48 protein-coding genes and 1 pseudogene (2 of these 49 running past the window's edge) are annotated in these 57383 nt (G+C 73.2%); 20 read left to right on the top strand and 29 right to left on the bottom strand.

Annotated features, from left to right (window positions below; all coding sequences use genetic code 11):
* The 3 genes and pseudogenes from ACIP5W_RS22005 to ACIP5W_RS21995 form a co-directional block, all read left to right on the top strand.
* On the top strand, positions 1-140 hold the 3' portion of the coding sequence (locus ACIP5W_RS22005) for a SixA phosphatase family protein (protein ID WP_401475996.1). The gene continues 406 nt to the left of window position 1, outside the view; the window shows 140 of its 546 coding nt (coding positions 407-546); its start codon lies beyond the left edge, outside the window; the stop codon is at positions 138-140.
* Positions 141-171: 31 nt separating this feature from the next.
* Complete coding sequence (locus tag ACIP5W_RS22000) at positions 172-798, top strand: YigZ family protein (protein WP_401475993.1); 627 nt, start codon at positions 172-174, stop codon at positions 796-798.
* A gap of 32 nt (positions 799-830) precedes the next feature.
* Positions 831-1194: pseudogene (locus tag ACIP5W_RS21995) on the top strand (IS1380 family transposase); the annotation flags it as partial.
* 155 nt (positions 1195-1349) lie between these two features.
* Here ACIP5W_RS21995 and ACIP5W_RS21990 read toward each other — a convergent pair.
* The 3 genes from ACIP5W_RS21990 to ACIP5W_RS21980 are packed head-to-tail and all read right to left on the bottom strand — an operon-like array spanning position 1350 to position 2963.
* Positions 1350-1577 (bottom strand): hypothetical protein, encoded by a 228-nt coding sequence (locus ACIP5W_RS21990; RefSeq protein WP_401476070.1) that lies wholly within the window; start codon positions 1575-1577, stop codon positions 1350-1352.
* Positions 1578-1628: 51 nt separating this feature from the next.
* A complete protein-coding gene (locus ACIP5W_RS21985; RefSeq protein WP_401475990.1) occupies positions 1629-2075 on the bottom strand; it encodes a nuclear transport factor 2 family protein in 447 nt (148 codons plus the stop codon).
* A gap of 45 nt (positions 2076-2120) precedes the next feature.
* The gene (locus tag ACIP5W_RS21980) at positions 2121-2963 is read right to left on the bottom strand and encodes an SDR family NAD(P)-dependent oxidoreductase (RefSeq protein WP_401475987.1); all 843 of its coding nucleotides are present in this window, start codon (positions 2961-2963) and stop codon (positions 2121-2123) included.
* 1162 nt (positions 2964-4125) lie between these two features.
* Here ACIP5W_RS21980 and ACIP5W_RS21975 point away from each other — a divergent pair.
* The 5 genes from ACIP5W_RS21975 to ACIP5W_RS21955 all read left to right on the top strand — a co-directional run bounded on the left by ACIP5W_RS21975 (position 4126) and on the right by ACIP5W_RS21955 (position 17090).
* Positions 4126-4677 (top strand): EF-hand domain-containing protein, encoded by a 552-nt coding sequence (locus ACIP5W_RS21975; RefSeq protein WP_401475984.1) that lies wholly within the window; start codon positions 4126-4128, stop codon positions 4675-4677.
* 535 nt (positions 4678-5212) lie between these two features.
* The gene (locus tag ACIP5W_RS21970; protein ID WP_401475981.1) at positions 5213-6067 is read left to right on the top strand and encodes an SDR family oxidoreductase; all 855 of its coding nucleotides are present in this window, start codon (positions 5213-5215) and stop codon (positions 6065-6067) included.
* A 223-nt stretch (positions 6068-6290) separates the two neighbouring features.
* The gene (locus ACIP5W_RS21965) at positions 6291-13496 is read left to right on the top strand and encodes an amino acid adenylation domain-containing protein (RefSeq protein ID WP_401475978.1); all 7206 of its coding nucleotides are present in this window, start codon (positions 6291-6293) and stop codon (positions 13494-13496) included.
* Positions 13497-13500: 4 nt separating this feature from the next.
* Positions 13501-16044: an FAD-dependent monooxygenase gene (locus ACIP5W_RS21960; protein ID WP_401475975.1), complete on the top strand. Its 2544-nt coding sequence runs from the start codon at positions 13501-13503 to the stop codon at positions 16042-16044.
* Between the two features lie 212 nt (positions 16045-16256).
* A complete protein-coding gene (locus ACIP5W_RS21955) occupies positions 16257-17090 on the top strand; it encodes a methyltransferase (RefSeq protein WP_401475972.1) in 834 nt (277 codons plus the stop codon).
* Between the two features lie 190 nt (positions 17091-17280).
* On the opposite strand, the gene ACIP5W_RS21950 is transcribed toward ACIP5W_RS21955, so the two are convergent.
* The gene (locus ACIP5W_RS21950; protein ID WP_401475969.1) at positions 17281-18321 is read right to left on the bottom strand and encodes a 3-oxoacyl-ACP synthase III family protein; all 1041 of its coding nucleotides are present in this window, start codon (positions 18319-18321) and stop codon (positions 17281-17283) included.
* A 66-nt stretch (positions 18322-18387) separates the two neighbouring features.
* Between ACIP5W_RS21950 and ACIP5W_RS21945 the strand changes: the two genes are divergently transcribed.
* Genes ACIP5W_RS21945 through ACIP5W_RS21935 form a run of 3 tightly spaced genes read left to right on the top strand, consistent with a single transcriptional unit; the run spans position 18388 to position 23163 of the window.
* Positions 18388-18984 carry a hypothetical protein gene (locus ACIP5W_RS21945; protein WP_401475966.1) on the top strand — a complete coding sequence of 199 codons (597 nt, stop codon included), beginning with the start codon at positions 18388-18390 and terminating at the stop codon, positions 18982-18984.
* A 28-nt stretch (positions 18985-19012) separates the two neighbouring features.
* Positions 19013-20176: an exonuclease SbcCD subunit D gene (locus ACIP5W_RS21940; protein WP_401475963.1), complete on the top strand. Its 1164-nt coding sequence runs from the start codon at positions 19013-19015 to the stop codon at positions 20174-20176.
* Positions 20173-23163 (top strand): AAA family ATPase, encoded by a 2991-nt coding sequence (locus tag ACIP5W_RS21935; protein WP_401475960.1) that lies wholly within the window; start codon positions 20173-20175, stop codon positions 23161-23163. Before ACIP5W_RS21940 ends, ACIP5W_RS21935 begins: the two co-directional genes overlap by 4 nt.
* Here the strand turns inward: ACIP5W_RS21935 and ACIP5W_RS21930 are convergent.
* Positions 23157-23603 (bottom strand): Lrp/AsnC family transcriptional regulator, encoded by a 447-nt coding sequence (locus tag ACIP5W_RS21930; protein WP_401475958.1) that lies wholly within the window; start codon positions 23601-23603, stop codon positions 23157-23159. The genes ACIP5W_RS21935 and ACIP5W_RS21930 overlap by 7 nt on opposite strands.
* A 121-nt stretch (positions 23604-23724) precedes the next feature.
* On the opposite strand from ACIP5W_RS21930, the gene ACIP5W_RS21925 reads away from it, so the two are divergent.
* Positions 23725-24231 carry a rhodanese-like domain-containing protein gene (locus ACIP5W_RS21925; protein ID WP_401475955.1) on the top strand — a complete coding sequence of 169 codons (507 nt, stop codon included), beginning with the start codon at positions 23725-23727 and terminating at the stop codon, positions 24229-24231.
* A 73-nt stretch (positions 24232-24304) separates the two neighbouring features.
* Here the strand turns inward: ACIP5W_RS21925 and ACIP5W_RS21920 are convergent, their stop codons facing one another.
* Both ACIP5W_RS21920 and ACIP5W_RS21915 read right to left on the bottom strand, forming a co-directional pair.
* Complete coding sequence (locus ACIP5W_RS21920) at positions 24305-25996, bottom strand: DUF885 domain-containing protein (RefSeq protein WP_401475952.1); 1692 nt, start codon at positions 25994-25996, stop codon at positions 24305-24307.
* Between the two features lie 33 nt (positions 25997-26029).
* Complete coding sequence (locus ACIP5W_RS21915; protein ID WP_363089845.1) at positions 26030-26521, bottom strand: Lrp/AsnC family transcriptional regulator; 492 nt, start codon at positions 26519-26521, stop codon at positions 26030-26032.
* A 60-nt stretch (positions 26522-26581) separates the two neighbouring features.
* Between ACIP5W_RS21915 and ACIP5W_RS21910 the strand changes: the two genes are divergently transcribed.
* Positions 26582-27799 (top strand): trans-sulfuration enzyme family protein, encoded by a 1218-nt coding sequence (locus ACIP5W_RS21910; RefSeq protein ID WP_401475948.1) that lies wholly within the window; start codon positions 26582-26584, stop codon positions 27797-27799.
* A 142-nt stretch (positions 27800-27941) separates the two neighbouring features.
* On the opposite strand, the gene ACIP5W_RS21905 is transcribed toward ACIP5W_RS21910, so the two are convergent.
* The 3 genes from ACIP5W_RS21905 to ACIP5W_RS21895 form a co-directional block, all read right to left on the bottom strand.
* The gene (locus ACIP5W_RS21905) at positions 27942-29318 is read right to left on the bottom strand and encodes a GNAT family N-acetyltransferase (RefSeq protein WP_401476061.1); all 1377 of its coding nucleotides are present in this window, start codon (positions 29316-29318) and stop codon (positions 27942-27944) included.
* Positions 29319-29543: 225 nt separating this feature from the next.
* Positions 29544-31118 carry an alkaline phosphatase D family protein gene (locus ACIP5W_RS21900; protein ID WP_401475945.1) on the bottom strand — a complete coding sequence of 525 codons (1575 nt, stop codon included), beginning with the start codon at positions 31116-31118 and terminating at the stop codon, positions 29544-29546.
* A gap of 267 nt (positions 31119-31385) precedes the next feature.
* Complete coding sequence (locus ACIP5W_RS21895; RefSeq protein WP_401475942.1) at positions 31386-32216, bottom strand: alpha/beta fold hydrolase; 831 nt, start codon at positions 32214-32216, stop codon at positions 31386-31388.
* 358 nt (positions 32217-32574) lie between these two features.
* Here ACIP5W_RS21895 and ACIP5W_RS21890 point away from each other — a divergent pair, with 358 nt between their 5' ends.
* Positions 32575-33336: a GntR family transcriptional regulator gene (locus ACIP5W_RS21890; RefSeq protein ID WP_401475939.1), complete on the top strand. Its 762-nt coding sequence runs from the start codon at positions 32575-32577 to the stop codon at positions 33334-33336.
* Between the two features lie 117 nt (positions 33337-33453).
* Here the strand turns inward: ACIP5W_RS21890 and ACIP5W_RS21885 are convergent, their stop codons facing one another.
* From ACIP5W_RS21885 to ACIP5W_RS21875, 3 genes are all read right to left on the bottom strand, one after another.
* Entirely contained in the window at positions 33454-34611 is a 1158-nt protein-coding gene (locus ACIP5W_RS21885) for an ROK family transcriptional regulator (protein ID WP_401475936.1), read from the bottom strand.
* An 88-nt stretch (positions 34612-34699) separates the two neighbouring features.
* Entirely contained in the window at positions 34700-35374 is a 675-nt protein-coding gene (locus ACIP5W_RS21880) for a response regulator (protein WP_401475934.1), read from the bottom strand.
* Positions 35375-35388: 14 nt separating this feature from the next.
* On the bottom strand, positions 35389-36546 hold the full coding sequence (locus tag ACIP5W_RS21875; RefSeq protein ID WP_401475931.1) for a sensor histidine kinase: 1158 nt from the start codon (positions 36544-36546) through the stop codon (positions 35389-35391).
* A 108-nt stretch (positions 36547-36654) separates the two neighbouring features.
* On the opposite strand from ACIP5W_RS21875, the gene ACIP5W_RS21870 reads away from it, so the two are divergent.
* Entirely contained in the window at positions 36655-37575 is a 921-nt protein-coding gene (locus ACIP5W_RS21870) for an ATP-binding cassette domain-containing protein (protein ID WP_401475928.1), read from the top strand.
* Between the two features lie 2 nt (positions 37576-37577).
* Entirely contained in the window at positions 37578-38297 is a 720-nt protein-coding gene (locus ACIP5W_RS21865) for an ABC transporter permease (protein ID WP_401475925.1), read from the top strand.
* 37 nt (positions 38298-38334) lie between these two features.
* Here ACIP5W_RS21865 and mug read toward each other — a convergent pair whose 3' ends face one another.
* From mug to ACIP5W_RS21825, 8 genes are all read right to left on the bottom strand, one after another.
* Positions 38335-38880 carry a G/U mismatch-specific DNA glycosylase gene (gene mug, locus ACIP5W_RS21860; protein WP_401476058.1) on the bottom strand — a complete coding sequence of 182 codons (546 nt, stop codon included), beginning with the start codon at positions 38878-38880 and terminating at the stop codon, positions 38335-38337.
* Positions 38877-40319 carry an adenylosuccinate lyase gene (gene purB / locus ACIP5W_RS21855; protein WP_401475922.1) on the bottom strand — a complete coding sequence of 481 codons (1443 nt, stop codon included), beginning with the start codon at positions 40317-40319 and terminating at the stop codon, positions 38877-38879. The genes mug and purB overlap by 4 nt, the downstream gene beginning before the upstream one ends.
* Positions 40320-40402: 83 nt before the next feature.
* Positions 40403-41191, bottom strand: coding sequence for an SGNH/GDSL hydrolase family protein (locus ACIP5W_RS21850; protein WP_401475919.1), 789 nt, complete (start codon positions 41189-41191; stop codon positions 40403-40405).
* 61 nt (positions 41192-41252) lie between these two features.
* Entirely contained in the window at positions 41253-42266 is a 1014-nt protein-coding gene (locus ACIP5W_RS21845) for a hemolysin family protein (RefSeq protein WP_401475916.1), read from the bottom strand.
* Positions 42263-43597, bottom strand: a complete 1335-nt coding sequence (locus ACIP5W_RS21840; RefSeq protein WP_401475913.1) for a hemolysin family protein — start codon at positions 43595-43597, stop codon at positions 42263-42265. Before ACIP5W_RS21840 ends, ACIP5W_RS21845 begins: the two co-directional genes overlap by 4 nt.
* A 207-nt stretch (positions 43598-43804) precedes the next feature.
* On the bottom strand, positions 43805-44230 hold the full coding sequence (locus ACIP5W_RS21835) for a GNAT family N-acetyltransferase (RefSeq protein WP_401475910.1): 426 nt from the start codon (positions 44228-44230) through the stop codon (positions 43805-43807).
* A gap of 341 nt (positions 44231-44571) precedes the next feature.
* A complete protein-coding gene (locus tag ACIP5W_RS21830) occupies positions 44572-47139 on the bottom strand; it encodes an ABC transporter permease (protein WP_401475907.1) in 2568 nt (855 codons plus the stop codon).
* Positions 47140-47143: 4 nt separating this feature from the next.
* Entirely contained in the window at positions 47144-47950 is an 807-nt protein-coding gene (locus tag ACIP5W_RS21825) for an ABC transporter ATP-binding protein (protein ID WP_401475904.1), read from the bottom strand.
* Positions 47951-48087: 137 nt separating this feature from the next.
* Here ACIP5W_RS21825 and ACIP5W_RS21820 point away from each other — a divergent pair, with 137 nt between their 5' ends.
* Entirely contained in the window at positions 48088-48330 is a 243-nt protein-coding gene (locus ACIP5W_RS21820; protein ID WP_401475902.1) for a toxin-antitoxin system HicB family antitoxin, read from the top strand.
* Between the two features lie 4 nt (positions 48331-48334).
* The gene (locus ACIP5W_RS21815) at positions 48335-48709 is read left to right on the top strand and encodes a fic family toxin-antitoxin system, toxin component (RefSeq protein ID WP_401475899.1); all 375 of its coding nucleotides are present in this window, start codon (positions 48335-48337) and stop codon (positions 48707-48709) included.
* A gap of 40 nt (positions 48710-48749) precedes the next feature.
* Here ACIP5W_RS21815 and ACIP5W_RS21810 read toward each other — a convergent pair whose 3' ends face one another.
* The 4 genes from ACIP5W_RS21810 to bioB form a co-directional block, all read right to left on the bottom strand.
* Positions 48750-49445, bottom strand: coding sequence for a class I SAM-dependent methyltransferase (locus tag ACIP5W_RS21810; protein ID WP_401475896.1), 696 nt, complete (start codon positions 49443-49445; stop codon positions 48750-48752).
* Between the two features lie 94 nt (positions 49446-49539).
* A complete protein-coding gene (gene bioD, locus ACIP5W_RS21805; RefSeq protein ID WP_401476055.1) occupies positions 49540-50322 on the bottom strand; it encodes a dethiobiotin synthase in 783 nt (260 codons plus the stop codon).
* A gap of 2 nt (positions 50323-50324) precedes the next feature.
* A complete protein-coding gene (locus ACIP5W_RS21800; RefSeq protein ID WP_401475893.1) occupies positions 50325-51605 on the bottom strand; it encodes an adenosylmethionine--8-amino-7-oxononanoate transaminase in 1281 nt (426 codons plus the stop codon).
* Positions 51598-52815: a biotin synthase BioB gene (bioB, locus tag ACIP5W_RS21795; RefSeq protein ID WP_401475890.1), complete on the bottom strand. Its 1218-nt coding sequence runs from the start codon at positions 52813-52815 to the stop codon at positions 51598-51600. The genes ACIP5W_RS21800 and bioB overlap by 8 nt, the downstream gene beginning before the upstream one ends.
* Positions 52816-52966: 151 nt before the next feature.
* On the opposite strand from bioB, the gene ACIP5W_RS21790 reads away from it, so the two are divergent.
* On the top strand, positions 52967-54094 hold the full coding sequence (locus ACIP5W_RS21790) for an 8-amino-7-oxononanoate synthase (RefSeq protein ID WP_401475887.1): 1128 nt from the start codon (positions 52967-52969) through the stop codon (positions 54092-54094).
* A gap of 54 nt (positions 54095-54148) precedes the next feature.
* Here ACIP5W_RS21790 and ACIP5W_RS21785 read toward each other — a convergent pair whose 3' ends face one another.
* Together ACIP5W_RS21785 and ACIP5W_RS21780 are read right to left on the bottom strand one after the other, a co-directional pair.
* Entirely contained in the window at positions 54149-54391 is a 243-nt protein-coding gene (locus ACIP5W_RS21785) for a DUF397 domain-containing protein (RefSeq protein ID WP_401475884.1), read from the bottom strand.
* Positions 54392-54400: 9 nt separating this feature from the next.
* The gene (locus ACIP5W_RS21780) at positions 54401-55261 is read right to left on the bottom strand and encodes a helix-turn-helix domain-containing protein (RefSeq protein ID WP_401475881.1); all 861 of its coding nucleotides are present in this window, start codon (positions 55259-55261) and stop codon (positions 54401-54403) included.
* A 212-nt stretch (positions 55262-55473) separates the two neighbouring features.
* Between ACIP5W_RS21780 and ACIP5W_RS21775 the strand changes: the two genes are divergently transcribed.
* On the top strand, positions 55474-55950 hold the full coding sequence (locus tag ACIP5W_RS21775) for an ATP-binding protein (RefSeq protein WP_401475878.1): 477 nt from the start codon (positions 55474-55476) through the stop codon (positions 55948-55950).
* A 242-nt stretch (positions 55951-56192) separates the two neighbouring features.
* Here the strand turns inward: ACIP5W_RS21775 and ACIP5W_RS21770 are convergent, their stop codons facing one another.
* Positions 56193-56666: a C40 family peptidase gene (locus tag ACIP5W_RS21770; RefSeq protein ID WP_401475875.1), complete on the bottom strand. Its 474-nt coding sequence runs from the start codon at positions 56664-56666 to the stop codon at positions 56193-56195.
* 564 nt (positions 56667-57230) lie between these two features.
* A protein-coding gene (locus tag ACIP5W_RS21765; RefSeq protein WP_401475872.1) for a hypothetical protein crosses the window boundary here: on the bottom strand, positions 57231-57383 show its 3' end. The gene runs 153 nt beyond the window's last position; the window shows 153 of its 306 coding nt (coding positions 154-306); its start codon lies off the right edge, out of view; the stop codon is at positions 57231-57233.

Genomic DNA, 57383 nt, shown 5'->3' with positions numbered 1-57383 from the left:
TGGACGGGGTCCGGGTGAAGTTCCCCACCTCCGCCGTCGCGGTGCTGACCTGGCACGGCCCGGCCTGGAGCGACCTGCGGCCGGGCGCGGCCCTGCTGACCTGCACGGCCGTGCCGCGGGGGCGCGGGAACGGCGGCTGAGGCGGCGCCGGCGACGGCATAGGCTGGCCCGATGCAGGACGAGTACCGCACCGTCGCCCGCCCGGGCGTCCACGAGACCGAGATCAACCGCTCCCGCTTCCTGTGCGCGCTCGCCCCGGCTGCCACCGAGGAGGAGGCCCAGGCGTTCGTCGCGGCCGTCCGCAAGGAGCACGCCGACGCCACCCACAACTGCTGGGCCTACGTCATCGGCGCCGACGCCTCCGTCCAGAAGGCCAGCGACGACGGCGAACCCGGCGGCACCGCGGGCGTCCCGATGCTCCAGATGCTGCTGCGCCGCGACATGCGCTACGTCGTCGCCGTCGTCACCCGCTACTACGGCGGGGTCAAGCTCGGTGCCGGCGGCCTCATCCGCGCGTACGGCGGCGCCGTCGGCGAGGCGCTGGACACCCTCGGCACCCTCACCCGCCGCCGCTTCCGGCTGGCCACGGTGACCGTCGACCACCAGCGGGCCGGCAAGGTGCAGAACAACCTGCGATCCACCGGCCGCGAGGTCCGCGACGTCCACTACGGCGAGGCGGTCACCATCGAGATCGGCCTCCCCGAGGCCGACGTCGACGCCTTCCGCGTCTGGCTCGCCGACGCGACGGCGGGGACGGCGCGGTTCGAGACGGGCGGGGAGGCGTACGGCGACGCGTGAGGGGCGGCTGCCGGGACGACGCCGGTTCAGGGCGGCGCGACCGCCGGCTGTCCTGTTCGGTCGGCACGGTGATCACCGAGGCCGTCCACAGCCACGTCCTCAAGACCTCGGCATCGGCGTGGCCCCGGCCGTCGAGACGGACGGCAAGGTCCGCGACGGCGCCTTGGCCGCCGGACCACCGGCGACGTCCTGTGCGGCCGGCCCAAGGGCATGCGGCTGATCGTCCGCAAGGAACGGCCCCACCCCGGTGCCCAGTCGAGAATCACGGACACCGACGGCACGCGGATCATCTGCTCTGCGACGAACACCCCCGACCGGCCGGTCTCCGAGCCCGAGCTCCGCCGTCGGCCGCGGGCCCGCGCGGAGGGCCGCGTCCGGGCCGTGCGTTCGACCGGCCGGGCAAGGCCCTGGGAACCGCGCCGCCCACGGTTGTGCCGACGAATCTCCTACTCGGGTCACCAGGTGTGCTTCTTCCGGCCCGGCAGCCAGAACGGGTGGCACGCGAGTGCGGTGTCACCGGCCGTACTGTCCGGATCGGACCTGACATCCAGTCAAGTCCTGGCTGCTGCAGCCGTCACCGTCCGGTCCCGCGGGACGGGCAGCCGGTTCACGTCGTCGATGCCGTCCGCGCCTGCGCACATCGCCGCCACCGGTGTCATCGCCTTCGCACTTGGGTCGGCCCCGCCGCTGTTGCCTGCGCCGTCGACGCGCGGCCGCTCCGCGACCATCCCCGGCAGGCCTCTCCGCTTGGCGAGGCTGACCAGCCGAACCAGCGGCATCCGCTCCATCATGTCCAGACACTGGAACGGCTGTCGACCGGTGGGCCGGGGTCAGTTCGGGGCCATTGTCGGCAGGATCTGCTTCCAGGCAAGCTCGCCGCCGGCGGCCTGCATGACCGACCACGGGTCCCAGAAGTCGCGGTAGAGCGCGATCCGGTCCTGCTCGAAGTGCACCACCGACAGGTAGGTCTGGTGGTACTGACCCCCGGTGGCGATCAGAGTGCATTCGCCGGTGTACGCCGCGATGACCAGGCCGTCCTCGGTGGCGGTGTAGAACTCGGGCTCGGAGAACTCGACCTTCAGCTGCTCGCGGAACATCGTCATCTGGGCGAGCAGCGCCTCCCGGCCCTGCATCCGGGTGGGGATGCCCCAGGCGGGGTAGGGGAATTCAAGGACGCCGTCCTCGGTGAAACCGTCGATCCACTCCTCGATCCTCCCTTCCGCCAGCAGGTCCAGGCCGTGCCTGAAAAGGTCCTTCAGTTCCTGTGCCGTGGTCATACCGCTTCTCTTCCTGTGGTGTGGTGCCGGTCGCACGGACGACGGTCAGTGGGCGGGCGCGACGATGCCGGCGAGGATCCGGTCGATCACCCGGTCGGGCAGCAGCCTGGCCAGCACGCGGCTGCCGGTCGCGTCCCGTCCGACGCCGTAGCGGATCCTCGGCCGCTCGGCAACCAGTGCTCGGAAGACCACCCGGGCGACGTCGTCGGGAGTGGTGCGGCTGGTCCGGGCCGAGGCCTCGTTGGTGTCCATGAACCGCGGGAACGTGCCGCGGTAGAGCTGCTGCACCGGTTCCGGGGCGCTCTCCAGGGCCCGGCTGCCCGCGTCGGACATCTTGTCCCAGAGCGGAGTCGGCACGGCGCCGGGCTGGACCACCGCGACGGGGATCCGCTGCGGGGCGAGCTCGCGGCGCAGCGCGTCGCTGAGTGCTTCCTTGGCGAACTGGGCTGCGGCGTAGGCGCCGAGGTAGGGAACCGCGATGTTCCCGAGGCCCGAGGTCACGTTGACGATCCGTCCGGCTCCGGCCCGCAGCAGCGGCAGGAAGCCCTGGATCACGATCAGTTGGCCCGTGACGTTGGTGTCCAGCTGGAGGCGCATGAGCTCGCTCGGTACGCACTCCAGAGGAGCGGTGACGGCGATGCCCGCGTTGTTGACCAGCCCCCACAGCCCGCCCTCGCCGGCCAGCTCGGTGACCTCGTACACGGCGGCCCGGACGGACTTCTCGTCCGTGACGTCGACGACCACCGGGGTCAGCCGGCCGGTGGCGGCCACGCGCAGCCGCTCTCCGTCCTCGGGGCTGCGGACTCCGGCGACGACGTGGAAGCCCACCCGCGACAGATGGAGTGCGCACGCCTTCCCCAGGCCCGAGGAGGCTCCGGTAACGACCACGACCCGGCCTGCCGGTGACGTCAAACCTGGCGATTTCGACACGTACCACCTTCGGTTTCAGGACTCGGATCCCAGCAGGGCCGCGTCCAGCGATCTGCCGGTATTTGCTCCGCCCGGATGCCGCGACCGTCCCCGCCGCACAGGCGGAACTCCGCTTTCGTCCGGCTGCGGCTGGTTCGGCCGTCCCACAGTAGAGGGCGTCGACGGGAAGACCCGGGACGAACTCACCCGAAAGGCCCAAGAACTCCTACCGGAACGACTTCGGGCGTCGCCGACAGACGAGTGCGCACCCGAGGGTGAGGAAGGCTTCGTGGATGTCGCCGCGTATCTCCCGGCGGATCCGCAGGCGGCGGAATCGGTGCAAGTGCGCGAAGGTGCGCTCCAGGCCCCGGCGTTGGGCGCCCGGGCCGGAGCCGCGCTCGGTGCCCCGGCGGGCGATCGGCGGCTTCCCTCCGGGCTCCGGACCGGGCGGCGGTGCTTCTCGTGGTCGTAGCCGCGGTCGGCCGGCGCGACGTCGGGGCGGCGCCCGGGCCGGCCGCGCCTGCCCCGCACGGGCGGCACGGTCCGCAGCAGCGGGATCGGCCGGGTGCCGCCGTCGCGGCTGCCGCCGGCCGGGGTCGCGGCGAGCGGGATGCCGGTGGCGTCGGTGATCAGGTGGTGCTCACTGCCCGTCCCGCCCCGGCCGACGGGGCTCCGTCCGGTCCTGGCTGCCCCCTCTGACGCCTGGATGCGGGAGCCGTCGACCGCGGCACGGGAGGAGTCCGGCGCGTTCGCGCCGCGCGGTTCGGCAGGCAGCACCTCGTGCAGCCGGGGTCGGACACCGGCCTCGGTCCACTCGGCCGGGCGCCCCCGGCAGGTCGTGCCCGACCCGGAGCCGGGCTCCTGCGGCAGGCGTTCCCGTGCGGTCCCGGTGTGCAGCACGAACCCGCCGGCCTTCACCGAAGCGCCCCCGCGCCGGCCCGGCCGGCACCGGGTGAACGCGCCGCGGCCCGCTTCACCCGACTCGGCCACTGCGGCTTCCGCCTGATGCGCCATCTGGGGCAGGGCGGCCCACCCGCAAAGGTGAAAGGGCAGGGCCGTTCGCCCTGATCCCATTGTCCTCCTCCACGGCTCGACAATGATGGTCACGACCCACACCCCCCACCTTTTCGGAGGACTCGGCATGGCCACTGCGGCACCCGACGTCATCAGCACGAAGAACGCCCATGCGTTCGCCACCATGGACGCCAACGGCGACGGCTACGTCGACTGGTCGGACTACCAGAAGCTCGCCGACCGCTACATCCAGGCGTACAAGCTCAGCAAGGACGACCGCCGGGCCAGGGCACTCCAGGCCTTCTGCCAGATGTACTGGCTGGAGCTGCTGCGCCACGCCGGCGTCCAGGAAGACCGCCTCACGAAGGACCAGTTCGTCACGGCCAGCCGCCTCGCGAGCGTCGACACCAGCCGGCTCAACGTGGCCGACGGCACCGCCGACGTGATCTTCGACGTCATCGACGTCGACGGAGACAACCAGATCAGCAAGGAGGAGTTCTCCCGCTTCCTGAAGGACGTGTGGAGGGTCGAGGCCCCCGACGCGATGGACATGTTCACCAGGCTGGACACCGACGGGGACGGCGCGATCTCGCGCCACGAGCTCGTCCGCGCGCTGCGCGAGTACTTCCTGTCCAACGACGCGGACGCGCCGGGCAGCCTGTTCTTCGGACACATCTGAGCAGTCGGCAAGCGGTTGCTGCAGCCGCCCTCCGTGCCCGCACAGGCCGGGCACGGAGGGCGGCTGTCTGCCCGTTCCGCCAGGCGAGTGACGGGAGGGCACTCGAAGAGATGAAGTCACCTCTCATCCGGATGGTCCTGTTCGCGGCTTTGGATATGTTTGGCGCGCCCCGCCCGGTCGCAGAGCTGCGGGGCGTCCAGGCACCTCGCAGTAAGTAGCTCAACGAGCCGTGAAAGGGCACACCGATGCTCCCGCAGCCCCCTCGAGCGTCCGGCGAATCAGGGATTCCCCGCACCTGCCGCACGGATGTGTCGGAACGTGCCCTCGGTCACCGTCTCCGCGTCGTCCGCCGGGGCGACGAGACGGACGACAGTTCCGTGCGGCCGGCGGGTCGGCCGCCGGTCCCTTCCTCTGAACGCCTCGCCCTGGCCCGAGGCCGTCACCGGCCTGACGAAAGTGGTGGCCGCGGGCCCACCGCCAGGCGTCTCGCGCACCCTGCCGTGCGGGTCACCGGCGCTGGTGGCAGCACGTGCCGATGACCTACGGCGGACAGTTCCAGGACCAGGTGGCGCTGATCACCGGTGCCTCCCGCGGCATCGGCCGTGCGCTCGCCTGCACCCTCGGGCGCGGCGGGGCCACCGTGGTGGTGAACTACAAAAAGAACGCCGATCTGGCGGAGAAGGCAGTGGCCGGCATCGAAGAGGCCGGTGGACGCGGTCTCGCGGTCCGGGCGGACGTCGAGACGGTCGAGGGAGTGCAGCGCCTCTTCGCCACGGTGAAGGACGAGTTCGGCCGGTTGGACCACTTCGTCTCCAACGCCGCGGCCGGCGCCTTCAAGAACATCCTGGAACTCAAACCCCACCACCTGGACCGCTCGTACGCCATGAACCTGCGGCCATTCGTACTCGGTGCGCAGCATGCGGTGCCGCTGATGGACCGCGGGGGGCGGATCGTCGCACTGTCGAGCTACGGCAGCGTTCGGGCGTTCCCGGCCTACGCGGCACTCGGCTCGATGAAGGCCGCAATCGAGTCCTGGGTCCGCTACATGGCGGTGGAGTTCGCCCCGTACTCCATCAACGTGAACGGCGTCAGCGGCGGCCTGATCGACTCCGACTCGTTGGAGTACTTCTACGGCGTGCCAGGGATGCCGGACATGAGCACGGCGCTCGACCGCATCCCTGCGCGGCGCACCGGTACGGTCCAGGAGGTGGCCGACGCGGTCGCCTTCCTGCTCTCGCCCGGTGCCGAGTACATCACCGGCCAGACGGTGGTGGTGGACGGCGGGCTGAGCGTGGTCGCCCCTCCCTTCTTCGCCGACGCCTCGGCGCCCCTCAGCCTGCCTGAACGGCCGGCGGGGAGAAGCAGATGCCAGGGCACATCACCCACCTAGGCTCGCTCGTCGGACCGCGCCCCGACCGGTTCGTCGCCTCCGACCGGATCCGTCGGACGGAGCCGGCAGAGCGGGTGGCGGTCGCGGAGCAAGCAGACCTCGGCTCCATGCCGCGGCCCTGCGGCGGACCGGGGATCGTCCGGAAGGCCGTGACCCGCCGCCCTCCGCCGTCTTTCGGGGGCACCGGGTGATCCCCGTAAAGCTTCGAAGGGAACCTCGATAAATGGGCCTGAACGATCAGGCGTCGTACCGGTTGTCGGCGTATCAGCGGGACCTGTGGGCCGTCGGCTCCCGGACTCCGGAATCACCGCAGTTCAATGCCGTTCTCCACGAGCGTCTGCAAGGCGCTGTCGACCGCGACAGGCTCGCCGCCTGCACGGAGCGCGTGCTGCACCGCCATGAGACGTTCCGGTTGCGCTTCGACGAAAGCACCGGCACCCCTTTCCAGTGGGTGGCACCCGACAGTGTCCCGGTCACCGTGGTCGATCTTTCGCGAGACCCCGAACCGGACGCGGCGTGCGCCGAGTGGATGCGTCGGTCGATGACGAGCGCCCTGCCGCTCGGACGCGGTCCCCTGGTGGAGGCCACGCTCCTCGTGGAGAGTCCGGACGTCACGCATCTGCACGTCAAAGCACACCACATCATCGCCGACGGCTGGACTCTGGACCGGCTCAGCCACGAGATCATCGAGGACTACGCCCGAGCGCCGCACAGCGGTCCGCACGGGGCAGCCCCGCGGCCGCCCTCCTACCTGGCGTTCGTCGAGGAGGACGCCGCATATCGCGCCGGCGCGGACGGCGACCGGGACCGGGCCTTCTACCGGGAATACCTCCTCGACGCGGCACCCGCGCTCTTCACCCGTACGACGAGCGGGGACACCAACGGTCGCGGCCTCCACTCCTTCCAGATCGACAGCGCCCTCGTCGGCCGGATCCGCACCGCCGGCTTCTCCCCGTTCACCTACCTCGCCGCCGTACTCGGTACGTACCTGACGCGCCTGCACCGCAGCGAGGAGGTGCTCCTCGGCATTCCCTTCCTCAATCGGGCGACCGAGCGCCACAAAAGGACCCTCGGCGAGTTCGCCAACATCCTGCCGCTGCGCATCGCGGCGCAAGGCGCGCGGTCCCTGCGGGAACTGCTCGCCCAGACCCAGGAGACGACCCGCGCCCTCAGACGGCACGAGCGGCTCTCGCTGGGCGACATCCTGCCCGTCCTGCCCGCATCGGCCCGAAGCCCGCGGCACTTCTTCGACGTGACGCTCTCCTACATGCACTGGCCGCCGCCGGACCGGATCCCCGAAGTCGAACGGCAGAGGTCTCTGCTGGCCCTCTCGCACGACCAAGACGCGCTGAACGTCCTGGTGTCCGCCTTCGACGACACGGCCGACATCCACGTCGACCTGAACTACGCCTGCGACGTCTTCGACGAACACCTGCCCATCACATCGGTGGCCGGTCACCTCACGACCCTCCTGCAGTGCGGCCTCGACATGGCGGACCGCCCCCTGTCCGAGATCCCGATGCTGCCGCCGACCGAATACGAGGACCTGACCGCCGGACGCGCTGCCGGACCGTACGTGCCCTGCGCGGACCGGGCCACCCTGCACGGCCTGTTCGAGGCGCAGGCCGCCCGCCGGCCGGAGCGGACCGCGGTCGTCGCGGCGTCCGGAGAGGAACTGACCTACGCCGAACTCGACGAGCAGGCCAACCGGATCGCGCGGGCCCTGCGCGCGCAGGGCGTCGGCCCGGACGACCGGGTCGCGGTGATGATGGAGCGCGGACCGCTCCTGCCGGCCGCCCTGCTCGGCATCCTGAAATCGGGCGGCGCCTACGTGCCGGTGGACCCCGGACACCCGGCCGAGCGGGTGGAGTTCCTGCTGCGCGACAGCCGCGCCAAGGTGGTGATCGTCGACGACGCCGCTCCCGATGACCTGCCCGGGGACGCGACCGTGCGGCGCGCCGGAGACCTGCTGCACGGCAGCGGCGCCCCGCTGGAGCCGCTCACCCTCTCCTCCGGTGACCTCGCCTACGTCATCTACACCTCCGGCTCGACCGGGCAGCCAAAGGGCGTCATGGTCGAGCACCGCAGCGTGGTCAACCGCCTCACGTGGATGCAGCGCCGCTACCCGCTCGGAGAAGGGGACGTCCTGCTGCAGAAGACGCCGATCTCCTTCGACGTCTCGGTGTGGGAGCTGTTCTGGTGGGCCGCCGAGGGCGCGGCCGTGGCCCTCCTGCCGCCCGGCGGCCACAAGGACCCGCGCGAGGTCCTGCGGGCGATCCGCGAACACCGGGTCACCGCCGTGCACTTCGTCCCCTCGATGCTCGGCCCGTTCCTCGACCTGCTGGAGGAGTCGGCCGCCTCACGCGAGGCCGTCCGGACCCTGCGGCACGTCTTCTGCAGCGGCGAGGCCCTGCCCGCCGCCCGGGTCGAGCAGTTCAACCGCCTGGCCGACCGGTGCCGCCGTGAGGACGACGCCGAACAGCCCGTCCGGCTGGTGAACCTGTACGGCCCGACCGAGGCCACGGTCGACGTCTCGTTCTACGACTGCCCGGACGACCCCGTCCGCGGCATCGCCCGGGTACCCATCGGCCGCCCGATCGACAACACCAGGCTGTACGTGCTGGGAACCGACGATCTGCCGCAACCCGTGGGGGTCGCCGGCGAGTTGTGCATCGGCGGCGCCGGGGTCGCCCGCGGTTACCTCGGCCGTCCGGAGCTGACCGCCGAGCGTTTCGGCCACGATCCGTTCGTGCCCGGCGGGCGCCTCTACCGCAGCGGCGACCTGGCCCGGTGGCTCGCCGACGGCACCCTGGAGTACCTCGGACGGATCGACGACCAGGTCAAGATCCGGGGCCACCGCGTCGAGCCCGCCGAGGTGGCCGCCGCCCTGCGCGCGGTCCCCGGAGTACGGGACGCCGTCGTGGTGAGCCGCACCACCGATACCCGGGGTACCGTCCTGGACGGCTACTACACGGCCGGGGCCCCGATCGAGTCGGCGGTGCTGCGCGAACGGCTCGGGCGTACGCTGCCGGCGTTCATGCTCCCGGCGTCCTTCACCCGCGTCGAGAGCATTCCGCTGACCCCCAGCGGCAAGGCGGACCGCAACGCGCTGCCCCCACCGCACGACACCTCGGAGCCCACCGGGGACGGGCAGCCGTGCAACCGCACCGAGGCCGTCCTGGCCGAGATCTGGGCCCGCGTCCTGGGCCATGAGGCCGTGGGGGTCCACGACGACTACTTCGCCCTCGGCGGCGACTCGATCCTGATGCTCAAGGTGCGCGCCGAGGCGGAGGCCCGGGGCCTGCGCTTCTCGCTCACCGACCTCCTGCGTAACCCGACGGTGGCCGGCCTCGCCACACGCACCGGGAACTGCGACGCGCTCGGGAGCGAGGACGTCGCCGCCCCGTTCGCCCTCGTGGCCGACGTCGACCGCGCCCGCCTGCAGGACGCCGAGGACGCCTACCCGCTCACCCGGCTCCAGCTCGGCCTGCTCTACCACAGCCGTCGGCACGAGGCCTCGGCCCGATACCGGGACGTCTTCCGGTACACCCTCGACATGCCCTGGAACGAGGCGGAGTTCCGCCGCTCCTTCGACCGGCTGACGGCACGGCACCCGGCACTGCGCTCGGCCTTCGACCTGGCCGGCGTCGAACCGCTGCAGGTCGTCCACCCCCGGGTGCACGGCGGCCTGGAGACCGCCGACCTGCGTCCCCTGGACGACGCGGCGGCCGAGGCCGAGGTGCGCGCACACATCGAGGAACGCCGCCGCCATCCCTACGTCTTCGACCAGGCACCCCTGTACCTGTTCCGCGCCCACGTGCGGCCCACCACCGTCGACCTGGTCCTCAGCTTTCACCACGCCCTCCTCGACGGCGGCAGCGTCGCCACCCTCATCCAGGAGCTCCTCCAGGACTACGCCCACGGCCTCGGCCTGGAGACCGGCCCCGTCGACGGCACGGCGCTCCCCTCCCCTGCGGCCCACGTGCGCCTGGAGCAGGCCGCCCTGCGCTCGGAGGGAGCCCGGCGCTACTGGCGGGAGAAACTGACCGGCTGCGAACCCCTGCCGATCGAGGCGTTCCCGCCCCACCTGCCCGGTCCCGGCAGCCGGCCCGCCTCGCGACGGATCGACCTGCCCGGCGCCCTCGTCGAGCAGGTGCGGCGCTTCGCGGCCGAACACACCCTGCCCGTGAAGTCCGTGCTCTTCGCAGCGCACGGCCTGACCCTGGCCGTGCTCGCCGGCACCCGGGACGTGACCACCGGCCTGATCACCCACGGCCGGCCCGAACTGGCCCGGGCGGAGCGCATCGCCGGGCTGTTCCTGAACACCGTGCCCGTGCGCCTGGACACCGCACTCAACAGCTGGCTGGATGTGGCGCGCGAGGCTTTCCAACAGGAGCGGGAAGGCCACCCGCACCGCCGCTACCCGCTGAGCGCCATCCAGGAGGACCACGGCGGACCCGTCGTGGACACCGCCTTCAACTACGTGCACTTCCACCAGCTCTCCCACGTCCTCGGCCTGCCCGGTCTGCGGCTCACGGAGTTCCGCACCTGGGAGGAGAACGACTTCCGGCTCCTTGTGAACGCGGTCACCGAACCGGACGGCACCGGCATGTGGCTGCGGGTCGACTGCGACGGAACGACGTTCTGCGCCGAGCAGGGCGACCTCTTCGCGGCCGGCTACCTGAACATCCTGCGCCGCATGGTGGAACAGCCCCACGACAGACCGGACTTCGCCTTCCTCGCCGACCGGCCGGTCCTGGCCTCCCCTGCGGAGCACCCCACGGTCGTCGCCCTCGTCGCCGAACAGGCCGCACGCACTCCGGACGCGACCGCCCTGGTGATGGGCGAGGAGCGGTGGAGCTACGCCCGGTTGGCCGAGGCCGCCGAGAACGTGGCCGGGCGGCTGTACGCGCTCGGTGCCCCGGCGAACGCCCGGATCGCGATCGCCATGGACCGCTCCCCGCTGACCATCGCCGTGCTCCTGGGCGTCATGCGGGCCGGATGCGCGGTCGTCCCGATGGACGTCGGCTACCCGGTCCCTCGGCTGGCCTCGATGCTGGAACAGTCCCGGCCCTTCCGCGTCGTGGCCGCGTCCGCCCACGCCCACCTCGCCGGCGACCCGGCGCTGCTGCTGCCCGCCGAGTCGGTGACCGCACCGGCACCGCCATGCCCGGCGCGCGGCGGGACGGACGCCGGGAGCATCGCGTACGTCCTGTTCACCTCCGGCTCCACCGGGGCCCCCAAGGGCGTCGCCATGCCGCACCGCACCTTGGCCGGCCTGGTGGCCTGGCAGAACAAGAAGGCACCCAGCGCGGCCCCGGGCGGGGTGACCCTGCAGTACGCACCGCTGAGCTTCGACATCTCCTTCCAGGAGATCTTCTCCACGCTCTGCTCCGGCGGCACCCTGTGCCTGGCCCGCGACGCCGAGCGGCGCGACATGCCCGCCCTGCTGCGCCTGCTCGACCGCGAGCACGTCGAGCAGGTCTTCCTTCCCCCCGTGGCCCTCCAGCAACTGGCCGAAGCCGCAGGGACCCTGGGCATCACCCCGCGCACCCTGCGCATTCTGATCATCTGCGGTGAGCAGTTGCGCGTCACCCAGGAGATCCGTGCGCTGTGCGCCCGACTCCCCGGAGCCGTGCTGGAGAACCAGTACGGCCCGACCGAGACCCACGTCGTCACCGCGTTCACCATGACCGGCGATCCCTCCGCCTTCCCCGCCCTGCCGCCGATCGGCCGCGCCATCGACGGGGCCGAGGTGCACGTCCTGGACGAGCGGCTGCGTCCGGTCCCGTACGGGGCGCGTGGCGACATCCACCTGGGCGGCGCCTGCCTGGCCGACGGCTACGAGGGCCGCCCGGACCTGACCAAGGAGCGGTTCCTCCCGCACCCCTTCGCGGACGGGGACCGCAGGCTCTACTACACGGGCGACCTGGGCATGGTGCTCCCCGGCGGAGACGTCGTCTGCCTCGGACGCGACGACACCCAGGTCAAGGTGCGGGGCTTCCGTGTGGAGCCGGCCGAGGTGGAACTGGCCGTCACCGCCCTGGCAGAGCAGTACCCGGGCCTGCGCGACGCCGCGGTCGTGGCCCGTCGGCGCGAGGACGGCGAGACCTTCCTCGCCGCCTTCCTCCTCGGCGAGGGCACGCACGAGGACCTGGCCGGCATCCGCGAGCGGTTGCGTGTCACCCTGCCCGACCACATGCTCCCCTCCCACCTGCAATGGACCGCCCGCTGGCCGCTGACCCCCAGCGGCAAGCGCGACGACGCCGCACTGCGCCGCACCCCGCTGACCGCCCCCGACCTCGCCCCCGATGCCGGGCCGCGCGACGCGTACGAGCAAACGCTGACCGAGATGCTGGCGGACGTGCTGTCCCTGGACGCGGTGGGGGTGCACGACAGCCTCTTCGACCTCGGCGGCACCTCCCTGGCCGCGATGCGGCTGGTGGTCCGGATCGAACAGCGCTACCGGGTGCACATTCCCCTGGCGGAGTTCGTCGCCACACCCACCCCCGCCGGTCTCGCAGCACGGCTGCGCGACGGCGGGGCGAGCGCCGCGTTCGACCCCGTGGTGCCGATCCGCCCCCGGGGCACCCGCCCGCCCCTGTTCCTGGTCCACCCCATGGGCGGCAACGTGCTGTGCTACATGGCTTTCGCCCGGCACCTCCCGGACGGCCAGCCGCTGCACGCACTCCAGGCCGCCGGCGCCGACCCCGGCACCACACCGCTGCCCAGCGTCGAGGACCTCGCGGACAGCTACCTCACCGCGCTGCGGACGGTCCAGCCGCACGGCCCCTACACCATCGGCGGATGGTCCTTCGGCGGGCTCGTCGCCTTCGAGATCGCCCGCCGCCTGCGGGCGGCCGGCCAGCAGGTCGCCCGCCTGCTGGTGCTGGACACCATCGCCCTGGGCCAGGGCCCGTGCGCCCCGTACGACGACGAGGCCCTGCTGGGATGGTTCTTCCAGGAACTGCTGTGGCCGCGGGACGGCGCCGCATCACCCGCACGGATCATCCCCGACGGCCTGGGCTCGCCGGAGGAGACGTTCGCGTTCATGGCCCGCATCGCGAGCGAGCGGGGCATCCTGCCGACCGGCAGCGCCGGGGCCGTCATCCGGCGCCTCTTCGGCGTCTACCGGGCGAACTGGCAGGCGACGCTCGCCTACCGGCCGCCGCGTGAGAACCAGGACCTCACGCTGATCCGCGCCACGGAACCGCTGCCGGCCGTCCTGTCCGCCATGCACCGTACGGCCGGAAGCCTCCATCAGGACCCCGGCAACGGCTGGAGCGCCATGACCAGCGGCCGGATCGACATCGTCCGTGTCCCCGGCGACCACCTGACGATCATGGAGGAACCGTACGTGGCGCACGTGGCCGCAACCGTCGCGGAGCTGATCGGGGCCGGCCCCGCCCGAACCGGCCGGGAGGGATGACACCATGACATCGGGACGCCCCACCAAGGCCCTTGTCATCGGCGCCGGCATCGGCGGCCTGACCTGCGCGGTCGCGCTGAGGCGCGTCGGCATCGACGTCGAGGTGTACGAACGCGCCACCGAACTGCGCGCCGCGGGCTCCGCTCTGTCGGTCATGAGCAACGCCGTCACCGCCCTGACCACCCTGGGCATCGACCTCCACCTGGACAAGCGCGGCCAGGTCGTGGAGTCGTTCACCGTCATGGACCGGCGCGGCCGACGGATCAGGGACCTGCCCTTCAAGGACGCCTGCGACCGGGCGGGCGCGCCCACGTTCTGCCTGAGCCGCGCGGACCTCCAGGAAGCCCTGCTGGAGGAGGCCGCGGACTGCCCGATCCACCTGGGCGCGACCGCAGCCGGCTTCGAGACCGCCGGCGCCGGCGTCACCGTCCGCTTCACGGACGGCCGGTCGGCCGGCGGGGACGTCCTGATCGGCGCCGACGGCTTCCACTCCGCCGTCCGCCGCCACCTCGTGGGCCCCGAAGCAGCACGCGACAGCGGCTACGTCATTCGGCTCGGCATCGTCCCCTTCCGGCACCCGCGCCTGACCACGGGCGGCGTGCGCCACTACTGGGGCGGCGGACAGCGCTTCGGCCTCGTCGACATCGGCCACGGCCGCTGCTACTGGTGGGCGACCACGAGCACGTCCGCCGATGCCACCGCCCCGGACCGGGTCAAGGACACCCTCACACACGCATACGCAGGCTGGGCCGACGAAGTGCAGGCGGTGATCCGGGCCACACCGCACACGGACATCCTCACCGTCCCCTCCCACGACCGAGCCTTCCTGGAACGATGGGGGGACGGCCCCGTCACCCTCCTCGGCGACGCCGCCCACCCCATGCTGACCACACTCGCGCAGGGGGCCGCCATGGCCATCGAGGACGCCGTCGTCCTGGCACACACGCTCGCGGGGCCCGCAACGGGCGACGACCCGGTGCGGGCCCTGCGCGCCTACGAGGACCGACGCCGCGACCGCGCCAGGACGATGGTGACCGAGTCCCGCGCACTGAGCGACCTGGAACAAGCGGCCCGCCCCGGCCTGCGACTGCTCCGGGACACCTACTTCCGACTGGCGCCCCGCCACGTCCTCGCCCGACGGACCACGCAGGCCCTCACCTTCCCGGACGACGGCCCGGCCACCGGAGCGAGCAGCGTCCAGCGCGAACTCAGCCCCGTGGAACGCCTCTACTGGATCGTCGACCAGACCTCACCCCTCAACGTGATCGCCCGGGCCCGCGTCCACGGACACCTGCCCCCGTCGCTGCACCGCCGCGCCCTGGACGCCCTCCAGCTCCGGCACCCCCTGCTGCGCGTCGCGATCACCGACGACGGCACCGGAGCGCACCCCGCCTTCGCACCACTGGACGGACGACCGATCCCGCTGCGGCACGTCGACACGCCGCCGGACGACCCCGAGGCCGGCACCCGGTGGGAGCGCGAGGTCAACGACCACGAGCTCGTGGAGAGCATCGACTGGCACACCGGGCCGCTGCTGCGCGCAGTGGTGATCACCTCGGAAGGAACCGGCCGCGAAGACGAAGGAGACGTCCACGACCTGCTGCTGACGGCATCGCACGCCATCGCCGACGGCAAGACATGCCTGTCCCTGCTCCGGGAGTGGATCGAACTCGCCGCGCAACTGGACCGCGGCACGCCTCGTCGAAACACCCCACGACGGGCACTGCCCGCGACGGACGACCTGCTCCCGCGCCGCCACCGCGGAGCGATGGGGGTCACAGGGCTCAAGGTCATGATGCTGCGCGACCGGCAGGCAGCCCGGGGGCGCCCCACCCAGCGGATCGCCCCCAGCCGCCCGGTTCCCTTCGGGCAGCGGCGCACCCGGATGGAACACCGGCTCCTCACCTCCGGCCAGCTGGACCTGCTGGTACGGGCGGCCAAGCTGCACAGCACCACAGTCCACGGAGTCCTGGCCGCCGCCATGGTGACGGCGGTCGCCCGGGACGCGGGAACCCCGGCAGCCGCATACTTCTCGATCGGCTCCCCGGTCGACTTCCGCGGTGACCTCGATCCCGCCGTCGCCCCCGACGAGGTCGGCACCTACGTGGCCACCGTTCCCTCCCGCGTCCGCTACGAGCCCGACCGGCCGCTGTGGCCCATGGCCCGGGAGATCAGCCAGGACCTCGTCCGTCGCCGCAGGCGCCAGGACCACCTGGCCACGATCAGCCTGCCGCGCTGGGCAGGGCCGAAGTCCCCGGCGGACAGCGAGCCGTTCATGCGGTTCATGGACGAGAAAGGGCCGATCAACCTGTGCCTGTCCAACGTCGGCCGCTACGAGTTCCCCGACCGGACGGGCTCATGGCAGGTCCGCGGTGCCCAGTTCGTCACGGGCGTCTCGGTCATGGGCGCACTCGTCGCGACGGCCACCACCAGCCACGGCCAACTCGCCTGGAACTTCAGCTACGTCGAGGACCTGATCTCGGCGCCGCGCGTACGACGCATCGCCGACGACTCCGTACAGATCGTGCTGTCCGCACTGCCCCAATGACCGGTCGAACCAGCCACCCACCAGCCCTGCACAGGGAGCACATGCGTACGGCCGTCATCTCCGTGCAGTGGCGACGTCCACACGCCGCCACTGCCGACCGGGGACGTTTCCCCGGGTCTCGTCTTCCCGGACCGTAGATGCGCCGGATTCCCGTGGCTTCGCCCCATCGCGTCCTGCCGGCCATTTCCCCGACCCGAAAGGTCAACGCTGCAATGACAGCTGCTCCGACCCAGGTGCTGAGGCAGCGCCGTATCCTGCCCGCCGGAGAGAACGGCTCCCTGTGGGAGGCCCGGCCCTCCTGCGGAATCTTCGAGTTCCGCGGCATGCGCCTGCGCCTCGAGGTGGAGGACCCCACCGAGGTCCTGTTCCCGACCGACTGCGGGTTGAGCCTGATCGCCGCCCTCAGCCACAACGACGTTCCCGACCTGAAGGGCATCAACGCTCTTGATGTCGGGGCGGGTTCCGGTCTCTACAGCGTCGCCCTGCTCGCGGCCGGCGCCGAACGGGTGACCGCTCTGGACATCAACCCCGCCTCCGCCGCCCAGACCGTCGCGAACGTGATGACCAACGGCCTGGACGCCACACGGCTGACCTGCGTCACCTCGCCGCTGAAGGAGTACACGCCGACCGAGAAGTTCGACCTCGTGATCACCAATCCGCCGCACCTTCCCTACGACCCCGGCTACGCGAGGAACGACGGACTGGAAACCGCCCTCGTCGCCCGAAACGGAGGCCGCGCGGTGTACGCAGACCTCGTCGAGCAGATGGATACGCTGCTCGCGCCGGGCGGCACCCTGCTCATGGCGCATTCCTCGCTCGCCGATATCCCCCGGACCGTCGAGGATCTCACCGCGCGTGGTTACGAGAGCAACACCCTCGAAGTCTTCGAGATGGACATCCCACTCCTGGCGTACGCCGAACACAAGAACACCGTGCTGGGCCTGCTGAAGGAGCAGCGTGCAGCGGGCCGGGCGGAATTCGACGGATCACGCTTCACGGTGCACGCCCTGATGTTCCAGCGCCCACCGGACGCCACCAACGGATGACACCACGGGAAAAGAGGCCGCCGAGAGCGTACGCGACCGCTTGCCACAAGATCTTCCAGGGGAAGCGCCCACTCCGACCGGGGCACTGCCGATCCGGAGGCATATTCCTCGGGCGCTCCCCGGCATCCGGTCCCAGGAACTCCTTCACGGGCGCCGGCGGCGCCCGAGCCGTCGCACCCGGCGGCGAAACTCACCTCCCACCCGGATGGGACGGAGCCGTGGAGGGCCATTGCAGCAGCATCCGGCCCCAGGACATGCCTGCGCCGAAGGCGATCATCAGGATCGTGTCCCCACGCCGGATCCGGCCGTCTCGTACCGCCACATCGAGCCCGATCGGGATGGACGCCGCACCCGTGTTACCCAAGTAATGCCCGGTGACGACGAGTTGCTCAAGCTCGAAGCCCGCCGCTCGAGCGACCTCCTCGACAAGTCGTGGATTGGCCTGATGACTGATCACGTGGTCGATCTCGCCCACAGTGATGCCGCGTTCCTTCACCGCGTCGTTGACCAGATGCGGGAACTTCTCCCTGACCAGGTTGGCGACGTCTCGGCCGGCCATCCTGAGATAGTGGTCGTCGGACGCGGCAACCACCGGCGGCCTGGGGATTCGGGGGCCACCGGTGACATAGTGCGCGAGCCGGCCATCAGTGCTGAGCTCCGCACTGAAGATTCCCTCGCCCTGTGGCACCCGGCCGAGCACCACGGCCCCGGCCCCGTCACCGAACAGCGGATACGTCCGGCGGTCGGCCGGATTCATGTAGCGCGAGTACGTGTCGCTCGCCACGACCAGCACATATTCCTGGCGAGGATTCGCAGCCAGCAGGCCGCGGCCGATCTCGCAGGCGACGAGGAAACCCGCGCACGCCGCGTTCACGTCGAACGCCACGGCGTCGTGTGCCCCGATCGCGCCCTGCAGCTGCACGCCGACGCCCGGCACGGGCCGGTCCGCCGTGGATGTCGCAAGCACCACCGCTCCGAGCTCCGAGGGCGACACCCCGGCTGCCTCGATCGCTGCCCCGGCCGCGTTGACCGCGAAGTCCAGACTCGTCTCGTCCCGGGTGGCGAAGCGCCGCTCCAGCACGCCGATCCGATCGGCGACCCAACTGCGTTCCATGCCGACCGTCTCGGCAACGTCACTGCTGGACACACGCTGTGCGGGCAGGGACGATCCGGTCCCGAGAATGCCCACGTCGGCGCCTCCAGCAGATCCGAGTGAAATAAAGCCAGTCATGTGAACTCCATCCGAAAAAATGGGGGAATTCCTGCTCCGCAGGCATCCGAATGCCGAGCTGTTTCGGTGACCCCTGATGGCCTTGCGGCCATAACTCTACTTTGCTATAGGGAAGTTCACGCGTCGGCCGACTGGCGTGGCGTGGAAAATACATGGGGCTGCGCGGCGGAAACCAGGGTCGGCGGCACACCCGGTTTCGGCCCTGGCGGGCGGGATCACCTCGAGGCGGTCGCCCACGACTTCTCCGCCCGGCTGCCGGGCGGCGCGTGCGGCATCGCCGGCTCATTCACCGTCCCGGACGACCTCACCGTCTTCCTGCGCTACATGCTCGATTTCCTGCGCTACATGCTCGATCGCGCCACCGCAGAGGACACGGTCCGAGGAGAGCGGGATGCGGGATACGGTGACGAGCCGTGGACCGTGCACACGCTGCGCCACTTCTTCGCAAGCAGTGCCGACGCCGGCGGCGTGGCACTCCTCGAAGTGTCGAGGCGGCTCGGTCACTCCGCCATCCAGATCACGGCCGACGTCCCTGGCCGTCTGACCCCGGACGCTGGTGGCAGACTGAGGTCGGTGACGGACCAGGTGCCGACAGGCGCTAGCGTGGCCGGTGCCGACCACGAGGACCATGCTGGTCCGGTGCTGACCACAGGGGCTGAGTAGGGGGAAACATGCAGGTCGGAGCGGCGTCTTGAGAATTCTGCACACTTCCGACTGGCATCTCGGCCGGGCGTTCCACCGGGTGAACATGCTCGGCGCCCAGGCCGGATTCATCGGCCACCTCGTCGCCACCGTGCGTGAGCGCGAGGTGGACGCGGTGGTCGTGTCGGGGGACGTGTACGACCGCGCGGTACCACCGCTCGCCGCCGTCGAGCTGTTCGACGACGCCCTGCACCGCCTCGCCGACCTGGGCGTGCCCACGGTGATGATCTCCGGGAACCACGACTCCGCCCGGCGGCTCGGCGTGGGTGCCGGACTGATCCGGCGCGCGGGCGTCCACCTGCTGACCGACCCGGCCGCGGCCGGCACGCCGGTGATCCTGCGCGACGCCCACGGCGACGTCGCCCTCTACGGACTTCCCTATCTCGAACCCGCCCTGGTCAAGGACGAGTTCGGCGTGGAGAAGGCCGCGCACGAGGCGGTGCTCGCCGCCGCCATGGACCGGGTCCGGGCCGACCTCGCGGGCCGCCCGCCGGGAACCCGCTCGGTCGTCCTCGCGCACGCCTTCGTCACGGGCGGCCGGCCCAGCGAGAGCGAGCGCGACATCACCGTCGGCGGGGTCGCCTCCGTGCCGGCCGGTGTCTTCGACGGCGTCGACTACGCGGCGCTCGGGCACCTGCACGGCTGCCAGACCCTCACCGAGCGCGTGCGCTACTCCGGGTCCCCGCTGCCGTACTCCTTCTCGGAGGCCGACCACCGCAAGACCATGTGGCTCGTCGACCTCGACGCCGACGGAGAGGTCACCGCCGAGCGGATCGACTGCCCCGTCCCCCGCGAACTGGCCCGGCTCCGCGGCACACTGGAGGAACTCCTCGCCGACCCCCGGCTCGACCGGTACGAGGAGGCGTGGGTCGAGGCGACCCTCACCGACGCCGTGCGCCCGGCCGACCCCATGGCCCGGCTCACCGAACGCTTCCCGCACACCCTCAGCCTCGTCTTCGCCCCCGAGCGCGCCCCGGACGACCCCGACGTGTCCTACGCCCGGCGCCTCGCGGGCCGCAGCGACCAGGAGGTCGCCGAGGACTTCGTGGCGCACGTGCGCGGTGCGGGCCCCGACGCGCGCGAGCAGGACGTGCTGCGGGACGCCTTCGACGCGGTGCGCGCGGACGACAGCACGCGGGAGGTGGACCGATGAGGCTGCACCGCCTCGACCTCACGGCCTTCGGGCCCTTCGGCGGCAAGCAGAGCGTCGACTTCGACGAGCTGTCCGCCGCCGGCCTCTTCCTGCTGCACGGACCGACGGGCGCGGGCAAGACCTCCGTCCTGGACGCCGTGTGCTACGCGCTGTACGGCTCCGTCCCCGGCGCCCGGCAGAGCGGCCAGGGCCTGACACTGCGCAGCGACCACGCCGCCCCCGGCACCCGCACCGAGGTCACTCTCGAACTCACCGTCGCCGGAAGGCGGTTGGAGGTCACCCGGCAGCCGCCCTGGGAGCGCCCCAAGAAGCGCGGCACCGGCACCACCGTCGAGAAGGCCCAGAGCCTGCTGCGCGAGCACGACGCCGTCGCCGGGGCCTGGAAGGACCTCAGCCGCTCCCACCAGGAGATCGGCGAGGAGATCACCCAGCTGCTCGGCATGAGCCGCGAGCAGTTCTGCCAGGTCGTGCTGCTGCCCCAGGGCGACTTCGCACGGTTCCTCCGCGCCGACGCCGAGGCCCGCGGCCGGCTGCTCGGACGCCTCTTCGACACCCGGCGCTTCGCCGAGGTCGAGAAGCGCCTCGCCGAGCGCCGGCGTACGGCGGAGGCACGCGTGCGGGAGGGCGACGCGGCGCTCCTGGCCGATGCGCACCGCATGCAGCAGGCCGCCGGCGACGCCATGGACCTGCCCGACCTGGCACCCGGCGAGCCGGGTCTGGCAGAGGCCGTGCTGACCGCCGCCGCCGTGGCCCGCGGCACCGCCCGGGAGCAGCTGACGATCGCCGAGTGCGCCCTCCTGACCGCCGGGTCGGCGCAGGCCGCCGCCGAGCGCGAGCTGGCCGACGTACGCGAACTCGACCGGTTGCAGCGGCGGTTCGCCGAAGCGCGGGAGCGGGCCCGGCTGTTGGAGGAGCGGGCCGGGGACCACCGTGAGGCGCGGGCCCGGATGGAGCGGGCGCACAAGGCCGAGGCGGTGGCGCCGGCCCTGGAGCTGCGGGAGGCCGCCGACGCCGAGCACCGCAGGGCTGCCGCCGCCGAGGCACGCGCACGTGCGCTGCTGCCGGAGCGGTTCGCCGGCGCCGGCGCGGCCGGGCTCGCCACCGCCGCCCGCCGTGCCGTGGAGGAACTGGGCGGGCTGGAGTCGGCCCGCCGCGGCGAGCGACGGCTGGCCGGACTCCTCGCGGAGCGCACCGGCCTGGACCGCCAGGAGCGCGCCGACGAGGACGTGCTCGCCGAGACCGAGGGCTGGCTCGCCGCCTGGGAGACCACCCGTGCGGCACTCCAGGAGCGGGTCGAGTCCGCTCAGGAGGCCGCGACCCGCGCCGAACAGCTCGCCGTGCAACGCGAGCCCGCCCGCAGCCGGCTGGCCGCCGCCCGGCTCCGCGACCGGCTCACCCGCGACACCGACGACGCCCAGCGGGAGGCGCTCGCCGCCGGTGAGCGGGCACTGGCGGCCCGCACCCACTGGCTCGACCTCAAGGAACAGCGGCTCAGCGGCATCGCCGCCGAACTGGCCGCCACCCTGCGCGACGGCGAACCCTGCGCGGTCTGCGGCGGCACCGACCACCCCGCCCCCGCCCGCAAGGTCGCAGGGCACGTCGGCCGAGAGGCGGAGGAGGAGGCCCTCGCCGCCTACCAGCGCGCCGAACAGGGCCGGACGGACGCCGAACGCGCCCTCGGACTCGTCCGGGCGGAACTCGCCGCCGCCCGCGCCGAGGCCGGAGACACCCCCACCGGGCAACTCGTCGCGGAGAGCGAAGAGTTGGAGCGCGCCCACAGCCAGGCCCGCCGGGACGCCTCCGCGCTGCACTCCGCGCGCGAGGAACTGCGCCGGGCCGAGCAGGAGCACGAGCGCCGCACGACCGCCCAGCGGGAGGCCGCCGTCCGGGCCGCCTCCAGGGTGGGCCACCGCGAGCGGCTGGAGCGCGAACGTCTCGCCCTGGAGGAGGAGCTGGCCGAGGCGCGGGGCAGCTCACCGAGTGTGTCCGCGCGGGCCGAGCAGCTGGAACGACAGGCCGCGCGGCTCACCGAGGCGGCCGACGCCGCCCGCGCCGCCGAGGAGAGCGCCGACCGCCTCAAGGCCGCCGACGGTCGCCTCGACGAGGCCGCCTTCCGGGCCGGTTTCGACACCCCGCAGGCCGCCGCCGACGCCCTCCTCGACGAGGCCGCCCGCCGCGAGCTGCAACGCCGCCTGGACGCCTGGCAGTCCGAGGAGGCCTCCGTACGGGCCGTCCTCGCCGAGCCCGACACCGTGGCCGCCGCCCGGCGGCCCGCCGTCGACCTCACCGCCGCCGGACAGGAGGCCGGCCGGGCCGCCGAGCGGCTGCGCCGGGCCGCCTCCGCCCAGGACGCGGCCGCCCGCCGCTGCGCCGAACTCGACCGTCTCTCCGCGCGCGCGGCCGACGCCGTACGGCGGCTCGCGCCGCTGCGCGAGGAGTACGAGCGGGTGGCCCGCCTGGCCGGCCTCACCGCGGGCACCTCCGCGGACAACGAGCGCAAGATGCGCCTGGAGGCGTACGTCCTGGCCGCCCGTCTGGAACAGGTGGCCGCCGCCGCGACCGCCCGTCTCCAGCGCATGTCGTCCGGGCGGTACACCCTCGTGCACTCCGACGACCGGGCCGGGCGCGGCCGCAGCGGGCTCGGGCTGCACGTCGTCGACGCCTGGACCGGACGCGAACGGGACACGGCCACGCTGTCCGGCGGCGAGACCTTCTTCGCCTCCCTCGCCCTCGCCCTCGGCCTCGCGGACGTCGTCACCGACGAGGCGGGCGGCGTCCGGCTGGACACCCTCTTCATCGACGAGGGGTTCGGCAGCCTCGACGACCAGACGCTGGACGAGGTCCTCGACGTCCTCGACTCCCTGCGCGAACGCGACCGCAGCGTGGGCATCGTCAGCCATGTCGCCGATCTGCGGCGGCGTGTCCACGCCCAGCTGGAGATCGTGAAGGGACGCTCCGGATCGGTGGTGCGGCAGCGCGGTCAGTGACCGAGCGGGCGCCGGGGCAGCGGCGAGGAGTAGACGACGCTGGTCGTGACCGACCCCAGGCCACCGATCCTGCCCGTCAGCTCCTCCAGGTGCCGCATGGAGCGGGCGGCGACCTTGATGACGAAGCAGTCGTCGCCCGTGACGTGGTGCGCCTCCAGGATCTCGGGAGTGACGGCCACGAGGTCGTGGAAGGGCTTGTAGTTGCCGTGGGGGTAGCGCAGCCGCACGAACGCCAGGATCGACAGCCCCAGCCGCTCGGGGTCCACGACCGCCGCGTACCCCTGGATGACGCCCGCCTCCTCCAGCCGCCGCACCCGCTCGGTGACCGCGCTCGCGGACATCGACACGGCCCGCGCCAGGTCGGCGAAACTGGCCCGGCCCTCCCGCTGGAGGACCTCGAGAATGCGCCAGTCGGTGGCGTCCGGGGAATACGCGGTCATTCCCGAGGAATACCAGGGGAATCCCCGGCCCGGCAAGATCCACGCCGGGGAACGGCCCTTCAGCGGGGCGATCCCCGGCCGTAGATTTCCGGTCATCGCCACCGTACCGAGAGGCCCGCAGATGACTGCCACCACCGCTGCCACGACCGCTTCCTCGCCGGGCGCCGCCGACCGCGTCCTGCGGTTCGCCCCCGCCGCCCCGGCCGACGCCGCCGCCTACTTCCGGGCCTCCCTGGCCTTCCACGCCGACGTCTCCGACGTGGCCGCCGCGCTGGAGGCCGGCGGCGACCCCGGCTTCGTCCTCCTGGACTCCCGCTCCACCGAGTCCTGGGACCAGGGCCACATACCCGGTGCCGTCCACCTGCCGACCGCGCTCGTCGCCGAGCGGGCCGGGCAGCTCCTCGACAAGGACGTGCCGGTGGTGACGTACTGCTGGGGCCCCGGCTGCAACGGCGCCACCCGGGCCGCCCTCGCGCTCGCCGAACTCGGCTACCGGGTCAAGGAGATGCTGGGCGGCTTCGAGTACTGGGTGCGCGAGGGCTTCGCGTTCGAGACCCGGCAGGGTCCCGAACGGCGCGGCGCCGACCCGCTCACCTCCCCGGTGGAGACGGCGGACTGCGGCTGCTGAGCGGCGGCCGACCGGCCGGGCCGCTCGGCGCGCGGCCGAGGGGCTGCGGCGGGGCGGGCGGGATCTGCCGGCGTCAGAGCCGCGCCAGCTCGTCCACCAGGTCGTCCAGGCCCAGGGAGCCCTGCGAAAGGGCAGCCATGTGCCACGACTTGAGGTCGAAGGCGGCGCCGTGCCGGGCGCGGGCCCGCTCCCGGCCCAGCAGCCAGGCGCGTTCGCCGAGCTTGTAGCCGATCGCCTGGCCGGGGATGCTCAGGTAGCGGGTCAGCTCGCTCGCCACGTAGTCCCCGGGGCGGCTGCTGTGCGCGTTGAAGAACTCCTCGGCCAGCTCCGGCGTCCAGCGCTCGCCGGGCCGGAAGGGGGAGTCGGCCGGGATCTCCAGCTCCGCGTGCATGCCGATGTCGATGATGACGCGCACGGCACGCAGCATCTGCGCGTCCAGGTAGCCGAGGCGCTGCTCGGCGTCCGTGAGGAAGCCCAGCTCGTCCATCAGCCGCTCCGCGTACAGCGCCCAGCCCTCGGCGTTGGCGCTGACGCCTCCCACGGTGGCCTGGTAGCGGGAGAGGTCCTTGGCCACGTAGGTCCACTGGGCGAGCTGGAGGTGATGGCCGGGGACCCCCTCGTGGTACCAGGTGGAGACGAGATCGTAGACCGGGAAGCGGGTCAGGCCCATGGTCGGCAGCCAGGTGCGGCCGGGGCGGGAGAAGTCCTCGGACGGCGGCGTGTAGTAGGGGGCCGCGGCGCCGCCGGGCGGCGCGACGCACGACTCGACCCTCCGCACCGGTCCGGCGAGTTCGAAGTGGGTGCCGTCCAGCGCGTCGATGGCCTGGTCCATGAGTCCCTGGAGCCAGTCGCGGACCTCGTCGACGCCCTCGATGTGCCTGCCGTGCTCGTCGAGGTGAGCGAGCGCCACCCACGGCGTCGCGGCGCCCGGCAGGATCTTCTCGGCCTCCTGCCGCATCTCGGCGAGGAGCCGGTGGTACTCGCTCCAGCCGTAGGCGTACGCCTCGTCGAGGTCGAGGTCGGTGCCGTTGTAGTAGCGCGACCAGCGGGCGTACCGCTCCCGGCCGACGGTGTCCGGGGCGCCCTGCACGGTCGGCACGTACACGTCCCGCATCCAGTCCCGCAGGTCGGCCAGGGCGGCGTTCGCGGTGCGGGCCGCCTGCTCCAGGTCGGCGCGCAGCGCCTCGGGGCCGGCGGAGACGAAGTCCTCGAACCAGCCGCGTCCCGAGCCGTCGGTGTCCGTCCACTCCGAGAGCTGTCCCGTGAAGGTGACCGCCGGCCGGGGCGCCCCGTACAGCTTGCGCTCCAGGCCGAGCGCCAGGGACTCCCGGTAGCCCGCCAGCGCGGCCGGCACCGCGCGCAGCCGCTCGGCGACCGCCGCCCAGTCCGCGTCGGTCTCCGTGGGCGTCACGGTGAACACCTCGCGCACCTGATGGGCCGGCGAGGTCAGGTTGCTGACCTCGCGCAGGCCCTCGTCGGCCTCGTGGACGGCGAGCTGGGCGGTCAGCCGCTCGCGCAGCAGGCGCGCGCACCGGCGCTCGATGTCACTGTCCGCGCCGGGCGCGCGTTCCGCTTCGTCGAGCTCGGCCAGCGTGTCGCGCGCGAGCTGCGCGCGCGCCTCCTGCCCCGCAGGCGAGAAGTCGGGCAGACGGCTCGAACTCTCCTGCACGCCGAGGAAGGTGCCGGTCACCGGGTCGAGGGCGATGAGGTCGTCGACGTAGGCGTCGGCGACCGCACGGGGCAGCGGGCTGTTGGTCTGTGACATGAACACCATCCTCGTACGCGGCGGTGCCGCACGTCACGGCGTTTGACCCGAAGCCGTCGGTGGCAGCAGCGGCCCGCAGTCCCACTGCTGGAAGATCAGCCGCGTCTCGACCCGTGCCACCTCCCGGCGTGCCGTGAACTCGTCGAGGACCAGCCGCTGGAGGTCGGCCATGTCCGCGACGGCCACGTGCACGAGGTAGTCGTCGGGCCCGGTGAGGTGGAAGACGGTCAGCGCCTCCGGCAGCCCCCGGATGCGCTCCACGAACGGCCCCACCAGTTCCCGCCGGTGCGGCCTCACCTGCACGGACAGCAGCGCCTGCAGTCCGCGCCCCAGCTTGGCCGGATCGAGCCGCAGCCGGTTGCCGAGGATCACGCCGGAGCGGCGCAGCCGCGTCACCCGGTCCAGGCAGGTCGACGGCGCGAGCCCGACCTGCGCGGCGAGGTCGCGGTAGGTCGTCCGGGCGTCGTTCTGGAGCAGCCGCAGGAGCTGGAGGTCCACCGGGTCGAGTACGACGGATTCGGCCATCGGCCGAACGTAGCACGGCGTCCGGCCCGCAGAAGCCGCCCGTTGTTCACCCTGCCGTCCATGGACTCAGCCGCAGCGAGCACACGCGCGTACCCGGACCCCGCGGGCACGCAGGCGTACGACGACGTACGCACGTCCGGAGCGCCCCGCGCACTGGCCACCGAGGCCGTGCACGCCGGGCGGGACGACCTGGCCCGGCAGGGCCTGCACGCCCCGCCCATCGACCTGTCCACCACCTATCCCTCCTACGACAGCCGTGCCGAGGCCGCCCGCATCGACGCGTTCGCGGCGACCGGCGCCGAACCGGAGGGCCCGCCGGTCTACGGCCGGCTCGGCAATCCGACCGTCGCCCGCTTCGAGACCGCGCTGGCCCGGCTGGAGGGCACCGGGAGCGCGGTCGCGTTCGCCAGCGGGATGGCAGCGCTGAGCGCGGTGCTGCTGGCCCGCGCCTCCCTGGGACTGCGGCACGTGGTCGCGGTCCGCCCGCTGTACGGGTGCAGCGACCACCTGCTGACCGCCGGGCTGCTCGGCTCGGAGGTGACCTGGACCGACCCGGCCGGGATCGCGGACGCGCTGCGCCCGGACACGGGCCTGGTCATGGTCGAGTCGCCCGCCAACCCGACCCTCGCCGAAGTGGATCTGAGGGCGGTCGCGCACTCCTGCGGCTCGGTGCCGCTGCTCGTCGACAACACCTTCGCCACGCCGGTGCTGCAACGCCCCGCCGAGCAGGGTGCGCGGCTGGTGCTGCACAGCGCGACGAAGTACCTCGGTGGCCACGGGGACGTCCTGGCGGGCGTGGTGGCCTGCGACGAGGAGTTCGCCGGACTGCTGAGGCAGATACGTTTCGCCACCGGCGGGGTGCTGCACCCGCTGGCCGGCTACCTGCTGCTGAGGGGCCTGTCGACGCTTCCGGTCCGGGTACGGGCCGCCTCCGCGACGGCCGCCGAACTGGCCCGTCGCCTGGCCGCCGACCCGCGCGTGGCGCGCGTGCACTACCCGCGGATCGGCGGCGCGATGGTCGCCTTCGAGGTGCACGGCGACCCGCACGAGGTGATCGCCGGCGTGCGCCTGATCACCCCGGCCGTGAGCCTCGGCAGCGTCGACACCCTCATCCAGCATCCGGCGTCCATCAGCCACCGGATCGTGGGCGCGCAGGAGCGCAGGGGAGCCGGGGTGAGCGACCGGCTGCTGCGGATGTCGGTGGGCCTGGAGGACGTCGACGACCTGTGGACGGATCTGGACGGTGCACTGAACGGGTCCGTGGTCACGGTGAGCTGACGCGCGGCTTCCGGCTCCCGGGGGGCGAACGGCCCGGCGACAGTCGGGTCGCCGGGCCGTTCACTGTGCGCGGTTGCCGTTCGCGTTCACCGTCGACGTCCGGCCGCCGCCAGACGGCCCAAAGCCTCCGAGAGCGTCCGGCTCAGTCGTGGACGGTCCGCTCCGCGGGCCGCCCGTACGCCTGCCGGGTGCCGGCGGCGGCCGTGTCCAGGCGGGCGGTGATGACGAGCGTGCCCTCCTCGATCTGGTAGTCGAGCGGGAGGCCGAGGCCCCGCATGGCGGCGACCATGCCGGTGTTGGAGGCCTGCGTCACCGCGTACACGCTCTCGCAGCCCGCCTCGACGGCCATCGCGACCAGCCGGCCGAGCAGTTCGGCGCCGATGCCGCGCCGCTGCCACTCGTCCTCGACGAGCAGCGCGACCTCCGTCTCGTCGCCGTCCCACAGCAGGTGGCCGAGGCCGACGACGCGCCCCGACGGGGTCTGCACGGCGAGGGTGCGGCCGAAGCGCGGGCTGAGCAGGTGGTTGAGGTAGCGGTCGGCGTCGCCCACCGGCCCGTGGTAGCGCATGCCGAGGGTGCGCGGCGAGCAGCGCTCGTGCATCGCCTTCGCCTCCGCCAGGTCGCCGGGGTCGGCCCGGCGCACGGTGATGGCGTTGCCCTCGGGGAGCGTCAGCACGTCCTGGCCCGGCGGGACGCGCGGGCCCAGCCGGGCGTCCAGCTCCACCAGGGCCCGCGCCCGCGCGAACTCGGTCGGGGTGAACGGCAGGTACGGCCGCTCCACGGTGATCACTCCGCCTTCCGGCGCCCGCAGGCGCATCACGGTGTCCTCCAGGACTCCTTCCACGGGCACGCCCTCCGGCCCGCGCCCCCCGCCGCGCACCGCGGCGGGCAGCGAGCGGATCGTGCAGCGGCCCAGCAACTGGCGCAGCGCCAGCGGCAGTTCCGCGGCGTCCAGCGCGGTCCGGGTGGCCAGGCCCAGCACCCGGGTCGGGGCGTCGACCAGGTCGTGGGCGTCGGCCCGCTCGATCCAGGTGCCGGAGCCGCCCGCCAGTGCCACGGCCCGGCTGATCCCGGCCGCCGCGAGCGCACCGGGTGCCCGCAGCAGGAACTCGTCCACGGTGTCCCGGCCCAGCGGGTGCGTCTGGAGGCTCAGGATGTCGACGTGGTGCTCCGCCAGTGCCGTGCACAGCGCGGCCAGCGAGCCCGGAGCGTCCTTCACCGTCGTCCGCATCCGCCACAGGGTGCTCTCCCCGGCGACTGCGTCGGGGAGTCCGGACGGCCCGGCCTGCGCCTCGGCTGAGGGCGGCCGGGCACCGGTATCGCCGGTGGGCGGTGCGTGGCCGTGGCGTCGTGACCACCAGACGTGGAATCCGGCCGTGGCGACCAGGGCGGCCGCCGAGATCGCCAGCAGCCGCGAGCCCTGCGGACCGTGGCCCACGAGATCGGCGACCACGTCCGCCACCGCGACCGCCGTGAACAGGGCGGCGAGCTCCACGACGTCCCGCCGCCAGTGGTGCACCGGGCGGCCGTGCTTCGCCCGCGTCACATCAGACATGTCTCGAGTCATGCGGCCACTGTGAAGGAATGGTGTTGCGCGATCACGAACGGTTTGTGACCGATGGGTAAAGGATACATTTGTCCTTTTTATTAATTCTTTGACGTTCCGGGGCCGCGGCCCCGCTCCGGGAGCGCCGCGCACCGGGAGATGACGCCGGTGCGCGGAGCGCCTTCCAGGATAGGGGAGTTACTGGCCGACCCGGCCCGGCTGGAGCACCTTGGTGAACAGCACGGCGCCGTCCTGCTCGCGCAGCCGCACGGTCAGTTCTCCGCTTTCGCCGTCGATGTCGACCTCGCCGAAGAACTGGTAACCGCCGGCCGGGGAGACGTTGGCGGTGGCGGGGGCCTTGACGAAGACCCGGTCCGGGCCGAAGGTGCCGTCCAGCGCGTTCGCCGGGAAGGCGCCCGCGTTGAGCGGCCCGGAGACGAACTCCCAGAACGGCGCGAAGTCCTTGAACGCCGCCCGCGACGGGTCGTAGTGCTGGGCCGAGGTGTGGTGGACGTCGGCCGTGAGCCAGACCGTGCCGGTGATCCGCCGGTGCTTGACGAACCGCAGCAGTTCGGCGATCTGCAGTTCACGGCCGAGCGGCGCGCCCGGGTCGCCCTGGGCGACCGCCTCGATGTTCGGCCTGCCGTCCGTGGCGTCGGGGACGACCAGACCGAGCGGCATGTCGGAGGCGATCACCTTCCACACCGCCCGGGAGCGGGACAGCTCGCGCTTGAGCCACGCCAACTGCTCCTCGCCGAGGATGCCCCGGTCGTCCGCACCCTGGTCGCCGGGGGAGTTGGCGTTGCGGTAGGTGCGCATGTCCAGGACGAACACGTCCAGCAGGGGGCCGTGGTGCTGCACCCGGTGGACACGGCCGTCCGGGCGGCGCAGCGTGGAGATCGGGAAGTACTCGGAGAACGCCTGCCGGGCGCGGGCGGCCAGCACGTCGACGCTCTTCTCGGTGTACCGCGCGTCGGCGAGGATCTCGCCCGGGTACCAGTTGTTGGTGACCTCGTGGTCGTCCCACTGGATGACGGAGGGCACGCGCGCGTTGAAGGCACGCAGGTTCTCGTCCAGCAGGTTGTAGCGGAAGTTGCCGCGGAACTCCGCCAGGGTCTCGGCGACCTTCGACTTCTCCTCCGTGGTGACGTTGCGCCAGGTGCGCCCGTCGGGCAGGGCCACCGTCGCGCCGATCGGGCCGTCGGCGTAGATGTTGTCCCCGCTGCACAGGAAGAAGTCCGGGTCGAGCGCGGCCATCGCGTCGTAGATCCGGTAACCGCCCAGCTCCGGGTTGATGCCCCAGCCCTGCCCGGCCAGATCGCCGGACCAGACGAACCGCACGCCGTCGCGCCGCCGTCCGGACACGGTCCGGAAGGAGCCGGTGACCGGCTCGCCGGTACGGCGCGGGTCCTCCGGGTCGGCCAGCAGCACGCGGTAGTGGATCTCCTGGCCGGACGGCAGCCCGTGCAGCCGGGTCGTGCCGGTGAAGTCGGTTTTGGCGCCGAGCAGCGGACCGCGCCAGCGGCGCGCGTTGCGGAACGACTCCGTCGCCGACGTCTCGACGACCATCCGTGCCGGCCGGTCGGAACGGACCCACACCAGACCGGAGTTCGCGGTCACGTCCCCGGTCTGCACCCCCCACCCCGCGCGGGGCCGCCCCGACAGGGCGAGGGCGGGCGCCGCGCCGAGGCCGACGGGCAGGGTCAGGCCGGCGGACGCGGCGAGCGAGCCGCGCAGCACGCTGCGGCGGCCGGGGAGCGGACGGTGTGACATGGGTGGGCCTCCTGGAACGGGAACCTGCCGGTGTGCACCGCCACACCTACGGGAGCGCCGCAGCGCGCACGCGAACCACGGGTGAACAACCGGACGCGGAACCTTGCGGGCCCGCGCCGTCACCCCGTTCCCGCCAGCAGACGGACACCCTCCCGGATCCGCGCCGGCGACAGGTGCGCGTACCCGAGGACCAGCCGCACCTCGGGGCCGGCGACGGTGCCCGGGGGCGCCCTGGGCGCGGGGGTGCTCGGCCGGCCCCGCGGGGACTCAGCGGCTGCCGTCGAGCAGCACGCGCGCGACGAGCGCCGGGTCGTCGTTCATCGGGCAGTGCCCGCAGCCGGGCAGCCGTACCAGGCGGGCCCGGGGGATGACCTGCTTGGCGCGGACGCCCTGACGGCGCATCAGCAGCAGGTCGCGGGTGCCCCAGGCCACCGTGACCGGGATGCCGGGGACGTCGTCGGTGAACCGGACGGCCGCACCGGACCGCAGGGTCTCGTCGAACCCGGTGGCCCCGGCCAGCGCCAGCGTCTCGGCGACCACGGCCTCGGGTGAACGGCGCGCCGGACGGGCGTAGACGGTGCTGGTCAGGGCGGTCCGGCCGGCCGCCGACCGCGCCAGCCGCTCCACCAGCGGCAGCGGCATCCGCCGCGAGATCTGCCGCATCGTCAGCAGCACGCCGAAGGCGTAGCGCCGCTCCGCCTCCGACCAGAACCCCGCCGGGGACAGGGCGGTGACGGACCGCACGCGCTTCTCCCGGCCCAGTTCCAGGGCCAGCAGACCGCCCAGCGAGTTGCCCGCGACATGGGGGCGGTCCAGCTCCAGGGCCTCGCAGAAGGCGGAGAGCACCGCGGTCGTCGTGGACAGGTCGTGGGCGAGCCCGGCGGGCAGGGCCGGGGACGCCCCGAAGCCGGGCAGGTCCACCGCGATCACCTCGCGCTCGGTGGCCAGGATGTCCACCACGGGGTCCCAGGCCTGCCGGTGATGCCCGATGCCGTGCAGCAGGAGCAGCGGCTCACCGTCTCCCACGCGCGCGTAGGAGACGGTGACGGCCTGCGGCCCGTCGGGGGTGGGGACCGGGAAGGAGACGGTGGCGGACATGGGGGTGCTCCTCGTCTGAACGGGCGGACCCGGTACGGGCCGACGGCGGTAGGGCGGTACGGCGGGCGGGCGGGCTGCCGTTCGCGTGGACAGCTTGTCAGCAATTGCTACCGACGGGTAGCCCCTGTGGGTGCGCCTCGTCGGACACGACGGGGGCCTTGCCGTGACGTCACGGGAACGGCCGCGTGCGAACGCCCCGTGAACCCTTGTGCGCCGGACACCTGTGGGCTCCCCCAGGGTTGGAGGATTGGTCTTGACCAAGGGTGGGGGCCGTCCTATGGTCGCAGACAAGTGCAACAACCTTTAATAAACAAGGGCGCGAAAACGCCGCCGTACCACGGCGATTGCGGAGGACAGGGTGGGGACCACGCAACTGGAATCGGTACCGGAACCGAAGTACTGGCATCTGAGGACCGTGCTCAGCCAGGCACTGGACTCGGAGTTCGCCGTGGGCGAGATCCTGCCCAACGAGCGGGACCTGGCCGCGCGCTTCGGCGTCGCCCGCGCCACGCTCCGGCAGGCCCTGGAGCAGCTCGAACTGGAGGGGCGTCTGCAGCGCCGCCGCGGCGTCGGCACGACCGTCGCGCCACCCCGGGTCGGTGTCGACGTCGGCACGGAGGGGCAGGCCTGGCCCGGCGCGTCCGAGGACGCCTGGCAGCCCGTCGACTGCACGGTCGCGGCGCCGCCGCCGGCCGTCGCCGACGCGCTGGGCACCGACCGCGACGAGGCCGTGCACATCGTGCGGCGCTCGAGGGTCTCCCACGGTCAGCCCGTCGCCGCGGAACTGCTCTACGTCCCGCGCTCGTCGGTGTCCGACCTGACCGCGATCGACACCCCGTCCGGGGCCGCACGCGCGCGTGCGGTGCTGCGCGAACTGCGGCGTCCGGCGCTGGAGGGGCAGGACCGCGCGGTGGAACTGGGTTCGGCCCGCGCGGACGACGCGAAGGAACTCGACCGGCTCCCCGGCGCACCCGTCCTCGTCGTCACCACCCGCTTCTTCGCCGAGGGCCGCACCGCGGCACTCTCCGTGGCCACCTACCGGGCGGACACCTGCCGCCTGACCTTCGGTGCCTCGGGCGGCGTGGAGATCCACCACGGCCCGGAACGCCAGGCGTCCTGACCACCCGGCGACCGCACGGCAGGCTCCCTGAACGGCCTGCACCCGGCCCCCGGCCGCACGGCCGGCGCGCCCCGGAAGGACTCCGGGGCGCGCCCCTCCCGCACCGCGGAACACGCCTCACGCGCGGCCCGTCACCGTGCCCTCCACCGCGAAGAGCTGCTCCTCGACGTGGTCGAGGGCCAGCCGCAGCGCCCCCGTCGCCACGGCCGCCTCCCCGAGGAGGGACAGGACCACCTTCGGCGGGCGCAGACAGTAGCGCGCCAACTCCCGCCGCAGCGGCTCCAGTACGCCGTCCAGTCCCGCCGCCCAGCCGCCCACCACGACCAGCTCGGGGTCGAGGGCGAGCGCCAGCGCGGCCACGTCGTGGACGAGCCGCTGGATGAAGCGTTCCACGGCCGCCCGCGCCCGCTGGTCGCCCTCGCGGGCCTGCGCGAACACCTCGGCGACCGCCTGCTCGTCCAGCGGGTGCAGTGGCTCGTCCGTCGTGGACAGCAGCGTCTCCGGCGTCACCCCGCGCCCCAGCAGGTGCAGCGCCCCGATCTCCCCGGCCGCCCCGCCGTACCCGCGGTGCAGCCGCCCCCCGATCAGCGAACCCGCGCCCGGACTCAGCCCGGCCAGTACGAACACGACGTCGTCGGACTCGGTGGCGGAACCCTTCCAGTGCTCGGCCACGGCCGCGGCGTTGGCGTCGTTCTCCACCAGCACCGGGCACTTGAAGGAACGGCTCAGCCGCTCGCCCAGCCGCAGCCCCGTCCACTCGGGCAGCGCGGTACCCAGCCGTACCGTCCCGTCCGCCTCCACGATGCCGGGCGTGCCGACGCCGACGGCCCACAGGGAACTGCGCGGGACCCCGGCCCGCCGCAGCAGCTCGGCGACGGCTGTCCGCAGCCGTTCGAGCCGCTCGTCGGCGGGCGCCGACTCGTCGACGTCCTTCGCCTGCGCACCCAGCACCCGCCCGTCCAGGTCGGCCAGGAGCACGGCCACCCGGTGCGCCCCGATCTCCAGACCCAGCAGATGACCGGCCTCGGCCCGGAACCGGAACCGGCGCGCCGGACGCCCCTGCCGGCGGGCGGCGCCCTCCTCGGCGGCCTTCTCGACGACGAGACCGGCCGCCATCAGATCCTCGACGACCCCCTCGACGGTCGGCCGGGACAACCCCGTCACCCGCGTGATCTCGGTCAGCGTCGCGCAGTCGGCGGCACGCAGCGCGTGCAGCACCACCGCGGAGTTGATCCTTCGCAACAGCGAGGGATCCCCGCCGGTCAGCCGCCCCAACGTCCGTCCTCCCAGCTCGTGCGCGTGTTGGGCGGATCGTACTCGGCGCGCGGCACCCGGGCGAGCGCGGCCGGCGCACCGGCCCGCCTCACCCGTCGGCCCGGCCCGCCGCGACGAACCCCGACTCGTACGCCGTGATCACCGCCTGCGTGCGATCGCGGACCGCCAGCTTCGCCAGCACCGCGCTCACGTGCGACTTGACGGTCTCCGCGCCGACGACCAGCCGGTCGGCGATCTCCGCGTTGGACAGCCCACCCGCCATCAGCCGCAGCACCTCGGCCTCCCGCTCGGTCAGCCGCGCCCGCTCCAGCAGGTCCCGCGCCGCCCGGTTCCCCGGCCCCTCGCCGTACGAGGCGGCCAGCCGCCGTACCGACGCCGGGAACAGCAGCGACCCGCCCTCGGCGACGAGCCGCACCGCGTGCACGATCTCCGCGGGCCTGGCCCGTTTCAACAGGAACCCGTCCGCCCCCGCGCGCAGCGCCTCGTACACGTACTCGTCGTTCTCGAAGGTCGTCACGACGAGGATCCGCGGCGGCCCCTCCACCGTCCGCAGCACCGCGCGCGTGGCCTCGATCCCGTCCATCAACGGCATCCGTACATCCATGGCGACGACGTCGGGCCGCAGCCGCCGCACCAGCGGGATCACCGCCGCCCCGTCCGCGGCCTCCCCGACGACCTCGATGTCGGGCTGCGCCTCCAGCACGGCCCGCAGCCCGGCACGCACCAGGGGTTCGTCGTCGACGAGGAGCACGGTGACCGGCATCCGGTCAGCCTAGATCAGCGCAGCGGCAGCTCCGCGCGCACCTGCCAGCCGCCCTCGTCGGGACCGGCCGACGCCCGGCCGCCGAGCAGCGCGGCCCGCTCGTGGATGCCGCGCAGCCCGCTGCCCCGCGCGGGGGCGGCACCGGCACGCGCGGTCAGCGGATTGCGGACCTCCAGGCCGAGCAGACCGGCGGTGACCTCGATCCTGACCCGGACCGGAACGGAGCCCGCGTGCCGCAGCGCGTTGGTCAGCGCCTCCTGGAGGATGCGGTAGCCCTCGCGGGACACCGGGCCCGGCACGGTCTCCAGCGGCCCGGTCAGCTCGGCCTCCACCTTCGCGCCCGACGCGCGCGCGGACTCCAGCAGCCGGTCGGCCTCGGCCAGCGTCGGCCGGGCGCCCACCGGCCGCTCCGCCTCGCGCAGCACCCCGAGGACGCGCTCGAGGTCCTCCAGCGCGGCCCGGCCGGTCTCCTCGATCGCGCCGAGCGCCCGGTCGGTGAACGCGGGGTCGCCCGCGGCCCGGGCCGCGCCCGCCTGCAGCACGGCCACCGTCAGGGCGTGGCCGATGGAGTCGTGCAGTTCGCGCGCGATGCGGTTGCGCTCCAGGAGCTGCTCGGTGCGCTCCTCCAGCGCCGCGAGCCGCTCGCCCGCGGACGGTCCGAGGAGCAGCCGCGCCAGCGAGGCGGCCGCCGCACCCAGCCCGACGACGAGTCCGTACCAGGCGAGGAGAGGCAGCGGCACCAGGAGGGCGTACCCCCAGTGGGGCGCCGCGCCGGCCAGCACCGGCACGTCGTCGGGCACGCGCCCGCGCGCCGTCTCGGCCAGCTGGTGGGCGAGGATCGGCAGCCAGACGCAGGCGACGGCGGTCACCGCCCCGAGCGCCAGCCGCACCTCCAGCCACAGCACCGTGCGCAGCCGGTCCCGCCAGGCCGTCGCCGGGGCCACGGAGAACCCCGGATCCCGCACGCCGGGCGTCAGCAGCAGCTGCGCCTGCACCCCCTCACCCGTGCGCACCGCGGGGATCAGCCCGACCGCGAGCAGCGCCACCGCGGGCACCCAAGGCCGCGACGGGTCCACGAACATCCAGACGCTCACGACCAGCATCGGCACCCACAGGTGCAGCAGTCGTGTGTACGTCGTCCCCCGCAGCAGCGGGCGCAGGAAGCGGCCCATGCGGACATCGTGACAGGCACCACCGGCAGGCGACCTCCCCCGGACGGGGGAGACGGACCCCACCGGCGGGGGAGGACTTCCGCCCGGTCCGGCGGCCACCGTGGTGCCATGACCAGCATCGACGTCCGCGACCTCACCAAGGAGTTCGGCCCCCGGCGGGCCGTGGACCGGCTCACCTTCCGTGTCCTGCCCGGCCGTGTCACCGGCTTCCTCGGCCCCAACGGGGCCGGCAAGTCCACCACCCTGCGCCTCGTCCTCGGCCTCGACCGGCCGACCTCGGGAACCGCCACGCTCGGCGGCCGCCCCTACGTCACGCTGCCCGAACCCCTGCGCCACGTCGGGGCGTTGCTCGACGCCCAGGCCCCGCACGGCTCCCGCACCGGCCGCGACCACCTGCGGGCCCTCGCCGCGAGCAACCGCATCCCCGTCCGCCGGGTCGACGAGGTGCTGGAGGAGACCGGGCTGGCGCCTGCCGCGCGCCGCCGGGTGAGGACGTACTCCCTCGGCATGCGGCAACGGCTGGGCATCGCCGCCGCCCTGCTCGGCGACCCCGGGGTGGTCCTGCTCGACGAGCCCTCCAACGGCCTCGACCCCGAAGGCATCGTCTGGATCCGCGGGCTGCTGCGCCGGCTCGCGGACGAGGGGCGCACCGTCCTGGTCTCCAGTCACCTCATGAACGAGACGGCCTCCTTCGCCGACCATCTCGTCGTCCTCGGACGGGGCCGCCTGCTGGCCGACACCCCCGTGCGGGACTTCGTCGACGCGCGCGTGCGCCCCCGGGTCCGCGTCCGCACCTTCGACCCCGCCGCCCTGGAGAAGGCCCTCGCCCGGCACGGTCACGAGGCAGTCGCCCACGACGACGGGCACTGGACGGTGGACCACGCGCGCGTGGACGACATCGGCCGGCTCGCCTTCGAGGCGGGCGTCCCGCTGCTCGAACTGACCGCGGAGGAAGGCACGCTGGAGCAGGCCTACCTCGATCTGACCGCCGCCGACACCGAGTTCGCGGCCGCCCGCCAGGAGGCCTGACCATGGGATTCACACCCGCGCTCCACGCCGAGTGGATCAAGACACGCACCCTGCGGTCCCAGACCGCCACCCTGGGCGCGGTCCTGCTCACCACCGTCGCCTTCTCCCTGCTCGCCGCCGGCACCGACGCGGACGACGCCGACCCGCTGTTCTCCGCCTTCTTCGGCGTCGGCTTCGGCCAGATCGCGGCGGTGGCCTTCGGCACGACGGCGGTGGCGGCCGAGTTCCAGGGCGGCGCGCTGCGCGTGTCCCTGGCCGCGGTCCCGCGCCGCGGCCGCTGGTTCGCCGCCAAGGCCACGGCGATCGCCCTGCCCGTCCTGGCCGTGGGCCTGGTCACCGGCCTGCTGACCTGGGCCGTGGGCCGCGAGGTACTCGGTGGAGCGGCGGAGGGGTTCGGCACGGCCGAAGGACTGCGCGCGACCGTCTGCTGCGGCCTCTACCTCACGCTGATGGCCCTGCTCGCCGCCGGGCTGACGGCCGTCCTGCGCAGCGGGGTCGCCACGCTCGGCATCCTCGTTCCGTTCCTGCTGATCGTGTCCTTCGTGATCGGCGACATGTCCGGCTCCGTCGCCGACCTCCTCCCCGACCGGGCCGGCCAGGTCGCCCTCCACAGCACGTGGGACGGTGCCCTGGGACCGTGGACCGGGCTGACGGTGACCGCACTGTGGACGGCGGCGGCCCTCGCGGCGGGGGCCTGGCGGCTGCGGCGCCGGGACGCCTGAGCGGGCCGGCGCCCTGCCCGCGGCAGAAGCCCGGGGCTCACTCCCCGGCCGCCACCCGCAGCCGTGCGTACTCCTGCGCCATCGTCTCCGTCGTCCAGTGGGCGTTCAGCCCGCTGGGGTTCGGCAGCACCCACACGCGGGTGTCCCCGATGGTCCGTTCCTGCGGCCCGACCTTGGCAGTCCGGTCGTCGAACGCCACCCGGTAGGCGGTCACGCCCACCACCGCCAGCCGGCGCGGCTCCAGCCGGAGCACCTTCTCCCGGAGCAGCCGGCCGCCCTCGCGGTACTCCTCCGCCGTCAGTTCGTCGGCCCGCGCACTCGCCCGCGCCACCACGTTGGTGATGCCGAGCCCGTACGACAGCAGCTCCCGCTGCTCCGCCGGTTCCAGCCGCCTGGGCGTGAAGCCGGACAGGTGCAGCACCGGCCAGAAGCGGTTGCCCGGCCGGGCGAAGTGGTGGCCGGTCGCCGCCGACATCAGACCCGGGTTGATGCCGCAGAAGAGCACCCGGAGGCCGCCCGCGACGACGTCCGGTACGAGACGGTCGCGGGCGGCCTCCAGTTCCGCCTGGGTGAAGCGGGTCAGAGGATCGCCCCCGGGGTGTAACCGGCGGCCTCCGGCCGCTGCTTCACGATCTCCTCGATCCGGCCGACGACGAACGCCACCTGGTCGGCGGCGGCCCCCGTGAAGGACAGCTTGTCGGCCATCAGCGCGTCGAGCTCCGCGCGGTCCAGCGGGATGCGCTCGTCGGCGGCGAGCTTGTCCAGCAGCTCGTTGCGCTCGGCGCCCCGCTCGCGCATGGCCAGCGCGCAGGCCACGGCGTTCTCCTTGATCGCCTCGTGCGCCAGCTCCCGGCCCACGCCCGCCCGCACCGCGCCCATCAGGACCTTGGTGGTGGCGAGGAACGGCAGGTAGCGGTCCAGTTCACGGGCGACGACGGCCGGGAAGGCGCCGAACTCGTCGAGCACCGTCAGGAACGTCTCCAGCAGGCCGTCGAGCGCGAAGAACGCGTCCGGCAGCGCGACCCGGCGCACCACCGAGCAGGACACGTCGCCCTCGTTCCACTGGTCGCCCGCCAGCTCGCCGGTCATCGACGCGTAGCCGCGCAGGACGACCATGAGGCCGTTGACGCGCTCGCAGGAGCGGGTGTTCATCTTGTGCGGCATCGCGGAGGAGCCGACCTGGCCCGGCTTGAAGCCCTCGGTCACCAGCTCGTGCCCGGCCATCAGCCGGATCGTCTTGGCCAGCGAGGACGGCGCCGCCGCCAGCTGCACCAGCGCGGTCACCACCTCGTAGTCCAGCGAGCGCGGGTAGACCTGGCCGACCGAGGTGAACGCCTGCGAGAAGCCGAGGTGTCCGGCGATCCGCTGCTCCAGCTCCGCGAGCCTGCCCGCGTCGCCGCCGAGCAGGTCGAGCATGTCCTGGGCGGTGCCGACCGGGCCCTTGATGCCGCGCAGCGGGTAGCGGCCGAGCAGCTCCTCGACCCGCCCGTACGCCACGAGCAGCTCGTCGGCCGCCGTCGCGAACCGCTTGCCCAGCGTGGTGGCCTGGGCGGCCACGTTGTGCGAGCGGCCGGCCATGACCAGCTCGCCGTACTCGCCGGCCAGCTTGCCCAGCCGCGCCAGCACCGCCACCGTACGGTCGCGGACCAGCTCCAGCGACAGCCGGATCTGGAGCTGCTCGACGTTCTCCGTGAGGTCGCGGGACGTCATGCCCTTGTGGACCTGCTCGTGCCCGGCGAGGTCGTTGAACTCCTCGATCCGTGCCTTCACGTCGTGCCGCGTGACCTTCTCGCGCTCGGCGACGGAGGCCAGGTCGACCTGGTCGAGGACGCGTTCGTAGTCGGCGATCGCCGCGTCCGGCACCTCGATCCCGAGGTCCTTCTGGGCCCGCAGCACGGCGAGCCAGAGCTGACGCTCCAGCTTCACCTTCTGCTCGGGCGACCAGAGCGTGGCGAGCTCGGCGGAGGCGTAGCGTCCGGCGAGGACGTTGGGGATGCGGGGCTTGGCGGGAGCGGAAGTCACGTGTACGGATTCTACTGGCGATTCGTGCAGGCCGGTGCCGTGGCCCCGTTCGGCGGAACCTACGAGACCCGGGTCACGGCCGGTTACGCCCGCGGTCCCTCGTAGGGCAGCAGGTCGGGACGCTTCGGCGGCAGGCCGTCGCCCGAGGAGCGGCCGGTGAGGCGGCGGGCGATCCACGGCAGCAGGTGCCGGCGCGCGAACCGGGCGTCGGCCACCCGCCGCGCGACCCAGGCCGGCGGCACGGTCGCGGGCATCGGCTCGTGCCACCCGGTGTCCTCGGGGTCGTACCCGAGGCCCTGCCAGACCGCCTCGGCGACCCGGCGGTGTCCCTCGGCCGTCAGGTGCAGCCGATCCACGTCCCACATCCGCGGGTCGCCCAGGGACGGGGCGCCGTACAGGTCGACGACCAGCGCGCCGTGCCGGGCGGCGAGGCCGTCGACGCAGGCGAACAGCTCCTCCATGCGCGGCCGGAACCGCTCCAGCACCGGGCCCTGCCGGCCGGGGCTGCGCATCAGCACGAGCTGCTTGCAGGAGGGGGCCAGCCGCTCCACGGCCTCGGTCAGCAGGTCCCGCACCCGGACCATGTCGCACTTGGGCCGCAGGGTGTCGTTCAGGCCGCCGACCAGGGTGATGACGTCGGCGCCCATCGCGGCCGCGACCGGCACCTGCTCCTCGACGATCTGGCCGATGAGCTTGCCGCGCACCGCGAGGTTGGCGTACCGGAAGCCGGGCGTGTGCGCGGCCATCCGGCCCGCGAGGAGGTCCGCCCAGCCCCGGTAGGTGCCGTCGGGCAGCAGGTCCGACATGCCCTCGGTGAAGGAGTCGCCGACCGCGACCAGGCTGGAGTGCGGGGGAGTGGTGTTCGTCTGCATGGCGTCAGCGATGGTAACCCGCATGCCATACCCAGCGGTCGGTCACCCCCGCCGCCCGGTCTCAGGTGCGCTGCCCGAACAGCTCCCGCAGCACGTCCTCCATGGTGACCAGCCCGGCGAGCCGCCCGTCGGAGCCGAGCGCGGCCGCCAGGTGGGTGCGGCTGCCGCGCATCGCGGTGAGGACGTCGTCCAGCGGTGTCGTCTCGCGCACCCGGGCGATGGGCCGCAGGTCCCGCACCCGGAACGGCTCGTCGCGCGGCGAGGCGTCCAGCGCGTCCTTCACGTGCAGGTAGCCCACGATCCGGCGCCCCTCGTCGACGACGGGGAAGCGGGAGAACCCGGATTCGGCGCCGAGCCGTTCCAGCTCCTCCGGGGTGACCCCCACGCGCGCGTAGACGACGCGTTCCAGCGGCAGGACGACGTCCCGCACCGGGCGGCGGCCCAGCTCCAGCGCGTCGTGCAGACGCTCCTGGGCGCGGTCGTCGAGCAGGCCCGCCTCCCCGGCGTCGCGCACGATCTGCGCCAGCTCCGCGTCCGAGAACGTGGCAGTGACCTCGTCCTTCGTCTCGATCCGCAGCAGCTTCAGCAGGCCGTTGGCGAAGGCGTTGATCGTGAAGATCACCGGTCGCAGCGCCCGGGAGAGCGTGACCAGCGGCGGTCCGAGCAGCAGAGCGCTGCGTACCGGTTCGGCGAGCGCGATGTTCTTCGGCACCATCTCGCCCATCAGCATGTGCAGATACGTCGCCAGGGTCAGCGCGATCACGAAGGACACCGCGTGGCCCGCGCCCTCGGGGACGCCGACCGCGTGGAACACGGGCTCCAGCAGGTGCGCGATCGCCGGTTCGGCGACCACACCGAGGACCAGGGTGCACAGCGTGATGCCGAGCTGGGCGGCCGCCAGCAGCGCGGACACGTGCTCCAGGCCCCACAGCACGCTCTTGGCACGCCGGTCGCCCTGCTCGGCGTACGGCTCGATCTGGGAGCGGCGTACGGAGATCAGCGCGAACTCCGCGCCGACGAAGAAGGCGTTGACGACCAGGGTCGCCAGGCCGATCAGCAGCTGGACGGCGGTCACTGGTCCGCCCCTTCCACGTGGTCCTGGGTGAGCGGGGCGTGCAGCAGGACGCGTGCGGCCCGGCGACCGGACGCGTCGACGACGTCCATGCGCCAGCCGGCCACGTCCAGGCTGTCGCCGACGGCCGGTATGCGGCCCAGCTCGGTGGCGACCAGCCCGGCGAGGGTCTCGTAGGGGCCCTCGGGGGTGTGCAGTCCGACGCGCGCGAGCTGGTCGGTGCGGGCGGCGCCGTCGGCGGAGTAGATCCGGCGGCCCTCGTCGTCGGTGCCCGCGTGGGCCAGGTCGGGCGTCTCGTGCGGGTCGTGCTCGTCACGGACCTCGCCGACGACCTCCTCGACGATGTCCTCCAGGGTCGCCACGCCCGCCGTACCGCCGTACTCGTCGATGACCACGGCCATCGTCCGCTTGCCGGAGAGCCGGTCGAGGAGCCGGTCCACGGTGAGGGACTCGGGGACCAGCAGGGGTTCGCGCATCAGCTCGGCGACGGGCACGCGCGCCCGCTGCTCCGCCGGGACGGCCAGGACGTCCTTGATGTGCGCGGTGCCGACGACGGTGTCCAGGCCACCGCGGAACACGGGGAACCGGGACAGGCCCGTCGCCCGGGTCGCGTTCGCGACGTCCTCGCAGGTCGCCTGGGCGTCGAGGGCGATGACCTGCACGCGCGGGGTCATCACGTTCTCCGCAGTCAGGTCGGCCAGGTTCAGGGTGCGCACGAACAGCTCGGCGGTGTCCGCCTCCAGGGCGCCCTGCCGGGCCGAGTGCCGGGCCAGAGCGGCCAGTTCCTGCGGGCCGCGAGCCGAGGCCAGCTCCTCGGCGGGCTCCAGGCCGAAGCGGCGGACGACCCGGTTGGCCGTGTTGTTCAGGTGGCTGATGAACGGCCGGAAGGCGGCGCTGAAGAAGCGCTGCGCGTTGCCCACCCGCTTGGCCACGGCCAGCGGGGTGGAGATCGCCCAGTTCTTCGGTACCAGTTCGCCGACGACCATCAGGAACACCGTCGACAGCGCCGTGCCCAGCACCAGGGCGACGGAACTCGCGGCCGTGCTCGACAGGCCGGCCGACTCCAGCGGCCCCGAGATCAGCTTGGCGATCGAGGGTTCGGCGAGCATGCCGACGACCAGGTTGGTGACGGTGATGCCGAGCTGGGCGCCGGAGAGCTGGAAGGTCAGGTTGCGGACGGCCTTGAGAGCACCGGCCGCGCCGCGTTCGCCGCGCTCGACGGCCCTCTCCAGCTCGCCGCGTTCGACCGTGGTCAACGAGAACTCGGCGGCGACGAAAGCACCGCACGCGAGCGACAGCAGGATCGCCACCAACAGCAACAGCAGTTCCATCACCGGTTCACCTCCGTCCCATGATCGGGCAGGACGGGGAGGATCGCGCGACGTCGGGAACCAGGAGGCTCGCCCATGGGCGGAGGCTCACACCTTTCGATGACTCGGTGAAGGGAACCGCACGGTCCGTACGGTCCCCCAAGGGTAAAGGATCGGCAAAAGGCCGTGTCGGCCACCCCGGCTCGGCCGCCCGACCGGAGCGCCGTCGGCTCAGCCGGTCAGCGGCTTCACCCAGCGCCGCCACTTCTCCTCCGGCATGTACCCCGCCGCACGCCACGCATGATGGGCCGTCTCGTTGCGCGTCAGCACCATCGCGTCGGCGCGCCGCCCCCCGAGCCGGACGAACCGCTCCTCCGCGGCGGCGAGCAGCGCCGCACCGATGCCCTGACGGCGGTACGCCGGGTGCGCCGCCAGCCGGTAGAGGTGGCAGCGCCAGCCGTCGAAGCCGGCGATCACCGTGCCCACCAGCTCACCGCCGCGCTCCGCCAGGATCAGCGCCTCGGGGTCGCGGGCGACGAGCCGCTCCACACCCTCGCGGTCGTCGCTGATGCTCGTGCCCTCGGCGGCGGCCTTCCAGAAGGCCAGCACGGTGTCGAGGTCGTCGGGTGTCGCGGCCCGTATCCGCAGATCAGACATGGGGCGATCCCATCACGCGAGAAACACCCCGGCGCCGAATTCCAGCATCCGGACGCCCGCAGCCGTTCCACGCCGGGGCGCCGGCCCCGGCTTCCCGGAGGCGACGACCACCCCCGGCCTCGCGGTCGCGCCGACCGTCCCCGGGCTTTCCGGCGGAGCCGAACGCACCGGTTCTCCGGTGGTGCGGGACGGCCCCGGCTGCGCGGTGCGCCGAACGGTCCTGGTCCCCGGTGGTGCCGGCCACGCACGGGCCCTCCGGTGGTGCCGGCCGCCTTGCCCTCCCGGCGCGCCCGCCGAGCACGGCAGGCCCCGCCGCGCCGGCCCCCGCCGCGTCGGCGTCCTCAGTCGTGTGCGATGGCCGACAGCACGTTCATCCGTGAGGCCCGCAGCGCCGGCAGCAGGGCTGCCACCACGCCCACCACCGCCGAGCCGACGACGACCGCGACGATCGTGCCCCACGGGATCGCCAGCGCCTTCATGCCCTGCAGGGCCAGCAACCGCTGGGTGCACACGCCCCACACCAGCCCCAGCACCAGCCCCAGGACCGCGCCGAACACCGCGATCACCACCGACTCCAGCCGGATCATCCGGCGCAACTGCCGACGGGACAGCCCGATCGCCCGGAGCAGTCCGATCTCCCGGGTCCGCTCCACCACCGACAGCGCGAGGGTGTTGACCACGCCGAGGACCGCGATCACGATCGCCAGGCCGAGCAGGGCGTACACCAGGTGGAGCAGCACGGCGATCTGATCGTGCACCAGCTCCTTGTAGTCGGCCTGGTCGCGCGCCCGCACCTGCGGATACGGGTCGAGCGTCCGCTCCAGCCGGGGCCGCAGTTCGTCCGCGTCCGTGCCGGCGGCCGCGTTGACGTACAGCACGGAGTCCTGCCCGCCCGGCACGTACGCCTCGACCGTCCCGATGCCGAAGACCAGGCCGCCCTCCATCCCGAAGCCCTCGGCGGAGTCCTGGTCGGTGAGCGCGCCGACCCGGAAGGAAGCGGTCCGCCCACCGGGGAACTCGACGGGGACCACGCTGCCGACCCGCACGCCGTGGTCCTCGGCGAAGTCGACGTCCATGCCGATCGCCCCGTCGGCCAGCGCGGCGGCGGTGTTCCCGCGCGCGTACGTCACACGGGCGACCTCGTCGACCCGGCGGTCGTACCCGGCGGCCGTCGTCCTCACCCGCTCGCCGTCCGGCAGCCGTACGGCGACCGGCGCGAACCGCTGCCGCACGACGACACCCACCCCTTCGGTCCCGCGGACCCGGTCGGTGACCTCCCGGGAGAACGGGGTGAGGTTGGTGTTCTGGATCACGAAGTCGGCGCCCAGCGTCTCGTCGATCTGCCGGTCGAAGGACTTCGACATCGAGGCGCTCGCCACCGACATGCCGACCACCAGGGCGAGGCCCACCATCAGCGCGGCCGCGGTGGCGCCGGTGCGGCGCGGATTGCGCAGGGCGTTGCGCCGGCTCATCCGGCCGATCGAACCGAACAGGGCAGGGAAGGCCGCGCCGAGCACCCGGATCACCGGGCGGACGAGCAGCGGACCCGCGACGACCGTGGCGATCAGGGTGAGGACGACGCCGAGACCCAGCAGGGAGGCCGCGGACGCCGTCCGTGACGCGGTCGCGCAGCCCACCAGGGCGGCCGCGCCCAGGACGCCTACGACGGCCCCGACCACCGCACGCGCCTTCAACGGCCGGTCCACGCCGGCCACGTCCCCGTCCGCCAGGGCCGCCATCGGCGACACCGCGGCCGCGCGGCGGGCCGGGAGGCAGGCGGCCGCGAAGGTGACGCCGACGCCCACGGCGTACGCCGAGAGGGGGGTGGCCCAGCCGACGACCATCTCGGCGGTGCTGAGGTTCATGCCGAAGGCGCTCATGAGCCGGATCAGCCCCGCCGCCAGTCCGATGCCGGCCGCGAGACCCAGCGTCGAGCCGACCAGGCCGAGCAGCACGGCCTCGGTGAGGACGGAGCGCCGTACCTGGCGGCGGTCGGCGCCCAGGGCGCGCAGCAGGCCCAGTTCCCGGGTGCGCTGGGCGATCAGCATCGAGAACGTGTTCACGATCAGGAACACGCCCACCAGCACGGCGACCCCGGCGAATCCGAGCATCACGTACTTGACGACGTCGAGGAAACCGCCCAGTTCGGCCGCCGCCGACTTCGCCTGCTCGTCGGCCGTCCGCACGTCGTAGGGCCCGGCACCGAGCGCGGCGGCGACCCGGGGTTTCAGCTCCGCGTCGGCCACCCCCGCCGCCGCCTGGACGGAGATGCCCGTGGCCAGGTCCGCCGAGCCCAGCAGCCGGGTCGCGGCGACCTCCGGGGCGAGGAAGACCAGGGCGGCACCGGGGTTGGTGGTCTTGAAGGTGGCGATGCCGACGACCTCGACCCGGAACGAGCCCGGCTGAGCCATCACGGTCAGCGTGTCGCCGGTCCGCACACCCTTCCTGCCGGCGGTGTCGGCGTCGAGCACGGCCTCGCCGTCGCCCCGCGGGACCCGGCCCGAGGTCAGCTCCACCGGGCTGCGGTCGGTGAGGTACCAGTCGGTCGCGACGGTGGGTGCGCCACTGGTCGGTCCGACGGACTCGTTCCCGCCGTCGACGACGGTGATGTTCTCCACGCTCACGTCGGCGTGCGCGGAGGCGACCCCGTCGACGGCGGCCACCCGGCCGGCGAGGGCGGCGGGCACGGTCTGCACCGCGCCGGTCGGCACGGAGGCCTTCAGGTCGTCCCTCGGCTCCACCGTCAGGTCGGCCGACGTGGACGCGAAGAGGCGGTCGAAGGTCCGCGTCACCGTGTCGGAGAAGATCAGGCTGCCCGCGACGAAGGCCACGGACAGCACGACGGCGAGGGCGGACAGCAGCAGCCGTCCCTTGTGCGCGAGGAAGCTCCGCAGCGTCGCCTTCAGCACCTGCTCAGTCCTCCTCGGGGGCGGCGCCGGACTGGGAGCGGATCAGGTCGAACCGTTTCATGCGTTCCAGCACCGCCTCGGCCGTGGGCCGCTCGATCTCGTCCACGATCCGCCCGTCCGCGAGGAAGAGCACGAGGTCGGAGTGGGCGGCGGCGCCCGGGTCGTGGGTGACCATGACGACGGTCTGACCCAGGTCGTCCACCGCCTGGCGCAGGAACGCGAGGACCTCCAGACCGGCGCGCGAGTCGAGGTTGCCGGTCGGCTCGTCCGCGAAGATCAGCTCGGGGCGGGAGGCGAGGGCACGGGCACAGGCCACGCGCTGCTGCTGGCCGCCGGAGAGCTGGGACGGCCGGTGCCCGAGGCGGTCGCGCAGACCGAGCGCGTCGACGACCTGGTCCAGCCACTTCCGGTCCGGCTTGTGACCGGCGATGTCCATCGGCAGGGTGATGTTCTCGACGGCGTTCAGGGTCGGGATCAGATTGAACGACTGGAACATGAACCCGATGCGGTCCCGCCGGAGCCGGGTCAGCTCCCGTTCCCTCAGCCCCGTGATCTCGGTGCCGCCCAGCCACACCCGACCGGCGGACACGGTGTCGAGTCCGGCCAGGCAGTGCATCAGCGTGGACTTCCCGGAGCCCGACGGACCCATGACCGCGGTGAACCGCCCGCGGACGACGTCCACGTCCACCGCGTCCAGGGCGAGCACGGCCGTCTCGCCCGAGCCGTACGCCTTCGTCAGTCCCCGGGCGCGGGCCGCGAGGTCCCCGGCCGAGGAGAGACCGGGGGCGTGCTGCGCAGCAGGTGTGGACAAGGCTGCCTCCTCGCTCGCGTGGACATGCCGTGCCGACGTCCCGGCCGAGCGTAGTGTGACCGGGCGTGCACCCGGTATCACTTTTCGGTTCCCGTCCGCCCTTGCCGGTGCTAGCGGATCGGCGCTAGCTTCGAGGTATGGCGAAGACCCAGCTGAACGTGCGCGTCGACGAGGGCACGGCCAGGGCCGCCCGTGAACGCGCCACCGCGCGCGGCATGAGCGTCAACCGCTACATCGAGGAACTGGTCAGGCAGGACACCGGCGAGGCGGGCCACACGTTCGTCGAGGCCGCCGCCGACTTCATGAAGCGGTACGAGAACGTCTTCGCGGAGGAGTTCGGCACGCTCCGCGAGGGCGGCACCCACGAAGGCCGCCGCTGACCCCTTGAGCGACCTCACGATCGACCTCGCCTGGCTCCTGATGATCGCCGAGCAGAAGACACCCGGAGACCCCCAGGTCACCGACTGGGGTGCCCTGGTGGCGGCGGTGGCGCGCCACGACGCCCGGATCTTCGACGTCCCCGTCTACGACTCGCCGCACGCCCGCGCGGCGGCACTGCTGCAACTCCTCCTGCACGTCCCCGCCCTGGAGCGCTCGAACGCCCTCTTCGCGTGCGCCGTCGCCTACGCCTACCTGGTGGCGAGCGGGGCGAAGGTCGTGACCTCCCCCGAACAGGTCCGCGACCTGGCCCGCCTGGCCAAGACCGGCGAGGCGTCGGTTCACGACATCGCGCGGGAACTGCGCCGCTGGAGCCTGTGAGGAGCCTCGCCGGCTCCCTGAACGCGCTGCCCGGACAGCACTAGCGAGGCGCCCCGTCGGTGACCGGCCGCCAGGCCGTGCCCAGTCTGCAGTACGACGGGGGCAGCGCCGGTCCGTTCTCCGGGACCAGCAGACGCCGGTACGGGCCGAGTTCGAACCCGGCGTCGCGCAGTGCCCCGACCGGATCGCGGGAGAGGTGGCAGCCGCCGCTGAGGAGTGGCCACACCGTCCGGTCCAGCGTGCGCTGGGTGAAGGTCATGGCCGGGCCGCCGCCCGTGCCGTGCTCCAGGAACCGCACCTCGCCACCGGGCCGCAGCACCCGCCGTACCTCGGCGAGGGCCCGCGGCAGGTCCCGCACGCTGCACAGGACCAGCGAGAGCACCGCCGCGTCGAAGGCCTCGCTCCTGACCGGCAGGGCCTCGGCCGCGCCCGGTACGACATCCACCGGCACCTCGGCCCGCAGCGCGGCCCGCACCGCCAGCGCGTGCAGGAGCCGCTCCGGTTCGATCGCCACGACCTCCGAGACCGTACTCGGGTAGTGCGCGAAGTTCAGGCCGTTGCCCGCGCCGATCTCGATGACGCGGCCGGAGAGCCCGGCGAGCAGCCGGCCGCGCAGCGCGGCCAGGCCCCCGTGCGTCTCCGCGGTCACGCTCAACCGGGCGTAGCAGCGTGCGAACAGCGGGTGGTGGACGGGATCGCCGGGCACCTTGCCGGAGCCGGTGGACCGTATCGCCATGGCGACCTCCCGGGCAGGACGGGCCTACCGGGATTCTCCCCCGTACAGGCCCGTCGCGCCCCCGCTTCCGCGTCGAACTGCTCGGCTTCCTCGGCTAGGGAGCCGAAGGAGCCGAAGAAGCGGACCGGTCCCCTCGCGAGACCGGGGACCGGCTCCAGGGCTCCGGTCGCGTCCGGCTGCGGAAGGCCTCCGCCTCCCACGTCCCGTCCAGCCGGGACGCCAGCCAGCCGGGCGCCGCCGCACGGAAGTCGGCCGGGGCGAGCGACCCCGAACCGGCGGGCAGCGCGCCGAGCAGCGGGGCGCCGGCGACGTCCGGCAGGTCGGTGACGTTGCACCGCGTCGCCAGGTCGGGCGAGTCGGGCCAGGAGCCGATCACCACCCCGAGCAGCTCAAGTCCCCGCAACCGCAGTTCACGGGCCGTCAGGTCGGTCGTGTTCAGCGTGCCCAGCCCCGCCGACGCCACCACCAGCACCGGCGCCCGCAGCAGCTCCGCTGCGTCGGCCAGCGTGCCGCCCGCCTCGTCGAACCGCACCAGGAGCCCGCCGGCCCCCTCGACGAGGACCAGGTCGTGCTCGGTGGCCAGCCCGGCCGCCGCGTCGGCGACCTCACGCGGCCGCACGGGCACCATCCCGGCCCGGAGGGCCGCCGTCGCCGGCGCCAACGGCTCCGGATAGCGGGCCAGTTCGGCGGTCGTGACGTCACCCGCCAGCCGCGCCACCTCGTCCGCGTCACCGCGCTCGTCCGGCCGTACGCCGGTCTGGGCGGCCTTCAGGACGGCCACCGAGCGGCCCGCCGCGAGCGCGGCCGCGGCGACGGCGGCGGTCGTGACCGTCTTGCCGACCTCCGTGCCCGTCCCCGTGATCACCAGGATCGGCATGGTCATCCCTCCCGCGCCGCCGCGCACACGGCCCGCGCGATCCGCGCCAGGTCCTCGTCGCCGGTGACGTACGGCGGCATCGTGTAGACGAGGTCGCGGAACGGCCGCAGCCAGACACCCTCGCGCACGGCTGCCCGCGTGGCGGCCTTCATGTCCACGTCGTGGTCGAGCTGGACGACCCCGATGGCACCGAGCACCCGTACGTCCTTCACGCCCGGCAGGTCCGCGGCCGCGGCCAGTCCCTCCCGCAGCCCCGTCCCGATCCGCCGGACCTCCGCGAGCCAGTCCTGCCCGAGGAGCAGCTCGATCGAGGCGCAGGCGACCGCCGCGGCCAGCGGATTGCCCATGAACGTCGGACCGTGGGCCAGCACCGGCACCTCGCCCCGCGAGATGCCGTCGGCGACCCGGGCCGTGCACAGCGTCGCGGCCATCGTCAGATAACCGCCGGTCATCGCCTTGCCGACGCACATCACATCGGGGGTCACCCCGGCGTGCCCGGCGGCGAACAGCGCGCCCGTGCGGCCGAATCCGGTGGCGATCTCGTCGAACACCAGCAGCACGCCGTGCTCGTCGCACGCCTCGCGCAGCACCGTCAGGTACGCGGGGGAGTGGAACCGCATCCCGCCCGCGCCCTGCACCACCGGCTCCACGATCACCGCGGCCAGCTCGTCGGCGTGCCGCCCGATCGCCGCGCGCAGCTCACCCGCGTACGTCTCGTCGTACTCGGTGGGCGGCGGGCCGACGAAGACCTGCCGGGGCAGGACCCCGGTCCACAGGTCGTGCATCCCGCCCTCGGGGTCGCACACGGACATCGGCTGCCAGGTGTCCCCGTGGTAGCCGCCGCGCCAGGTCAGCAGCCGCTGCTTGTGGGGGCGGCCCAGCGAGCGCCAGTACTGGAGGCACATCTTCACCGCGACCTCGACCGACACCGACCCCGAGTCGGAGAGGAACACGTGCTCGAGCCCCTCGGGCGACATGTCGACGAGCAGCTTCGCCAGCCGTACGGCGGGCTCGTGGGTGAGCCCGCCGAACATCACGTGGCTCATCCGCCCGAGCTGGGCCCGCGCCGCCTCGTCGAGCACCGGGTGGCGGTACCCGTGGATCGCCGACCACCAGGAGGACATGCCGTCGACCAGCTCGCCGGAGCCGTCGGCGAGCCGCAGCCGGACCCCGCTCGCCGACTCCACGACGAGCGGGTCCACCCGGCCCGGCATCGGACCGTACGGATGCCACACGTGCCGCCGGTCGAGGTCCAGCAGCTCGGACACGTCCCGCTCAGGCATTGGGTGCGAGGTCCGTCCCGGCGCCCCGGCGGCGGACGGCGACCAGGTCCGTACGGGCCTCGTTCGCCTGCGGGGCGGAAGCCGAACCGCGGACACCGCCGCCTTCGTGCGACCCGCAGACACCGCCGTCCCCGTGCCCGGCGCAACCGCCGGCGTCCTCGAAGGACCCGCAGCCGCCGGCCCCGTGCGCACCGCAGCCGCCGCCGGCCCGGTGCTCCGGCAGCGTCACCTCGCCCGCGCCCTCCACCTCGAACCCGGCGTCCGCGATCATGTCGAGGTCCGCCTTGCCGGCCTGGCCCTCGGTGGTGAGGTAGTCGCCGAGGAAGATCGAGTTGGCCAGGTGCAGGGCGAGCGGCTGCATCGTGCGCAGGTGGACCTCACGGCCGCCCGCGATGCGCACCTCCACGTCCGGGCAGACGAACCGCACCATGGCCAGGATGCGCAGACAGCGCTGCGGGGTGAGGTTCCACTCCTTGGCCAGCGGGGTGCCCTCGACCGGGATCAGGAAGTTCACCGGGACGGAGTCGGGGTCCAGTTCGCGCAGCGAGAAGACGACGTCGACCAGGTCCTCGTCCGACTCGCCCATGCCGGCGATCAGACCCGAGCACGCCGACAGACCGGCCGCGTGGGCCTTCTGCACCGTGTCCACCCGGTCGGCGTACGTGTGCGTGGTCGTGATGTCCGCGTACGTCTCCTCGGACGTGTTCAGGTTGTGGTTGTAGGCGTCCGCGCCCGCCTCGCGCAGCCGCTCCGCCTGACCGTCGGAGAGCAGGCCCAGGCAGGCGCACACCTCGACGCCCTCGTTCTGGTCCTTGATCGCCCTGATGGTCTCGGAGACCCGGTCGACGTCCCGGTCGGTCGGACCCCGCCCGGACGCCACCAGGCAGACCCGCTTGGCGCCCCCGGCCAGCCCCGCGGCGGCGGCCCGCGAGGCCTCGTCGGGCTTGAGCCAGGTGTACTTGAGGATCCCGGCCGTGGAGCCGAGCCGCTGGGAACAGTAGGAGCAGTCCTCCGGGCACAGGCCCGACTTCAGGTTGACGAGGTAGTTGAGTTTCACCCGTCGCCCGAACCAGTGACGGCGCACCCTTCCGGCCGCGGCCACCACGTCGAGCAGGTCGTCGTCGGACGTGGCCAGCACGGCCAGCGCCTCTTCGCGGGTCGGCAGCTCGCGCCGAAGCCCCTTGTCCACCAGCGTGTTCAGCAGGTCCATGAGAGCCGATCCTGTCTTACCGACCCGTGCGCGGGCCAGGGAGAGTTCGTACAACGAAGGGCATTCGAGGTGTGGGTATTGCCACACCATGGGATACGCGACGTACGGCTAGTGTCTGTCCACTGCCTACAAATCCCCCGGAGGACGAGCCATGGCGTTCGGCTGGATCGACGAGCGGGCGCAGGCGCGCCGCACCGCCGGACTCGTACGGACCCTGCGTCCCCGTCCGGCCGACTCGCCGCTCCTGGACCTCGCGAGCAACGACTACCTGGGCCTGGCCCGCCACCCCGGGATCACCGAGGGCGCGGCGCGGGCCGCACGGACCTGGGGCGGCGGCGCGACCGGCTCCCGGCTCGTCACCGGCACCACCGAACTGCATGCCGAACTGGAGCGGGAGCTGGCCGACTTCTGCGGCTTCGAGGCGGCCCTGGTCTTCTCCTCCGGTTACGCCGCCAACCTCGCCGCGGTCACCGCGCTGGCCCCGCACGGCTCCCTGATCGTCTCCGACGCGGGCAACCACGCCTCGCTCATCGACGGCTGCCGGCTGGCCCGCGGCACGACGCAGGTCGTCGCGCACGCCGACCCCGACGCCGTGCGCAAGGCGCTGGGCACGCGCGGCGGCCCGGCCCTGGCGGTCTCCGACACGGTCTTCTCCGTCGACGGCGACGCGGCCCCGCTGGCCGCCCTCGCCGACGCCTGCCGGGAGCACGGTGCCGGGCTGGTCGTCGACGACGCCCACGGTCTCGGTGTCCTCGGCGCGGGCGGCCGTGGCGCGCCGCACGCGGCGGGACTGGCGGGGGCGGAGGACGTCGTGGTCACGGTCACGCTGTCCAAGTCGCTGGGCAGCCAGGGCGGCGCCGTGCTCGGACCCGCGCGCGTGATCGACCATCTGGTCAACGCCGCCCGGACCTTCATCTTCGACACCGGCCTCGCCCCGGCGGCGGCGGGCGCGGCCCTGGCGGCCCTGACGCTGCTGCGGCGTGAGCCGGAACGTGCGGCACGCGCGCGTGCGGTGGCGGGTGAGCTGCACGCGCGCCTGACGGCCGCGGGTCTGGAAGCGGTGCGTCCGGACGCCGCGGTCGTCTCCGTGCGGGCTCCGTCCCCGGAAGCGGCCGTGCGCTGGGCGGCGGACTGCCGGGCGGCAGGCCTGGCCGTGGGCTGCTTCCGTCCTCCTTCCGTGCCCGACGGCGTCTCACGCCTGAGGCTGACCGCCCGCGCGGACCTTCGCGAGGAGCAGATCGAACGCGCCGTACGGGTGATCGGCGCGACGCGGCCGTGAGCCGGCGCGACGCGGCCGTGAGCCGGGAGACGGTGGCCGGCCGGCGGGCCGGGATCAGCGGAACGCGGCGGTGAAGTCCGTCCAGCTCCCGGGGGAGAAGAGCAGGGCGGGCCCGGCCGGATCCTTGGAGTCGCGTACGGCGAGCAGGCCGGCCCACGGTCCGCGGTCCGGGCGGGCCGTCTCCACGCAGTTGTTGGCCCCCGTGCTGTAGCTGCTGCGCAGCCACCGCAGAGCCTGCGGGTGGGGGAGGCCTGGCGGATCGGTGCTGGAAGGTACGTTCCGAGGCAGTGCGGTCATGGTGCCTCCTTACGCGCCGTCACCTGTCGCGGCGAGGTAGTCCAGTGAGTCCCCGGGCGAAAGAGCGTGCGCCCGAAGGGCGTTGAAGGCCTCGGTGTAGGCCTGGAGGTCTTCTTTCCGTTCGAGATGGACGCTACTCGTCAAGTGGTCGAGAACGACCACATCCAGATCGGAAGCGCTCGAAAACGAGAAGATGACGAAAGGGCCGGTGACGCCGATGTGCGCCCCGGCGCTGAACGGCAGCACCTGGAGCCTGACCTGGGGCAGCCGGGCCGCCTCCACCAGCCGCTCCAGCTGCCGGGCCATGACCTCGGGACCGCCCACCTCCCGCCGCAGCACCGCCTCGTCGAGCACCGCGTCCAGCTCCAGCGGCGGCCGGGCCCGCAGCACGCCCTGCCTGGCCAGCCGCACCTCCACCAGCGCGTCCAGCCGGTCCTCGGTGAGGCCCTCCACCGCGGCCCGGGTCACCGCACGGGCGTACGCGGGAGTCTGCAACAGCCCCGGCACGACGGTGGTCTCCAGGGTGCGCATCGCGCTCGCCTGCGACTCCAGACTGATGAAGTCCCGGTAGGTGGGCGGCAGGACCCCGCGATAGGCGTGCCACCAGTGCTCGCGGCCGTCACCCTCGGCCGGGCCGGCCAACGCCAGCATCAGCTCCCGCAGTTGCGCGTCGTCCACGTCGTAGGCGTCGAGGAGCAACCGCACGTCGGCCGGTTTCGTACCGCTGGTGCCGGTCTCGATCCGGCTCACCTTCGACTGGTGCCAGCCCACCAGCCGGGCCGCCTCGCCACTGGTGAGGCCCGCACGGGAGCGCAGCGCCCGCAGTTCGGCGCCCAGCTTCCGGCGGCGCACCGCGGGACCGTGCTGCACGGGACCTCGTCACTCCCTCCGGGCCGTCCGCATACGCTCCGCGGTAGCAGAGTTCACCGCATCGAGCGACAGATATATGCACATCTTGGTGGATCGCCACCCGTGACCGGCATGTTGATGGCACTCTGGCGACGAAGCACCAGTCCGGGACCGTACTCGAACCATCCGCACCGTGTCGGGCTCCGGTCCCGTGGGAAAGGGACGACGTCGCCATGGCAGACCACCTGGAAGCATCCGTCACTCTGCCGAGCGATCCCGCCTCGGTGTCCACTGCCCGCACCCACGTGCTCGACACCCTCGCGCAGTGGGGCCTCCCGGCCACCGCGGAGCTGGCCGACACCGTCCGCCTGATCGTCTCCGAGCTGGCCACCAACGCCGTACAGCACACCTTCGGGCAGTCGCCCACCTTCACCGTGGACCTCGTCCTCGACCGCGACGAGCGGCTGTACGTCGGCGTCACCGACAGCCATCCGCGCTTCCCCCAACGGCTGCCGGCCGCCGTCCAGCAGGACAACGGCCGAGGCATGGTGATCATCAGATGGCTGACCGCGGAGCGCGGCGGCAGGCTCCGGGTCCGCCCCACCCGCGAGGGCGGCAAGACCGTCTTCATCGAACTGCCCTGGACGGTCCCCGGCGAGCCCGCCGGCAAGGTGGCGCCGGCGACGGCGGCGGGGCCGCAGGACCTCTGACGGGCCTCGGGGGCCGCTCGGGCTCCGCGGTGCCCCTCCGGGGGCCTGGAGACCCTCCGGGCCCCCATGGAGCCTCTCGAGGCCGCCCTGACCCCCGCGACGCCCCTCGGGGGCCGTCCCGGCCCGCACGGTGCCCCTGCGGGGCGGCCCGGACCCCGCCGCGCCCCTCGGAGGCCCCCAGGGCCGGGAGCGGATCCCGGGCCGGTGGCGGCGCGTCAGGACGCCGCCACCGCCCCGGGAGGTCACTTGACCCGGCCGTACCAGACGCTCTTGGTCCAGATCTTCTGGAGCCTCACCACGTCCCCGGTCTTCGGGGAGTGCCAGATCTTGCCCTTACCGGCGTAGATCCCGACGTGGTAGACGTTCGACCCCGAGTGGAAGAACACCAGGTCCCCTGCCTTGCGGCTGCCCGCGGAGACGTGGCGCGTCTTGTTGTACTGCTGCGCGGCCGTGCGCGGCAGCTTCTTGCCGGCCTTCTTGAACGAGTACAGCGTCAGCCCGGAGCAGTCGAACCTGTTCGGCCCGGTGGCCCCGTACCGGTACGGCGAGCCCTTCTTGGAGGCAGCGATCTGAAGTGCCTTCGTCGCCGGGGTGGCGGCAGCGGCGTCGGACGCCACACCCGGGACCACGATCGAGCCGCCGACGGCGGCGATGGCGAACGCCGAGGCCGTACCGGCCCGGGCCATGAGCGACGGGACACGATTGAGCGCAGTCATGCGCAACCCTTCGTCAGCCGCCTGTGAAGGATGACCTGTCGGATTCGGGCTGGCGAAGTTGCCCGGCCGCTGCTGCGGCTTCACCCCAAGGGCTGCTCGGCCCGGCGCCTCCCCTGTCGGGGACGGCCGGTCCGGCGACCCGGCTTGCTCGGGTCCTCCACTCCTGCCGGTGCACTCCTGTCGACTCGGGCATCCGGGTGGCGGCAGGACTCGGCGTCCGCCCGGACCGCCCCGCCGCTTGTGGCGGGGGCTTGTCGTCAGTCACGGATCTTGACTCACCGATGTCCGAAAATCCCAACGGAACCGGGGATTTGTGGGGTTACTCACCACTCGCCCGTTCGGGTGGACATCCTGATGTTCGATCAGATGTCAAGGTGCCACCAGGCCTCCGACCAGCACGGGAACCTCGGATTCCGCCCACTTTGGCCGTCCTCCGCGCAACTTGTAGGGGTCGGGGAAAGTGGCCATCGGTACGCCGAACAGGGGTACGCCGTTCGGTCCGTTTGTGTCCCGGTCCGGACGTCACGCGCTCCGCGCCCGTCGCCCGGACCGGACGGACGCGGGTCAACCGTCGGAGAGCGGCGGCACCGTGACGCGCGCCGTGCGGCGCTCCCCGTCGAGGAGGCGCAGCGCCCGCGCGAGCGTGGGCGCGTGCAGCTCGCTCTCGCCCCGTTGGTGCATCAGCGTCAGCGCGTCCCGCAGCGCGGTCGCCCGGCT

Origin of the sequence: Streptomyces sp. NPDC088766, assembly GCF_044750845.1 — a bacterium.
Taxonomy (GTDB): Bacteria; Actinomycetota; Actinomycetes; order Streptomycetales; family Streptomycetaceae; genus Streptomyces.
This window is presented reverse-complemented; position numbering and strand designations above follow the sequence as displayed.

Bases quoted from the DNA above. Each gene is read 5' to 3' on its own strand.
- ACIP5W_RS22000 (WP_401475993.1), top strand. From the start codon at position 172: ATGCAGGACGAGTACCGCACCGTCGCCCGCCCGGGCGTCCACGAGACC.
- ACIP5W_RS21990 (WP_401476070.1), bottom strand. From the start codon at position 1,577: ATGCCGCTGGTTCGGCTGGTCAGCCTCGCCAAGCGGAGAGGCCTGCCG.
- ACIP5W_RS21985 (WP_401475990.1), bottom strand. From the start codon at position 2,075: ATGACCACGGCACAGGAACTGAAGGACCTTTTCAGGCACGGCCTGGAC.
- ACIP5W_RS21975 (WP_401475984.1), top strand. From the start codon at position 4,126: ATGGCCACTGCGGCACCCGACGTCATCAGCACGAAGAACGCCCATGCG.
- ACIP5W_RS21970 (WP_401475981.1), top strand. From the start codon at position 5,213: ATGACCTACGGCGGACAGTTCCAGGACCAGGTGGCGCTGATCACCGGT.
- ACIP5W_RS21965 (WP_401475978.1), top strand. From the start codon at position 6,291: ATGGGCCTGAACGATCAGGCGTCGTACCGGTTGTCGGCGTATCAGCGG.
- ACIP5W_RS21960 (WP_401475975.1), top strand. From the start codon at position 13,501: ATGACATCGGGACGCCCCACCAAGGCCCTTGTCATCGGCGCCGGCATC.
- ACIP5W_RS21955 (WP_401475972.1), top strand. From the start codon at position 16,257: ATGACAGCTGCTCCGACCCAGGTGCTGAGGCAGCGCCGTATCCTGCCC.
- ACIP5W_RS21950 (WP_401475969.1), bottom strand. From the start codon at position 18,321: ATGACTGGCTTTATTTCACTCGGATCTGCTGGAGGCGCCGACGTGGGC.
- ACIP5W_RS21935 (WP_401475960.1), top strand. From the start codon at position 20,173: ATGAGGCTGCACCGCCTCGACCTCACGGCCTTCGGGCCCTTCGGCGGC.
- ACIP5W_RS21930 (WP_401475958.1), bottom strand. From the start codon at position 23,603: ATGACCGCGTATTCCCCGGACGCCACCGACTGGCGCATTCTCGAGGTC.
- ACIP5W_RS21925 (WP_401475955.1), top strand. From the start codon at position 23,725: ATGACTGCCACCACCGCTGCCACGACCGCTTCCTCGCCGGGCGCCGCC.
- ACIP5W_RS21920 (WP_401475952.1), bottom strand. From the start codon at position 25,996: ATGTCACAGACCAACAGCCCGCTGCCCCGTGCGGTCGCCGACGCCTAC.
- ACIP5W_RS21915 (WP_363089845.1), bottom strand. From the start codon at position 26,521: ATGGCCGAATCCGTCGTACTCGACCCGGTGGACCTCCAGCTCCTGCGG.
- ACIP5W_RS21910 (WP_401475948.1), top strand. From the start codon at position 26,582: ATGGACTCAGCCGCAGCGAGCACACGCGCGTACCCGGACCCCGCGGGC.
- ACIP5W_RS21900 (WP_401475945.1), bottom strand. From the start codon at position 31,118: ATGTCACACCGTCCGCTCCCCGGCCGCCGCAGCGTGCTGCGCGGCTCG.
- ACIP5W_RS21895 (WP_401475942.1), bottom strand. From the start codon at position 32,216: ATGTCCGCCACCGTCTCCTTCCCGGTCCCCACCCCCGACGGGCCGCAG.
- ACIP5W_RS21880 (WP_401475934.1), bottom strand. From the start codon at position 35,374: ATGCCGGTCACCGTGCTCCTCGTCGACGACGAACCCCTGGTGCGTGCC.
- ACIP5W_RS21875 (WP_401475931.1), bottom strand. From the start codon at position 36,546: ATGGGCCGCTTCCTGCGCCCGCTGCTGCGGGGGACGACGTACACACGA.
- ACIP5W_RS21870 (WP_401475928.1), top strand. From the start codon at position 36,655: ATGACCAGCATCGACGTCCGCGACCTCACCAAGGAGTTCGGCCCCCGG.
- ACIP5W_RS21865 (WP_401475925.1), top strand. From the start codon at position 37,578: ATGGGATTCACACCCGCGCTCCACGCCGAGTGGATCAAGACACGCACC.
- ACIP5W_RS21850 (WP_401475919.1), bottom strand. From the start codon at position 41,191: ATGCAGACGAACACCACTCCCCCGCACTCCAGCCTGGTCGCGGTCGGC.
- ACIP5W_RS21835 (WP_401475910.1), bottom strand. From the start codon at position 44,230: ATGTCTGATCTGCGGATACGGGCCGCGACACCCGACGACCTCGACACC.
- ACIP5W_RS21820 (WP_401475902.1), top strand. From the start codon at position 48,088: ATGGCGAAGACCCAGCTGAACGTGCGCGTCGACGAGGGCACGGCCAGG.
- ACIP5W_RS21810 (WP_401475896.1), bottom strand. From the start codon at position 49,445: ATGGCGATACGGTCCACCGGCTCCGGCAAGGTGCCCGGCGATCCCGTC.
- bioD (WP_401476055.1), bottom strand. From the start codon at position 50,322: ATGCCGATCCTGGTGATCACGGGGACGGGCACGGAGGTCGGCAAGACG.
- ACIP5W_RS21800 (WP_401475893.1), bottom strand. From the start codon at position 51,605: ATGCCTGAGCGGGACGTGTCCGAGCTGCTGGACCTCGACCGGCGGCAC.
- bioB (WP_401475890.1), bottom strand. From the start codon at position 52,815: ATGGACCTGCTGAACACGCTGGTGGACAAGGGGCTTCGGCGCGAGCTG.
- ACIP5W_RS21790 (WP_401475887.1), top strand. From the start codon at position 52,967: ATGGCGTTCGGCTGGATCGACGAGCGGGCGCAGGCGCGCCGCACCGCC.
- ACIP5W_RS21785 (WP_401475884.1), bottom strand. From the start codon at position 54,391: ATGACCGCACTGCCTCGGAACGTACCTTCCAGCACCGATCCGCCAGGC.
- ACIP5W_RS21775 (WP_401475878.1), top strand. From the start codon at position 55,474: ATGGCAGACCACCTGGAAGCATCCGTCACTCTGCCGAGCGATCCCGCC.
- ACIP5W_RS21770 (WP_401475875.1), bottom strand. From the start codon at position 56,666: ATGACTGCGCTCAATCGTGTCCCGTCGCTCATGGCCCGGGCCGGTACG.